The organism is Psychrobacillus antarcticus, from assembly GCF_029533155.1.
In the GTDB taxonomy this organism is placed as follows: domain Bacteria; phylum Bacillota; class Bacilli; order Bacillales_A; family Planococcaceae; genus Psychrobacillus; species Psychrobacillus antarcticus.
This window is the reverse complement of record NZ_JAIZDB010000001.1, coordinates 114,324-171,994: the sequence shown is the minus strand read 5'-3', so window position 1 is coordinate 171,994 and position 57,671 is coordinate 114,324. Positions and strand designations below refer to the sequence as shown.

The following is a 57,671-nucleotide window of genomic DNA, read 5'->3' as shown; positions in this document are numbered from 1 at the left end:
GATAGCATGACTCTGTATTTTATAAGTACATCTCAGCAAAAGATCTATAAGGCAACTGCAGAAAAAGCAGATAAATTAGTGTTTACGAATCGTATTGTGGAATATGGAGAGACAATGCAGGTATATAATGAAATAGTTAGAGACAATAAATTATCGTTGTACGTTTCATCGATACCAGAAAATATCGGAAGCTATACTTATAGGATAAAAGAGATTGAATCAGATAAATTCAAAGATGCCCTCTTTAATAATCCTAGCCTAGTGAGAAGTAACCCTGTTAGCATGAGTGAACAACAATTCACAGATGATAGTGCGTTAATGAATGTTAATTTTACTTATAAAAGCTTACACTATGTACATCCCGCCTCGGAGAATGAAAATCCAGGGAATCCAGTAGACCTCATTACAAACAGTTTGAATTTTGTCAATGAGCATAACGGTTGGACAGATGATTATCGTTATTCTCGAATGAACACCGCAACTCGACAAATTAATTATCAATTGTATTTTGCAGGTTTACCGGTATTTAGTAGGGATACATTAACAGAAATCTCGCAGTATTGGGGACTTGAGCGAGTGTATCGATACTATCGACCTCTTTATACAATTCATGTTGCTGATCGTTTGAAAACACAGGAAGTACAATTAGCTTCAGGGCAGTCAATTTATGATTTTCTTTCTACTTCAACAGATACTAATATGAATTCTATTGACGATGTTCTCATGGGGTATTATTTATCACGAGATGACGACCAATTCTTATTTAATCTGGAGCCGTGTTGGTATTACTTAGAGAGCGGAAGTTGGGTTCGCGTATCTCCGGAATTATTAGGAGGTGCAAAATTTGGATTGGAATAAAACAAAAACTATATTTATTATTGTATTTTCTATTTTAAATGTATTCTTACTTTCCCTATATTCGAATCGATATAGTGAATCTCAACTAATAGATAAACCCAATAATACACCTATCGCCGAAAAGCTTATTCTAGATAATATAAAAGTTTTGGAGAAAGATAACGAGATTAAAGAGGCTGCTTATGTTTCAGGTAACGTCCATAATTTTAGTCAAGAAGAAATAGAAGAATTGAACAATCAAACTGTAGAAATATCTATTAGCGATAAACTAGTTAGCACGTTTGAAAAACCTATAAAAATAACGGACGAAAATACGCTAGAAAAAATAGTACATGAGCAAGTGATAAGAGGCTCATCTTATGGCCTGTGGAAAATAGATGAAGAAAATAAAACAGCTATATTATTCCAACAAGTAAATAAACGACTCGTTTACTATAATACAAATGCGAAACTAATTGTTCACTGGAATGAGGAAAATGAGCTTATTGGTTATGAACAGACTATACTGGACGACTTAGAGAATTACGATGTGTCTCAAAAATTATTGCCACATATGCAGGTGATAAATATACTGTATGATAATTCGCTGTTAAAACCAGACTCTGCCATTAAGGAAATTGAGCTGGGATATTCCACATTAGCTCAGGTAACAGGAACACAAGTTTTTGCACCAACATGGCATATTTTTGTAGAATTAATCGACGGGACAACTGAGGAACACTTTGTAAATGCAGTAGAAGGTAGAGTAACTGAGATACAAAAAGAGACGGAACAAACAGTAGTGGAATAAGGAGTTTTAAAAATGAAGTTCAGTGTATTAGCGAGTGGTAGTAGTGGTAATGCTATTTATGTGGAAAATGAAGAACATTCCTTTTTAGTTGATGTCGGTTTAAGTGGTAAAAAAATGGATCAATTATTTCAGGAGATTGATCGAGATATTAAAAAACTGTCAGGGATTTTTGTTACACATGAGCATAGCGATCATATTAAAGGGCTAGGTGTCTTAGCTAGAAAGTATGGCGTTCCCATTTTTGCAAATGAAAAAACCTGGTCAGAAATGGATCCACTCATCGGTAAAGTTCCATTAGACCAACGATTTCTATTTGATATGGAAACCGTAAAAAAATTCGGCTCCATTGATATCCAATCTTTCGCAGTATCTCATGATGCAGCTGACCCGATGTTTTATATTTTTCATGAAAACGGTAAGAAACTTGTTTTAATAACCGATACTGGATATGTGAGTGATCGAATGAAAGGGCATATTAAAGGAGCCGACTCCTTTGTCTTTGAAAGTAATCACGATGTTAGCATGCTACAGATGGGGCGCTATCCTTGGTCAATTAAACGAAGAATATTAAGCGATGTAGGACATGTCTCCAATGAGGATGCTGCAGTTGCTATGAGTGAAGTGGTTGATCTGAAAAATACAAATATCTATTTGTCCCATTTAAGTAAAGATAATAATATGAAAGATCTTGCTCGTATGAGTGTTTCACAAACACTTCAATCCTGTGGTGTGATTGTAGGAGAATATGTGCATCTACATGACACGGATGCCGATAAACCAACAGAGCTAGTTCTTGTGTAAGAAAAGCGCAAGAGCTAGCCAGAAAATGAGTAAAAGCACATACTTTCCATTGTATAAATCGAGGTTCCAATTACTATGAATGTAGTATTTGGAACTTTTATTTATTTTTCAAGTGATTTTCATCTTATTTTAATGTGGAATGGGTACATTGTAAGTAGAGATATATTAATAAAAGAGAGGAAGAGAAAGATGGATATAAATAACCCTTATGGACCACAATTACCAAACGAACAACCACCAATGGAACCGAAAAAAAGAAATGGAAAAAAACGAGGCGTTGCTAGCTATTTCTTTAGTGGGCTTGCAGGTGTACTTGTTGGTGCATTACTCGTATGGTTTTTAATACCTTCCGTAGTGACTAACCTACCATCAGACAGTGAAACTAAATCGATTAAAAATGCCCAACAAACTCAACAGCTCTCAGTAGAGGTCACTACAGATGTAACAGATGCAGTAGAAAAGGCTTCAAGCGCTGTGGTTGGGATATCAAATATTCAATCAGTTACAAACTTTTGGAGTCAATCAGAAGCTACACAGAATGCTGGCACAGGATCAGGTGTGATATATAAAAAAGAAGACGGTAAAGCTTATGTTATTACGAATTATCACGTTATTGAAGGTGCCCAGTCTGTAGAAGTAACATTAGCAGATGGATCGAAAGCAGAAGCAAAGGTCGTCGGAGAGGATATTTGGACAGATTTAGCTGTTCTTGCCATTGACGATACTGGTGTTGAAGCGGTTATAGAATTTGGTGACTCCGATGCATTAAAACAAGGGGAAACGGTTATTGCTATTGGGAATCCTTTAGGACTCGATTTTTATGGTTCTGTTACAACTGGAGTGGTGTCTGGTAAGGATCGTGCCGTACCAGTCGATTTAAACGGAGATGGAATAGAGGATTGGCAGGCAGAGGTTTTACAAACAGATGCAGCGATTAACCCAGGTAACAGTGGAGGAGCATTGATTAACTTAGCGGGACAGCTCATCGGTATTAACTCGATGAAGATTTCTGAATCGACAGTAGAGGGAATGGGTCTTGCTATTCCAGTGAATACCGCTATTCCTATCATTGAAGATTTAGAGCAAAATGGAAAAGTTAATCGTCCATCCATGGGAATCACGCTTATAGATTTGACGAATGTACCTGCGATTCATCAAAAAGAAACTTTAAAATTACCAGGGGAAGTTACAACTGGTGTAGTAGTTGACCAAGTAGTGGAAGGAACTCCAGCAGCATTGGCGGGGATGAAAACATATGATGTCATTGTAGAAATGGATGGAGAAAAAGTAGAAAATACAATTGAGTTACGTAAACACCTATACAATGAAAAAGAAACTGGGGACGAACTAAAAGTGAAAGTATACAGACAGGGAGAATTAGTCGAGTTAACGATGCTTTTAAAGGAAACAACTGAATTATAAACATGTGGATAACTTATTAATGTAAATAAGAAATTTACACAACGAGTAGGAAAAGAAAAGCTTGTCTTTCCTACTCGTTTTTTGTTTGGTAAAATAGGTTGTGGATAACAACGGATGATTTGTGTATAACTATTAAAAGTATTCCGACAACGAAAGGAGAGATAAAAATGAGAATATTCAGTTGCGAAAACCATATAAATCACGCTTTGGACATGTTTGTAGCAGAAGAGAAAACATTTCCCTTGTTAGAGGAATTAAAGGACGAAGAAAAGTTATCCACAATTTGTTCCTACTGTGAAAGTCACGCATTATATATTGTAGCTAAAGAAAATTGAAACACAAGATGTAGATAACTGTTGTGGATATGTGGATAAACTATGTGTATAACTTGTTTGTAAATGATATGTGAAGGTGGATAACCTGTGAATATACAAATTGTATCAGTAGGGAAATTAAAAGAAAAGTATCTGAAAATGGGAATAGAAGAATATACAAAGCGACTAGGAGCATATGCCAAAATAGATTTAGTGGAAGTGGCTGATGAAAAAGCGCCCGAAAATCTAAGTGAGGCTGATATGGAAATTGTTAAGAAAAAAGAAAGTGACCGAATCCTAGCGAAGATAGGAGCGGACACATACGTTATTGCTCTAGCAATTGAAGGAAAGATGAAAACGTCGGAGCAGCTAGCTGGTGATATCGAATCCCTCATGACCTATGGTAGAAGTAAAATTACGTTTGTCATTGGCGGATCTTTAGGTCTCCATGAGGATGTCATGAAACGTTCAGACGAAAAGCTTTCTTTTAGTAAAATGACCTTGCCCCACCAGTTGATGAAGCTAGTGTTGGTGGAGCAGATTTACCGTGCATTCCGGATTATGAAGGGCGAACCGTACCATAAGTAAGTGCGGTTTATGAATTACATGAAACAGTCTACGAATTAAAGTAGGCTGTTTTTTATTTATTGACATGGAGTTAACTCCATCTTTTAAAGTAAATATATTAAAAGAATGGAGTGATCTAAATGGCTAGTGTGACGTATATACTGATTGGGTTATATGCATTTTTAACGGGAATAGCAGGTATTAAACAATGGAAAGGGGTAGGATATCATGTAAGAGCCTTAATATTTGTTAGTGTATCAATAGGTATAATCGTAATCTTATTTATTCCAAGTAAAGACTTGCAATTTGTATTACTAATTCTCGCATTTATCTTGTTACATACATTAACAATGTCTCAAGGGATAGTAACAAATGGTCGCATTAAGTACAGCCATCATATCATTCGTTTCATTTTCCATAGTATAATCGTTCTAATGGTTTATAAATTTATAAAATAGTAGGTGTTAGTGGTGAAAATTGGAGAATTTGCAGAGCGTACCCGTATTAGTAAAGATTCTATTCGATACTATGAAAAGATAGGTTTATTACATCCAGAAATTATTAACAAACATAGTGACTATAACAATAATGACATCCTTTTAATTGAAACCATCATTAAACTTAAACAAACTGGATTTTCACTATTGGAAATTAATATCCTTTTTGATTGGTCGAAAAATACGGATCATAATAAAATATTAACACAAGAAGAAATTCAAAACGTCCTTCAAATAAAAGAGATATTTCAAAAAAAATATGTCCTAATGGTACAAAGGGAAAATAACATTAAACAAATAAAACATGTATTACTAAAAGCAGATCATAAAATTGAGCAATTATTAGAAAGAAATAAAGGTTAGAATTTTTAACTTTTATTAAAGGTTGTAGAAAAAACCGCACTTACTTAGTTACGGAGAACCGTACCATAAGTAAATGAGGTTTATGAGGAAAATGCCACTCCAAACAAAATTGGAGTGGCATTCGATTTTACTATAGATTCTGAACGTTATTGATAATATTTTTTCATACGTGAATAATATACTAAATTTTGAATGATACAAATGCCAAGTATGATAACCATGTAAACATAATGAGGAAATTGGAATAGTAAAAGTACAAGAAGGACACTCATAGCATTTACAAAAAAGAGATAACCAATACGTGTTGCAGCATTTGTTGCTTTATTAAAAAATTCATCATCATCATTAAATTCATTTAAAGTAAAAGCGGTAAAGGCTTTCATTTTTTTAGTAGGATTTTCGAAATTATGCTTTTTGATCTTCAGCACATAAATTACGCATAAAATGATAGCAAGAATTACGCAAACAATAGCGATAATGAATGGAATAATATTTAGTTTTTCTAGACCGAGTATGATCCTGTTTTGCATTTCAATATCAAAATATCTAAATGTATAGGCAAGTCCTAAAATCGAACCAATAAATAAAGTGAAAAAAGCGCTAGTATATAAAGGCTCTTGCATTCTAATGTCTTTTTTTTGCATTAATTTTTCTCCTCCTCTAACCAAAATAATTCATCCACGGTTACTTGCAAATGCTGGGATAATTTTAGGGCAAGTGTGACGGATGGGGAAAATTCTCCTTTTTCAATAAAACCAATCGTTTGTCTAGTTACCCCTGTTAGAGCTGCTAAATGGATTTGAGAATAACTATGTCGTGCTCGTAATTCTTTGACCTTATTTTTTAACATCTCCTAACTCCTTCCTAATAATTAAAATGTAAGGTAAACATAACATAATGTCAACTATTGTTAACATAAAAGTTTTATCTGATAAAAGTACTATCAGTTCTTAATCTCGGAATTTAAATAAAATAGATTTGCTCTAATTTCAAATTCTTCCCTTGTCTTCGGTAATTCTGTTTCACGTATGGACTCTTCATAGTCCTCTAATTACTTTCATGCAATGATTGTATCTCCTGAATCAACGTGTTGACTGATATTCAGAAAGATATTAGCAAGCATTCCTTGGACGTTAAAGTACAGGACCGGTTCCTAGGCTAAATATGCTATAGTATTAACTACTAATTGGTTAATAAATAGTGCAAGAAAAATCACAATTAACTTACTTTTCATAAACAATACAATAGGCAAGAACACTCGTTTATAAAAGGAAGGTCTATTCTCTACATAATTTTTAAAAAGGAAAGGAGAACAAAATGAAAAAAGCTCACTCCTTTAAAAAGGAACTTATTTATTCCTTTCTAACCATTTTGTTTTTTTCCATTTTATTTCTTGGTATTTTTCAAATCTTTCAATTATCTTCATTAATAGATGAAAGCAAAAGATACCAGGCACAAACTACGACTTACCTTGCAGATTACATTGACGAATATATTATAGACCATAAAAAAGCCATTCAAATAGAAGCTCTGCGAATACAAGAGGCGTTTGAAGCAGGAGATGTGGAAGCAATCCAAGACGAGCTTAGAGACATTAAGATCAATTACCCAGGCTTTGTCAACTTGTATGTCGGGGATAGTAGCGGACAATCTATCGTTTTTTATCCTGAACTGTATACAGATGGTACAAATAGAGAAAATCTCAATTTTAGTGATCGATATTACTACAAAGAGTTAGTTAAAACAAAATCCACTGTCATTTCTCCTGTCTACCATGGAAGGGGTGGCACCAATGTTCTATTAGTAGCGATTGTTTCGCCTATTCTAGATAATGATAAGAAACTAATCGGCTATGTTCTTGGGGCCTTGGATTTAAATGCTTTAGGTGAGCATATTAAACAACGCAATTCCGGTGAAGAAGGATATGTTATCGCAATTGATCAGGAAAAAAATGTTGTCGTTCATCCTTCTGTCAACACAAGAAGAGATCTTGTTAATATTTCAGAATCAGAAATCATTCAATATATTGAAGAAAATCATGCGGACGAGGGGAGTAACTACTTTAAGTTGAAAGATCAGAAGAGGGAAGAATACATTACTTATGAAAAGATAAAGTCACTTGATTGGGTTATTTGGGTAGCCAAGCCTACTGAAGCTATTACAAATACGTACAAAAAATCGATTGTGACAATTCTTATCTTTCTTCTTGGAACTGCCATTGTGATGGTAGGTGTCAGTCTTTTCTTAACGAATCGGTTGGAAGTAACAATACGACAGTTACTCGATTATATTAAAGACTATACAAATGGGATTCGACATAATTCACTTGTTACGAAGAATAGACAAGGGCCGCAAGAAATGGAAGAGTTATTCTATTATTTCAATCGCATGATTGATGAGGTTGATAATAATAAACAGGAATTAATCGAATTAAATAGAGAGCTTGAGGGTAGAGTCCATGAACGAACAGTAACGTTAAGGAATAAGAACTTAGAGCTTAAAGCTGTAAACAAATTAATCACTTCCGTGTCTTCTAATAAGGATTTAGCTCATTTCATTCAGGATTTTTTAAATAAAGTTAAGCCTTATATTAACTATTCCATCCATATTTTCTTTAAAGATTTGGCCGTGACGAATGAAAGGATTTATTCGGAACAAAATTTAGCAAATTATCTTAGGGAAAATATGATTGGAGAGCAGCAGTATACGCAGTCATTCCAATTTGAAAAGGATAATAAAGGATTTTTGATTGTTGATTTATTAGGTGATGAACCTTTAAGTAAAAGCAATCAGGAATTTCTTAATACATTCGCTAGCTCGCTCGCCGTTATGCTGCAAAATAAGTTTTTCTTCGAAGAAATTCGCAATAAGCATGCAGTGCTGCTCGCGGTATTAGAAAGCATGTCAGAGGGCTTAATGCTCGTTAATAACGAAAAAGAGGTTGATTATGTCAATGAGTTCTTTTTAAACATCGTTGCCAATGGTATTGAGGATGACTTATTAACACTATCTAGTGTATATAAACAACTTATTACATTGTTTGATGTTGAGCATGAGGAGCTTTCAGCTTTTTTTGCCAAGGACAAAGGTGAGCTTAAACTAGAGTATAAACAGGAATCAAAGAAACCAAAGTATTATATTCTTCATAAATTCTCAGTCATATTAGACGATAATACAATCGGCGAAGGATTACTATTAAGAGATATTACCAAAGAAGAAGAGATTGATATATTAAAGAATAATTTAATTTCTCTTACATCCCATGAGTTTAAAACACCGATTACAAATATTAAAGGCAGTGTCGAAACATTACTTCGTAAGGAAGTTGAATGGGGACCAGATTTTCAACAGGAATTATTAGAAGGAATACATGAAGACATAGAAAGAATTCTTCACTTAGTAAATGACTGGATGGATATTTCCAAAATCGAGTCAGGAACGATGTTTGTTGAACGTGATATGATTATTCGGGCAGATCATTTGATAAAAAAATCGTTGGAACAAATACCACTATCTCTTCAGGTAAACACAGTATGCAAATTTCATACAAATCTTCCAGAGGGTTTTACCTTCTATGCTGATAAACTACGTGTTTACCAGGTACTGATTAATCTATTCACGAATGCCCTGCGCTATAATGACTCGCCTATCAAGAAAATTGATGTAACATTAGATGCAAACCGAGATTATACAATAATTACGGTTACTGATAATGGAATCGGCATTTCTAATGATCATATTATAAAAATGTTTAATCGTTTTTTTCAGGTTGATATAACTGCTACAAGAAGAACTGGGGGTACCGGATTAGGACTAGCAATTTGCCTAGGAATTATGGAAGCACACGAAGGAAGAATTGAAGTGCTTAGCGAGATTGGTAAAGGCAGCTCTTTTATTCTATATTTTCCTAACAAAAGAGAGGAAGAGTAGTATTGAATGCTCAAAAGATTTGTTTCGTTGACGATGAACCGAAAATTTTACGCTTTGTAGCGGCTAACTTAAAGTCAATTGGATATGAAGTGTTCACGATGAGCTCTGGAGAAGAATTGCTAGAGAAGTTTGATCTGGTCTCACCTGACTTAATTTTACTTGATATTATGATGCCTGCACAGGATGGCTTTCTTATATTAGAAAAACTGCGCAAGTTCTCAAATGTACCCGTAATTATGCTTACTGCTAGAAGTAATTCAAAGGATAAAGTACATGGGTTAAACGTTGGTGCAGATGATTATTTAACGAAGCCCTTCTCACTAGATGAGCTTTTTGCTAGGGTGAATGCTGTATTACGAAGAAGCCAATCAAATTCTGCTAACTCTAATTTGGTAGAATCCTCGGTTATTCATACCGGGGAACTTGTGATCGATTTAGGAAGAGTGCGATGTTGGATAAATGATGAGGAATTCAAGCTTACTCCAACCGAGTATTCCTTAATGAAAATATTAGCTCTTAATCTCGATAAAGTCGTTCAGCATGAAACACTCCTATCAGAGGTTTGGGGACCGCAGTACCGTGATGACATAGATTATTTACGTGTTGGGATTGCTAGAATTCGCGCAAAAATAAAAAAAATTATTCAAAATGAAGAAGAATATATTGTCACCTATCCTGGTCTTGGTTATATGCTGAAAAATATACAAAAATAATAAATAGAGTCCCGAACTGCTTATTTGCAGTACGGGATTTTTTTGTGCACAGGAATGTACTATAACTTGGTGGTTGAAGTCCCCCATAGGCTTGGCAGTGCCAATTGATAACTAGTCTCCCATTTGCTTTAAGATATTTTGTTTAAATACCTCGAATTTCCTTCTCATTTTAATCTTTTTGTAATGTACACCCCTACATTTTTATTTGGATGTAATGCCTAATATTGTATATTCTAAATGAAGTTGAAATCATTAATTACCTATTAACTATCTTAATAAAATATACTTAAATTAGGAGGGAAATAAAATGGCGAAAGATCCGAAACATAATCCAACTACAGAGAAAAAAGAGTTAATTCCATATTGGATTAAAATTGTAACTGTTTTCTTTTTTGGGTGGATTGCAATATATGCAACGCGAGCAGTTCTAAACCCAGTCATGAACGATATTCAATCAGTTTTTAGTTTGTCTACTACACAGCTCGGTTTAATAAGTAGTATCTTCTTTCTCGGATATGCAGGGCTGAACGTACCGTCCGGAATTATGGGAGATAAGATTGGTAAGAAAAAGGTACTTGTACCGGGGTTTCTTCTTTTTGGTATTATGGCAGCAGTCACAGGTTTGATGCCATCATTTACACTATTCATGATTGCGTGGTTATTTGTTGGTATTTTCCAAGGATTCTACTACGGACCACAATATGGACTTTCAACTGAGGCAATACCAAAGAAACATATTACTGTAGGTAGCGCAATTATTAATAGTGGTATGGCATTTGGGTTGTCTATTGGTTACTTCATTTCTAGTTATACAGTTGATACACTTGGAATGAGCTGGAGAGCCCCATTCTTCGTTGTTGCTATCCCAGTTGTTCTGATTGGTTTAGCCATGTGGTGGATTATTAAAGAAAAACCAAAAGGACAAGCTCAGGCTGGTTCGCAGGACGCAGCTCCGCAAAAGCTTAAGATTAAAGAATTATTTAGTAGAAACTTAGTATGTGCTTACATCACTATATTCTGTGCTATCTATGCATTCTTCGTAGTTGTTACATGGATTCCATATTATTTACAGCATGCACGTGGAATCGATGGAACCGAAGTTGCTATAGTGGCTTCGTTGGTCCCTTGGGCAGCGATTCCAGGTTCCATCATATTTAGTTGGATTGCTGATAGAATGGGGAAACGCAAACCTGTATTACTCGTGATGCTACCACTTTCGATTATCGCGATTGTATCCATCGTAGCATTTGATAATATGTATGTTCTTTATGCAGCATTAATCGGATATGGTATTTTCGGTAAAATTAGTACAAATCCAGTATTAGTTGCTGTCGTTGCAGATAACGCACCGAAACAATCATTAAGTACTGCATTCGGTTTTTATAACTTCATCGGAATGTGTGGTTCTATTATAGCGCCATATCTCACTGGTTGGCTTACAGATGTTACAGGTACTTTAAATGCAGGATTCTACTTCGCTGCAGTATTACTCGTAATTGGTACAATTTCAGTCCTATTCATTCGTGAAGATAATGGACCAAACGTAGAAGTTGCAGTTAGCAACTAAACTAAAAAAATAGTATCCATTCTTTTAGAACTGCACCCTGATTGTTAGACACAACTAGCAATTGGAGGTGTAGTTTTTTATAACGAAGTTCTCTACTCTCAAGTAAATAGTTTTGGTTCTTTGTCAAATGACGTTGGCGAAGAATAGTAGCCAACCATAATTTAGTTATTGTAGGGCTATCCAAGAAGTCAGTAAAGCTGATTTTCTGGGATAGTCCTTTTTCACATAGTCCTCCTGTATCCCGTTGTTTTCAGTTCCAGATGGACACGCTTTCCGCGAGCACGGCTTCAGCTCAGTGGGTAGCAGGACTACTTTGTCCCATGTATTTATAAAAAATGACGTTAGTGAGAATCCTCCTCATCTCGTTTAAAAGGGATGGGGGTTTTCTTTCACCAACGTCATTTATTGTACAAACATAGTTTTTGGGAAGATAATTTATTCTTAAATACCGCCACTTAAACAGGTGGGGTGAAGCGTGCCATAAGGAAAAAAGGATGTCTTGATTAGAAGACATCCTTTTTTCCTTTTACGCTTTTAAGATTTTGTATAATTATCGAAGTATCCTTGGATATAGACCATAGGTGTTCCTTTGTCCCCACTACCAGAAGTCAAATCAGATAATGATCCAATTAGGTCCGTTAGTCTACGAGGTGTAGTACCTTGGGCTTCCATCGCGCCAACTAAGTCTTCATTTTTATTCTCTATGAATTCAGAAATAGCTTGTTTTAACTCTTCTCCACGAAGGTGTGAGAAATTGTTATCTGCCAAGTACTTTAATTTCACTTCGTTTGGAGTGCCGTTAAGTCCTTGAGTAAACGCGGGTGATACTACTGGATCTGCAAGCTCCCATATTTTGCCAACCGGGTCTTTGAATGCTCCATCTCCATAAACCATTACTTCAACCGTTTTACCTGTTACTTCTTTGATTTTTGCTTGAATCCCATCAACGATTGGTTGACAGTTGTTTGGAAATAATTTGATACTGTCTTCTGTTGCTTTATTTGATCCCAGTAGACCATAGTCTGCATTAAAACCACTGCCATTGATTGGTTCTGAAAGAATATCATCTAGACCATATACTTTTTCAGCACCGTTTTTTGTTAAAATGAGTTTTGTTCTGAAACGTGAGTGAATATCACAAGTTAATATTGTCTTTGTATAGTCTAATATGGTTTTTGGATTGTTTGAGAAAATAACTTCGCAAGTCACACCTTCAGCCTGGACCAGAGATTTATAGTATTCGATGTAATCAACACCGGTAAATGGATGTTGGATATTACCGAAGTGCTCACGGAACTCCGATTCTGATAATACATCAGTCCATGGGTTTATGCCTTTAGCATCTAGTTCATCAATGTCTACAAGGTGGTTCCCGACTTCATCGGATGGATAACTCAACATTAAGACTATACTTTTCGTCCCTTTTGCAATCCCTCGTAAGCAGTTTGCAAATCGATTACGGCTAAGAATTGGGAAAATGACGCCAACTGTGTCGTCACCGAATTTTGCTTTTATATCTGCTGCTATATCGTCAACTGAGGCATAGTTTCCTTGTGCACGAGCGACAATGGATTCCGTTATTGTTACAATGTCACGATCCTCAATCGAAAATCCTTCCTTTTTTGCTGCATTTAATACCGTATCAACTACGATTAGTTCAATATTATCTCCTTGATTGATGATTGGACCACGAAGTCCACGTACTATTGTTCCAACTGCTCTTGTCAATATAATCTCTCCTCTAATCGAGTACACTTTAAATCATATTATGTGCTAATGTTCTAACACCTATAAGTTTACTATACCTTGTTAAAGTGGTATAAGTAAAATTAATAAATATTATATGTGATATTAGGAGAACTTATATGATAGGGAAATTGGATTTATACCGTATATTTAACATCGTTAGCAGAAATAAAAGTTTTTCTAAAGCAGCTCAAGAACTATTTATGACCCAATCCGCTGTTAGTCAAGCAATTTCAAAGTTGGAGAAAGAATTGGAAATACTGCTTTTCTATCGAACATCAAAGGGAGTAGTATTGACAAATGAAGGAAAACTGTTAAATGAGCATATTAACTCAGCTTTAGGAATAATTAATATCGCAGAAGATAAAATATTAGAGTTTAAAACATTAAAGACTGGACAATTACGAATTGGAGTTGGAGATACCATCTCTCGCTATTTTTTATTGCCTTATTTGGAAGAATTCCATAACAGCTACCCTGAAATCAAATTAAATATATTAAATGGAACTACATCAGAAATATGTGATTTTATTAAATCTGGAAAGGCAGATTTGGGGATATGTAATTTACCGGTCCACGACAAATATCTTCAAGTCATCCCTTGTAAGGAAATTCAAGATATTTTTGTATGCGGAGAAAAATATAAAAAATTAACGGAAAAGCCGATGAGTTTAAAAAATTTAATGGGAATGCCACTAATTTTTTTAGAAAAGAAATCAAATTCACGAATGTTTGTCGAAAATTTCTTTAAAGAGAGGGGCTTTCCTGTTTCACCTGTTTTTGAGCTTGGGTCATATGATCTGGTTTTAGAATTTACAAAAATAAATTTAGGTATTTCATGTGTTATAAGAGAGTTTTCAAGGGATTATTTAGAAAGAGGAGATTTATACGAGATAGCGCTAGAAGAGAAAATTCCAAAAAGGAGTATTGGCATATGCTATCTAAAAAATATTCCGTTATCACGTGCTGCGAAGAAGTTTGTAGAACGTATAAATAATGTCTGAAGCAGTAAAGAGTCATTCAATTATAGTATTTTATATCATACTGAACATGAGGGATGAGAATGTAAAAAGTCAACAACATAAAAAAACTTGGAATGAATTTGATTGGTTATGATGATCAGTATAAATTCTTACTAACAAAAGAACAAATCCAAGATTGGATTTGTTCTTTTCAATTGCATGAATATGATTATTGGTGGCATCGGCATGATCAATTGAAAGACAAATATATTAATTAAACATTAAATCCCGTTTTGCGACAATAGGGAGAACGTTATCAAAAATAATAATAGATTAGCAAAGTATTCAAACTTCTTTATTTGCAAACTTTTTTGTTTAGAAGGTATTTCGATATAATACGTTGAATATATTAGTTAGTTGAAATCCCCCAAAGGTGAAATCTCTGTGCAGTATTAATACGTTAATTTAAAGGAGGCTTAGGTGTGAAACAACTTTATATAAAGCAGAAGGTATTCAGTCTAAATGGCAAATTTACGATAAAGAATGAGCAGGAGGAGGATGTATATTACGTGGAGGGCAGTTTTATGCAAATTCCAAAGACATTCTCCATTATGAATACAACAAGAGATGAAGTCGCCCTTATTACAAAAAAAGTCTTTAGCTTTTTGCCGAAGTTTTTTGTGGAGGTAAATGGTCTAGAGGTGTTAACGATTAAGAAGGAGTTTTCTTTCTTTAAAGCACGCTACACGATTGACGCGGCAGATATCGAGGTACATGGGAACTGGTGGGATATGAATTTTCAAATCTTACAGCACGGTGTAGTTATAGGTAAAGTGAACAAGGAGTGGTTCACTTGGGGCGATAGCTACAAGGTTCAAATATTGAATGAGGAGATGGAAGCATTCATTATTGCAATCGTTGTCGCAATTGATTGTGTGAAGGCCGACCAAGCTGCCGCGGCGACTTAATGCAAAAGGCTTTAGTCTAATAGTTGAAATAATTATTAGTTAAATAAAAAAGCTGTACACAATCTCGAATGTCATCGAGATTGTGTACAGCAAACGTTCGTTTTGAACGCTAATATTGCTTTCTATTTCGGAAAAGATTAGGTCCAATTTCATTTAAAGCGATAGCCATTATAATAATAGCAATGCCCAACCATTGAAGTGTCGTTACTACTTCTAACAAAATAATGCTGGCTGATAGAATGGCGATAGGTAGCTCAATAGTTGTTAATATATTTGCTACTCCTCCCGAAACTAAAGGTGCACCTGCTGCAAAAAATAACGGTGGCAGGACTGCCCCGAATAACGACACTCCTAGGGCAGTCGTCACCAAGTTTTGCTCTAATGGTAGTAAAGTTGGGATGTCACGCATGAATATGACTAGCACTAAAATGGTTGATCCTGTTACCATCAAAGAGCTGCGAGTCCATGGATCTACATTTACGGCTACCTTACCACTACAAAAAATAAAACCAGCATAAGTGAATGCGGATAGAATTCCAAAAATGAATCCTTTAATTGGTAGGTCTTGTATATCGCCATTTACAAAGTTCGAAGCAAAAAAGACCCCTATTAAAATTAATATGATGGACACTATTGTTACTGGAGCGGGTCTTACTTTGCTGAAAATCCATTCTAATATAATTCCTATCCAAACGAATTGGAACATTAAAATAATAGCCAATGAAGCCGGCAAATATTGCATCGAACCATAATAAAAAATACTTGTTAAACCGATAAAACAACCGGTAATCATAATTTGAAGAACATTTTTCTTATTAAGCCCTTTAAAACTAGAGCGCTTAATGAGAGTAAGTGACCATAATAAAAAGAAGGAAATTACCATTTGAACGACATTAATTTGGCCAAGTGAGTAGCCGTAGCTAAATGCAAGTTTAGCAAATATAGGTGTAAAGCCAAAAAATGATGCACCTAATAATATAAATAAAACACCTTTATTTAATTTCACGATATGACCTCCTTGCGCCAATACATTATCATATCATGAAAAAAGAGATTTTTTATAAATACATAAAATGAGGAACAAATTATAGAAAACTTACAGTCATTTCACAGATTATTTTTTCTGAAAAAGGTATTTTCCTAGTGCATAGAGAATGGGTAATATAGAAGATATGCAGTAAAAATTAACTTAATATTCAAATTATTTGTTTGTTTTTGTTAAAAGGAGTGGATTATGTGAGAAGTATGTTAAAAACGCTATTTATTATAGAGAAAACAAATAAGAAAAATATTTTTGCTTGTCTGATTGTGGCACTTTGTATTATTGGGATGGTTGTTTATGCGAATTCAACAGAGTTAGGTAATCCTATTAAAGAAAAATCAAGTGAATCATTACCAGTTAAAGTAGCTATGAATAAATTTCAGATTGTAGATGCCAGTGAATACGGGGATGGTAGTGATATATACAAAAATATCGTCAAACAATATTATACATATCCGAAACAAGGGATGGCCTTAAAAACAGAGCAACCGGAATTATTTATAGATACCGCAATAGAGCTTACAGAATTACGAAAACAAGCATTTGAAATGGAGAATTATGATCTGGTAGCTGGAAATTTGCCATCAAAGATAGAGAATGAAATGGACTCTTCCTATTATAAATATTTAAAAGAACATAGTTTAGAATTGTCTTTTGGCTCACTAAGTTTCTATCCATTTTTAGCGTTTTTATTTAGTATAGTAGGCTCAGTATGGTTTGTTCTAATTGGTATTTACTCGTCTAATATTATGATAGACGATTTCCGCCATATTTCTATTATTAAAGGGTATCCTATTGCTTTTAGTAAGTATGTGTTAGCGAAATGTATAACTTCGATGGGTATAGTAGTTATTTTCATAATTGAGCTCTTCATATGTAGTTTACCTCTAATCTATTTTAAAGGATTAGGACAGGCATCCTATCCTGTAGCCGTTTTTAACGGGGGAGTAATGATTTATCCTATTTATAAATACATAGCAGTTTCGATAATTTATATGATTGTTCTGGCGATTTTTGCAATTTTATTGTCTGTAATTTTAAATGTACTATTAAAAAATGTTTATTTAACTATTTTTGTACAAGTTATCCTTGTTGTCTTACCCATTTTGTTCCCAGGGCTAATCGAGCTAATACCTTTTAATCCATTTAACTATGTTAACTTTCCGAGTGTCTTAAATGGAGAGTCTCTAAATTTAGCTATGCCAGTCGCCTTAAATAGCAATGCAGGATTGCTTTATTTGTGTATTAGCATTGGATTGCTAATGGCTATTATAAAATGGGTTTTATCGACAGGTAAGCTACAGAAAATATAGGAGGTGGATAAAATGTGGGCCTATTTTAAATGGGAGTTGAGTCAATTTTTTACGAATAAGAAAAACATAGCTGTATACGTGATTTTACTATTTTTAGCTATATATTTTGTATTAAAAATTGCACCTTCATACGAACCTATTGAAAAAGTCGATGTAGCTGAGATGGAAGCACGTTACACGACGAGAGATGATTTTATCAAAAGTGTCGAAGGGAAAGACAATATGCATCCTTCCGTTGCATTTGCACTGGCCATATTCCCGGGCTGGAATGAATATGATAGGGCAAGAATTGATGCAATTGGTGATAAGGATTACTTAAAATATGCAGAAGGAACAGCAGGATGGTATCTGTATTCAGACCAACTAATTGTCAACAGTGGTGACTTCTTCTACAACCCTCTCTATTACACCTATGGTAATAATTATGCTCATGCTGATGGACATTATGGTTATGGTTATACAGCTAGTAGGTTTACTGGTTATGTAGAGGGAAGCTCGGAGCTGTCTATGGAGTTGTTTGAAGAAAGAACTGCTCTACAAACGTTACAACGGATGCTAAATGATTATTTGCCAATTGTATTATTTATAAGCTGTATCTTTTTATCTGTAGATATTGTGTTGAAAGATCGTCGTAACCCTAGTTTATTAAAAGGATTTCCCATAGCTGACTGGAAAAAGCTATTGATGAAAGGAATAGTTGCTTTTATAGGAAGTGTTCTAACATTTATTCCTCTATGCGTAGGTTTTATAGTTATTGGATTACAAAATGGATTTGGTGATTTTTCACTGCCGGTGCCTATCTATTCATACATAGAAGAAACCTTTACTAATATGCCCATGAGTACATTTATATTAAAAAACGTCTTGTTTATGGCTATTTGGTTCTTATTCTTTATAGGGATCAGTTTGTTCCTAAGTATAATTTTGAAAGCGGAATTTGCTAATTTATTTGTTAGCTTTCTCCTAATAGCTGCTGAGTGGATATATTTTGAACGAGTAATGGGGGCATATTCAGATATTGAACGTTATCCAACATCATATGTGCAAGTAGGACAAGTCATTTCAGGTTATAGAAACTTTGTTTATGAGTCGCCTGATTTAACCTATCAATACGGGTTAACAATAGTAGGATGTTGTACACTCTTTTTGATGATATTGACGCTGATTGTGAGTAAATTTAAAAGGTTTAAGTTAATAGCCTAGGAAAGGGTGATAGACTTGTTGGAATTAAAAAAAATAGGCGTACGGTTTGGAGACAAACAGGTATTAAAGGATATATCGATTAAATTTCAACCAGGGGAAATCATTGGTTTAGTAGCACCAAATGGAACAGGGAAATCGACATTGATGAATGTGATCATGAACTATTTACCACCAAATCAAGGACAAGTGATTTTAAATCATGAACTACAATACTCAAGTAAAGCAAATGAGGTGAAGATACATCAGGATGTATCTATGATGCCGGACCAAAGTGATTTATATAATCATGTATCTGGTAAGAATCATCTGAAAATCTATCAGGAAATGTGGAATAGCGATCCGAAACTAATAGATGAAACAATTGTAAAACTTGGTATGGAATCTTATGTAAAGAAAAAAACGGGCACATATTCTTTAGGAATGCGTCAGCGTCTATGCTTTGCCATGCAAATCGTTTCCAATACACAAGTGATGCTGATGGATGAAGTGATGAATGGATTGGATCCAACGCACGTAGAGCTAATATCTCAAATACTTTTACAAAAAAAAGCAGAAGGTAAAACAATTATTATTGCTTCTCATTTATTGGAGAACCTAGAGCAATATGCAGATCGTATATTCTTTATGAAAAATGGTGAACTAAACTTAGTAGACGATGTGTCACCTGGTTTTAGTGACAACAAGGTAACAACGGTTCGTGTATCAAATTTCTCGCAGGAGCTCCTTATAGTTTTTAAAAAGCAGTTTCCGGAACTGGCAGTGCAGATATTACCAAACGGTAAAACGCTTATTGATGTAAAGGAGCAGGACACAATTACATTAGGTGCCATTACCCAGTATTTAATAGCACAAAGATTAAATGATTTTAGCTTTGGTAAGTTGACATTAAATGATTTATATTCGTTGGAGTACCAGCAAAGTTAATTACTTCTTAAAACAGAGCAGACTTGCGATTCCCAATGGGACCTTGTGATTTGCTCTGTTTGAGTTGCGCTTATTATCCTATGGACAAAATTATCGAGTAATTTGCCGCGATTAGTCCCATAGTATTAGCTAAATGACAGTACACCTATAATGCGTTATAATTAACCACATTGTAATCACCCTTCAACTAAAAGAAAGGGGTTTTTTTTATGATTAAATTAGTTAACGTCAGTAAAAGTTTTTCCCGATTTAAAGTGATTAAATCTGTATCTCTAACGATAGATAAAGGAGAAGTCCATGGGATTATCGGAGCTAGTGGAGCAGGAAAATCCACCTTGTTGAGGCTTGTGAATTTGTTAGAAATCCCGGATGAAGGGGAAGTAAGAGTTAATGGCCAAAATTTAACAAATCTTAGAAGCAAAGAACTTCGACAAGCCCGGAAGTCAATTGGAATGATTTTTCAACATTTTAACCTAGTGGCAAACAAAACAGTTTACGAGAATGTAGCAGTATCCTTAGAGTTGGCTAACTTTCCAAAGAAGGAGCGTAAGGATCGGGTTATAGAGTGTCTTCAATTCGTTGGGTTAGAAGATTTAATGAAGCAATATCCAGCACAATTAAGTGGTGGACAAAAACAGCGGGTTGCAATTGCAAGAGCATTAGCGAACAATCCACAAGTTTTGTTATGTGATGAACCGACCTCTTCACTGGATCCTAATATAAGTGCTGAAATATTAGGAGTTTTAGAAAATATTAATAAAGTTCTAGGTGTTACAATTGTTATTGTCAGCCATGAGATGGAAGTAATTAAAAGTATATGTAATCGAGTAACGGTTATGGCAAATGGAGAAATTTATGACACCGTATTAACTGAACCAATTGGGATCCACCATATAGATAAGAGCCCTAGCTATTTTATAGAGCAATTAGCAAAGGTTGGTGAGATGGATGATGCCTGATATATTGGTTCAATATGAAGCTGAAATTTGGGTGTCCATTGGTGAAACTTTTATAATGGTTGGGGCATCTTTAGGAGCAGCGATACTATTAGGTCTCCCGGTTGGGACCTTACTTTTCCTTTGTCGCAAGGGAGAAGTAATTGAAAATCGATTGGTTTTTACTGTTTTAAATTTATTGGTAAATATAATTCGTTCATTTCCATTCTTACTACTAGTTGTTTTTTTAATTCCTTTTACAAGATTAATCATAGGGACAGCTATCGGCACAACAGCTGCAATTGTTCCCTTATCAATCATTGCTATTGCACATTATTCAAGACTAGTCGAGCAATCTTTATTGGATGTACCTAAAGGTGTAATGGAAGCGGCAATTTCAATGGGTGCTTCTGTTAAAGAAATAGTATTTAAATTTCTTTATGTAGAGACTAGATCTGGTCTAGTCCTTGGATTAACTACATCCATCATTAGTTTTATTTCTTACTCGACCATTATGGGAGTTGTCGGAGGCGGTGGTATTGGTGACTTTGCTATACGGTATGGATATCAACAATTTAAGACGGATTTAATGATTTATATGATTATTATTATGATTATACTAGTACAGCTCATTCAGTTTACTGGTACTACTATCGCTAGAATAATAGATAAGCGTTAGATAACAGGGATAACAGGAGGAACATATGAGAAAAATTCTTTTATTAATAACATTGTTAGTGGTAATTTTAGCTGGTTGTAGCCAAGAGAAAGAGAAGAATGATAACGAAAAAGTGCAGGGAAATGATGAAGAAGTAACATTAAAAGTAGCATCATTAATCCCTCCAATGACAGAAATTCTTGAACTTATTAAACCTAAGTTAGCAGAGCAATCAATTAATCTTGAAATCGTTGTTTTAGGAGATAATGTTCAGCCTAACACTGCACTAGCAGCAAAAGAAGTAGATGCGAACTTCTTCCAACACGTTCCCTATATGGAGGAATTCAATAGAAATAACGGTGCAAACCTAGTGCCAATTATTCCTATATACTTTGCGAATTATGGTACATATTCTAAAGGATATAATTCGATGGATGAATTACCGGAAGAAGCAGTTATTGCAATAGCAAATGACGTTTCAAATATAGATCGTTCACTGGCATTGTTAGCCCAACATAATGTCATCACTTTAAAAGAAAAAACAGGTTCCTACTATACGAAAGCTGACATACTGGAAAATCCAAAAAACTATAAGTTTGAGGAAGTAGATTTGTTGATGCTAGCGAGAATGTACGATGATGCAGATGCAGTAGTAATGACACCAGCATATGCTGCACCATTGAATTTGACGCCCAAAAGTGATGCACTCCTTACAGAAGGAGACGACAATGACTTTGCTATTACTTTAGTTGCGCGAGAAGATAATAAGGATTCAGAAGCAATTAAAAAACTAGCGGAAGCTATGACAAGTACAGAAGTACGTGAGTTTTTAGAGAAAAACTATGATGAAACGGCAATTCCAGCATTTTAATATAATGAAAAGAAAAGGCTATTTGAGTTGTTTTTACAACCTAAATAGCCTTAATAAATAGATAACTCGTCATCCTATCTCATCATGAATCATGAAAAATGGTTTACAGTTGGAAAACGTAGCTAGTTAGTTCTAATTTTGGAGTATTTACTTGTAAAAAGTGTACCCCTTGCTATATCTAAACCAGAATATCAACAAAGAAAAAATAATAGTATCTCTAAATCCCTCGATGTAGTATGTATTCCTTGCACTGAAAAAAAATTTCTGATATTATTTAGAAGTCAAATATTTAGGCATCTAAATATAAGTGAATATAGTTTACATTAATACAATTTAGTCATTTGAGAAAGGGGTATTTAAACAATGGGAAGAGTAGAAGGTAAGGTAGCCCTAGTAACTGGAGGAGCTTCTGGAATTGGATTATCAGCGGCTATATTATTAGCAAAAGAAGGTGCAAAAGTAGTTATTGCCGATTTTAATACTGACGGTGCACGAGAAGCGGCAGAGAATATTAAAGCCGATGGAGGAGATGCTTTCGGTATATTCCTAGATGCTGGTGATGAAAATTCTATTAAGGATGCTGTTGAGTTCACTGTTAAGCACTTTGGTAAAATTACGGTTTTATTTAATAATGTTGGTTTGACTAATCTTAAAAAAGATTTAGATGTCGTTAATATGGATCTTGATGAATGGGATCGACTTATGAATGTAAACTTAAAAAGTGTACTAATAGGTAGTAAATTTGCTATACCACATATGATTGAGGCTGGTAGTGGGTCGATTATAAATACAGCATCCATGGCTGGATTTACTGGTGATTCTATTCGTGCTGCGTATGGAGCATCGAAAGCTGCTGTAGTAAATCTTACAAAATATATCGCTACCCAATACGGCAAGGATAAGATTCGTTGCAATGCTGTTGCACCTGGGTTAATCTTGACTCCCGCTGCTAGGAATAATATGTCACCTGAAGTATTAGACATATTTGCCAAATATAATATGTTGCCATACCATGGTGAACCTGATGATATTGGATATACAGTTTTATTTCTCGCTTCTGATGAATCTAAGTTTATTACTGGACAGACAATCCAGGTAGAAGGCGGACATTATATTGCAAATCCAAGTATTTCTGATTTTAATGAATTTATGAAAAATGCGCAAAACTAAAAATAGCTTTCTGCGAGCTTGATATAACTAGAAAGTGCTAGTTATTAATATAGTATGTGTACTTATTGCTTTTAGAGGCAAAAAGAAATTAGAGCATGAGAGCTTTTGGAATTGATTAGTTAACTTATATATTAATTAATGTCTACATCACAGGCGCTGAGCTAGTAATTGATGGTGGATTCTCAGCTCAATAGTGTGTATGCTAAAGTGAGCCCCTAATTTTGATTAGGGGCTTTTATTTATCGAAAGCGAGGAATTTTTTTATGGAAAATCAAACGATTTTCGAATTGATTCATAATATGGATAAATTTACAAATAACCAAATTATACAATGGAATAAAACATTCAATGAAGAACTTGGGATATCTCATATACTTGTTCTTGGTCGTTTAAAGGGAAATGGAAAAAGTCGTCCTTCCGATATTGCTAGGGTTTTAGGGCTGACTCCTGCAACTTTAACCCATTTATCAGAAAAACTAGTCCTAAAAAACTTAGCGGTTAGACTAACAGATGAATCTGACCGTCGAATCATCTACATACAAATTACAGATAAAGGCATTGATATGCTATATAGAGCAAACCAAGAAGGTCAATCACTACGTAGGAATCTATTTGAAAAGTTAACAGAGGAGGAAGGGAAACAATTAGTGGAAATTTACGGAAAATTAACTAGTGCTCCATGATTTTCTCCATTTTTACTAGCTTTTAAATAACTTTGAAATAGCTTATAATTAACAGATAATAGAAGATGTTTATCAATAAATAATTGTAATTTATGATATGGTTATATTAGAATAGAAAAGGTGTATTTCTGTAATTTAACTTGACATAAAGTTATGCCTAAGTAGTGTACATCCTTTAAACAAATACGGAGTAAGGAAGGTTTATATGAACAAGAGAGAAACTGAAATAGAAACAGAAGTTATCTTAATAGGTGCCGGAATTATGAGTGCTACTTTAGGAACATTATTGAAGCAATTAAAACCAGAGTGGAAAGTTAAAGTATTTGAAAAACTAGATAAAGCTGGCGAAGAAAGCTCTAACGAATGGAATAACGCAGGGACAGGACACGCTGCACTGTGTGAGCTAAATTATACTTCAGAAAATCCAGATGGTTCTATAAATATTACAAAAGCAATTAACATTAATGAACAGTTCCAACTTTCCATGCAGTTTTGGGCATACCTTGTAAACAGCAAGCTACTAAATAATCCAGAAGATTTTATCATGCCATTACCTCATATGAGTATGGTACAAGGAGAAGAAAATGTAGCATTTTTAAAGAAACGTTTCGAAGCAATGTCAAATAATCCTCTATTCCAAGGAATGGAGTTTTCGGATAATCCAGATAAACTGAAAGAATGGATTCCGCTTATTATGGAAGATCGTCCTGCAACAGAAGCAATTGCAGCTACAAAAATCGACTCCGGAACAGATGTTAACTTCGGAGCTTTAACACGTATGATGCTTGACCATCTAAAAAATCAAAACGTTGATATTAACTATAATCATAGTGTGGAAAATCTCAAACGTACAACTGATGGTAAGTGGGAAGTAAAAGTGAAGAATGAAGTGGAAGGTAAAATTGAATTCCATAATGCAAAATTCGTATTCGTTGGGGGTGGAGGTGGAAGCCTTCATTTACTACAAAAATCTGGAATTCCTGAAGGAAAACATATTGGAGGATTCCCAGTAAGTGGATTGTTTTTAGTATGTAACAAGCCAGAAGTTATAGAGCAACATCATGCAAAAGTATACGGAAAAGCTAAAGTTGGTGCTCCACCAATGTCTGTACCACATCTTGATACTCGATTTATTGAGAATAAAAAATCGTTGCTATTTGGACCATTTGCAGGTTTCTCACCGAAGTTTTTAAAAACTGGATCAATGATGGATTTAGTAACTTCTGTGAAACCAGATAACTTAACAACTATGTTGGCAGCAGGAGCTAAAGAATTATCTTTAACTAAATACTTGATACAGCAAGTTCTGTTATCAAAAGAAAAACGTATTGAAGAATTACGTGAATTTATCCCGAATGCTAAACTCGAAGATTGGGATACAGTAGTTGCTGGTCAACGTGTACAAGTTATAAAAGATACAGAAACTGGTGGTAAAGGGACTCTTCAATTTGGTACAGAGATCGTTACAGCAGAGGACGGTTCTATCGCAGCATTATTAGGTGCATCTCCAGGTGCTTCGACCGCTGTACATGCCATGATTGAGATACTTTATAGATGTTTCCCGCAACATATAGATGAGTGGGATCCAAAGATTAAAGAAATGATTCCATCTTATGGTACGTCGTTAATGGAGAATCCTGAGCTTTTACAAGAAGTTCATGCTATAACTTCAAAGACACTTCTTCAAAGCAAGAAAGAGAAAGTATATAATTAATTTTTTAAAATGTAGAATCTTTGATCTGTCTATTGATAGATCAAAGATTCTTTTTTGATTCCTAGAACTTTAAAAAGAAAATTCTCATATAAATTAAAATCGTTGAATTGGACAAGATACTTTATGAGGAGTACATGTATGTATTTCTTAAAACATTTCAATGAGGAGGTCAGTTATGCCAAATGTAGAAGTGAAATGTGCTGTATCCAATTGTATTTTCCATGCAAAAGAAAATGTTTGTGGAGCCGAGAAAATTGAAATAGACATGGACTACCATGCTAACCACAATAATACAGAGTTCGCTTCTGAATTTGATTACCGCTCTATTTCTGAAGAAGCAAGTCATTCTGCGGATACATGCTGTAAAACGTTCAAATCTAAAAGAGAAGATAAAAAATAGTATTAGTTAACTTCATTAATGCTAAATATTGTCGAAACATTTAGGTAACATGTTGGTAGTATTGATCTAAATATTGGGATGGAGGGACGAAGGGAATAATCTCTTCAGTCCCTCTTTACAAGTAAATTAATATAGAAGAATGCTTGGTACCTTGCATTTTTCTTATTCACTTCTTATTTAAAATACGGAATTTTTTTCAATACAACACAAACTGGAATGGCAATACAGAGTCCTACAACATTTTGTACGATGTTTCCAGGAATAGAGGCTGCTGGTATAATCCAACTTTTAAATATGATAGCTTCTCCCAGATAATAGATACCTAGCATAAAGGGAATCGACACAATCGTTGCAATTAAATTGAGTGCTAAACTACTGCCGTTGCGCCCCTTCGACCAAGCAATTTTACCTACGATATATCCCTGCAAGCCGCGTGCTACTAATGTAATTGGTGTCCATAAAATCCAAGGACCTACTAAGTCAAATAATCCCATTCCAACTGCACCAGCAATCGCACCTTTTTTAGGTCCAAATAAAATAGAAGAGATAAAGAGTACGGCAGTTCCAAGATGAACCAAACCACCATTTGCTGTAATAGGTAATTTAATGTTTAATAAAACTGTAGCAACGAAGACAAGTGCAATTAACATAGATGTAATAATTAAATCAAAAGTACGTACCTGGGAGTAGCCTGTTGTTTTTTGCATAGTTAATACCTTCCTTTTCAAATTACTATTAAGAGTATAATTACATTAACAAGGAATTGGTATTTTTAAAAGTATCAATTTAACGAAAAGTGTAGTGGTCAGTTTGGAGGGGATTCGGCAAACTAATATGTCCTTCTAAATAGTAGATGACTAATAGTAGGTTGTTTTATTAGTTTACATAGTAAGTGGACTTTTAGATTGAGTATCGAATTAGAATAAGAGATAGAAGAAATTGAGTTACTAAAAAGGAGTGGGGAATATTATTAGTAAAGCTGCTCCATATATATTCGTCATTGGTCTATTCTGTATAGTAATAGACGGACTTTGGATAGTGGAGTCACATAATTCGATTGTTTCTTATCCAAGAGAGGCATTTGTTTACTTAGTTTTAGGAGTGTGTTTGGTCCTTATCTCTTACTTCTTATTCAAATTTAATAAGCCTCTAAGTATAGAAATCCAGAAGGATCGCGAAGATAAGAAAGATAATCGAGTGTATATTCGTAGAATATGGGATGAAAGAGATAAATTGGGCGGGAGGTTAGTAGTTGGTCTCTTTATTATTTTAGTAATTATTTCTATTTTCGATTTTGGACTAGCTGTCCGTTTACTATTACCAATTCTATTCTGTGGAATGGTTGTAGTGGCTTTTCTCTATGCAATGTATCATGATGATATGGAAATGGAAGATGAGGAAGAGTTAAAACCAGAAACTGCTAGAATTCGAAAGCTTATGAGTTTAATTGATTATAGAAAACATTTTTTTAGCTTGTCCTTTCTTCTATTTATCATAATAATCTCCTCCTATTTATTAACAAAGGGCCTAGGCTATACATTTGCCGAAATAAGTGGTGGTATGAATGTAATGACTTTAGAAGGAGGAGTATATTGCTTAGCTGGACTTTTGTTTTTATGTGGGTTTGTCTATATTATCCATCACGTGGACTTTTTGGGAGTTCGACAAGCAAAACAGAGTTATGAAAAGGTCTTAAAAATACACTTTCTAGAACTCGGTTTTGTGGGACTAGTTTTCTGTATCTGGTTAATATCTTTAGTGTTTGGGAAGCAGAGTCTATAGTTTAAGTTAAAAAAACAAAAAAAAGCCGGAAAAAGTAAGGTTATTAAAAACCTCCTTTTCCAGCAATTTGAACTTTTATACATACAGTCCTGCTAAAAATATTCCCAATGCCTCTTCATAGATTTCATCAAATTGGGAAAGTGGCAGTGGATTTGTTCCTGTACCGAGCTCGACAGTAAAGCCTGGTCTGCGCCAGTCTTGGATAAACCAGTCTTTATAGCCAGCGTAGCTATCAATCGTTTGTACAGGTTCGTAACCACTGACTCTACTAAACTCAGCAACCATTGCTTCGGACTCTGGTGGTTCGAGGTTTTCAAATCCCCAGTAGATAACTTCTCCTTGTGTGTGAAATGCTAGTACTCTTGCAAAATCACGACTCCTTGTCAAATCTGCCATTGCAATTGCTTCTGGCTCCGATAATGGGCTTTCTCCTCCATAATCTCTCGGACCAGGTGATTTGGGATTTCGTGCTTGTTCTAAATCCCACTCAGCAGGAAACTGATCATTCAAATCCACGCCTCGGATATTTGCTTTCCATCCGGAAAAATCAGAGCTGCCATTATTCCATTCAATTACTCTACTTCTCCAAGGGCTTTCATCAGGAAGCCCATTTATTACAAGATCGACGCCATCAGGATTAACCATTGGAACTATGGATAAGGAGGTTTGTAAATACAAAGGGAATGTATCGAGTCCACGAATAGGAGTTTGGTTAGTTAAGGACAATGCGTAATCATTTAAAAATGTTAATAAGATAGGTGTCGTAATCCATTCATTCGCATGAAAGGAAGCATTATAATGAACCCTTTCTTCCCCACTACCTACTAAAATTTCAGGTATTTGTCGGTTTTCAACTGAATTACCGATAGAAGATATTAGTAAGAATGGATAAACAGTTTGTAATTGCCTTATATCATTCATCATCGTACTGAAATCATAATTTTGTTTTCCATTCACAATTCTCCAATTTACTCTTACGGGAACGTTAATTGTCTGTCCGATTTGTAGGCGCATTGGGTTAAGTGCAGGATTAACAAGCAGAAGTGTATCGAGTGGAAGGTTTCTGCTACTAGCAATGGACCATAAGGAGTCTCCAGGCTTAATTTGATACTGGGTACTTATATATCCTGGAATTTGAATACGCACACCTACCGAGAGTATTTCGGGATTAATATTCCGGTTAGAATCAATGATAAGTTTAAAAGGAATCCTGAATAATTGGCTATAATACCAAAGTGAATCACCGGATCTAACGTATACATCCATGTCGCTCCCTCCATTCCTTGAAAAGGTCGATCATAGAAGTATATGAAACTAATCCTAAAATAGTGAGGCAGGGAACGAGAATAAGTAAAAGCACATCAACTTCGATGTGCTTTTGTTCAAAGAAAGTATTTAAATTTTTGTGCCATGAACCCAACGTTCCAGGTATTTTGAAGAATAAGTTCTATCCAATAATACTGCTGATTTCCGTTTCAGGCGGACGCTTTCCGCGGGCGTTCCCTCAGCCTCCTCGCTTCGCTGTGGGGTCTTCACCTAACGCTTTTCCCGCTGGAGTCGCCGCCTTCCACTACAATCAATTAAGTGAGTAGTACCGAAGAATAAGATTTAGCACAGCCTATCGCTAAGATGATAGAAATAGTTTCAGTTAATGTAGGGATAAAAGCCCCCTGTAATCGCTGTTGAATTAGGGATACTAGTACTTTTTTAATTCTAAATGAATTTTGTGCATTTTTTACACGATAAAAGTGGACTTAATATAGCCATGCAACTAGTGTTCATAGAATTTTAATGTCAATTATCTACCAATCACTAGCAATTCCGGAAGTAGATTAAATTTTATAGAAGTGGAAATACAGAGAAATAGTAAGTGCTTACCTAATAAAGAAGGAGAGGTGCGATCGAAATTGTATCTTCGAGCGCTTCTTTTATGTGAAGGAAAGAGTTTCTTCCCTTCTTCCCAGAAGTTGTACTAACCTAGTTCCTAAAGTTGTAGAAGCGGGACGGACAGACAATCGCCATAAAATTACCGAAAAGAGAGATGCTGGTTGTGACGTGAGTCACGACCAGCATCTCGAAAATCAGTTGGTAATAAATATAGCGACAAGTCTGTCCAAAGCTCCCTGAAAACGATAGAAACTGGTTTTGATCATAAAAGGACCTTGCGCTTTTCTTAATGATTACTCTTTTCTCATAATAAAGCTTAAATGCCGTCCTGCTTGTTTATCTTCACGATAAGAGAAACCATCCGGGCTCATAAATGTGCAGGTAGGATCAATTGAAATTTGGTCCAAAGGGATCCCAGCGAGCTCGCATTGTTTTTTCACAGTCAACTGATTATCAATATGATATTTGTTCGTGGATTCCTTATAATACATAAAATCATTAGCATAGCCCAAGTCGTGAAATTTTCCATATACATCCGCATCGACTTCGAATTTTTCTTGGCTTATTGCAGCTCCTATTTGAACATGGAGGTCACTTGGATTACAGTTTTCTACCTCTATTAAATGCTTGAACAACTTAGGGGCAACCTCCTTAATTGTCCCTTGCCAACCCGAATGAATGACACCAATAAGACCGTTTACAGTATTGTAAAAGATAACAGGAACACAATCTGCGGTAAAGCTAGATAGAACAATATTTGGCTCAAAAGTATACAAGGCATCGGTATCGGCTATAGCAGTATTCTTCGACATGGCACCATGTCCTTTATCCGCAAGGGTTACCCGATGAAAATGAGCACTATGAGTTTGATTAGTACAAACGAAATTATCGATCTCACAAGCTAGAGAAGTTGCTAATTTTTTACGGTTTTCTATAACGTGGTCTGTATTTAGACATACATGAAGAGCCATATTTCCCTGTTCTAATTCCTCTCTATCCTTCATTGTCATCCCTGCTATGATCTTTTCGTTGTTTACATACATTTTTATATTCATATTATCACCTATTTTCACTATATATTAGTGCGTTTTAAATGTATAGAAATACAATGTTACCTATGTAGGCTTCGTCTAAAGTTGACGTGTAAATGTTATACTCATACTATTAAATACATCCATATAGGAGAGAATTATGGTTTTTAAACGACATCAATTAGTCTCCAATAAATGGAGTGTCCTGATTTTAACAATTTTAGTCACTGTAATCGCTAGTGAATTTAAAGTTATTCCTTTCAATGGGGAGGATTTTCGTTTTGGATTAGGAAGTGCTGCTTTTTTCTTTCTTCTGTTAATATTTCAGCCAGCTTCGTTTGTCCTCACGGGTTTTTTAACTGGACTTGCTGTTGTAGTTGTACGAATCGGGAAAGATTTGTTATTGACTGGTGATTCTTTTTGGTTAATTTTTGAGAATCATATACCGGCATTTTTATTTTATCTGCTTTTTGCAGCTGGTTTAAGTGTTATACAGTTAGAACGGTTCAAAGCGGCCCCTTTTTTACTCGGAGCGGTTGCTACAGCATTTGAGTTTACGGCTAATAGTGTGGAGCATATTGTTCGTTATTTGTTAGTAAGCAATGTGGATTTTGAACTTCAAGAATGGGTATTACTGGCACTTGTAGCCATTTTTCGAAGCTATTTTGTAGTAGGGTTATATAGTTCCATTACAATAATGGAACAAAACAAGCGTATGCAAGAGATGTTGGAGGTTGGCTCAAATCTATATGCAGAAACACTCTATTTACAAAAATCGATGAATCATATTGAACAAATTACTGCATCTAGCTATGATTTATATCGTCTGCTAAAAAAACAAGAATATCATTCCTTAAGTGTTCAGGCACTCCATATTGCGCAAGAAATCCATGAGGTAAAAAAGGATTCCCAACGTATTCTAGCAGGATTAGAGAAAATCACAAAAGCGAAAACGGAGAAGCATTATTTTCTTTCAGAGGTACTTCAACTTGTTATTGACGCCAATGAAAAATATAGTGAATTGCTAAAAAAACAAATTGTCATTCACTCGACTATTTCGATTGATTTTGAAACGGAGCAGCAAATTCCGTTATTGGGATTATTGAATAATGTGGTTGCGAATGCAGTAGAAGCAATTTTCTATAACGGAGAAATTTATATAAATGTGTATGAAGAGTCTCACAATACGTGGTTTGTTATTAAAGATACAGGCAAAGGTATCTCAAAAGAAGAACAAGAAATTGTCTTTGAACCGGGCTACACAACTAAGTTCAATGATCAGGGAGTAGCTGCAACAGGTATTGGGCTCTCTCACACACGTGAAATTATTCATACATTAGAAGGCCATATACAGATTAAATCACTCAAAAAGGGTGTTATTTTCAAAGTTAATATTCCAACAAAAAACTTGAGAAGGTGAGGGAGCAAACTGCGCTATTATATTGTTGACGATGATCGAGCAAGCAGATTGATGCTGAAAAAAATTATAGTAGATGGAGAACTGGGAATAGTTGTTGGCGAAGCAGAAAATGGGGAGGAAAGTATATCAGGCATTCTCACAACAGAACCAGATGTTGTTCTCATCGATTTTCTAATGCCGGAATTAGATGGACTCGAAACGATCGAACAATTGAAAAGTAAGGGGTTTGAAGGGCAATTTATAATGATTTCTCAAGTTGTAAATAAAGAGATGGTAGGAGAAGCCTATATAAAAGGCATTGAATTTTTTATACATAAACCTATCAATCGTGTTGAGGTTCAGAGCATTTTAACGAAAACAGCCGAACAATTTCAATTGAAGGATTCGCTATTAGCGATAAAAGATTCCTTAGCAAATATTGTTTCTTTAAAGCCAGTACTAAAAAAGCAAAGTATTAGAGAGGTTGTTACCTCGAAGTTAAGTGATATGGGGATTTTGGGTGAGGTAGGAAGCAATGATCTGATCTCAATAGTGGAAATACTTATCCAACAAAGTAATCCTTTGAATACATTTCCACCCTTAAAAGGTCTATATGAATCGCTTGCTGTGAAACAGGATGCGAGAGACGTCAAAAAAGAAATGAAGGCAATCGAACAGCGACTACGTAGAACGATATTACTAGCTATGCAGCATATGGCTACAATTGGAGCCATTGACTATACAACCACGGAATTTGAGCATTATGCCCCTCGTTACTTCGATTTTCAAGAGATTCGAAAATTAACTATAGAAATAGGTGAAAATAGGACAAATCCTTCTAAAATAAAGGTAAATATAAAAAAATTCCTTCAAGTACTTTATTTAGAGGTGCTAGAAAGTTATAAATAGTCTAGAGAAAAATCTGTGTCTTAAAAACAAATGTAGGATTCTGTATGATTACATAAGTTGCCCGTATACTACTACCTAAGCTATTCTGAGCTTCGGAAAGCGTTTACAATTTGGGGAGTGGGTGACTTAAAAATGAAAAAGAAATTTAAATTTACATTAGCATATCAAATTTTAGTAGGTCTAATCCTAGGTATCGTTGTAGGGGCAGTCTTCTTTGGAAATCCTTCCGTTGAAAAATACTTACAGCCTATAGGAACCATGTTTATCAATATGATTAAGATGATTGTTGTTCCAATCATCGTTTCGACTTTAATCTTAGGTGTTGCCGGAACTGGTGATCTCAAGCAATTAGGGAAACTAGGTGGGAAAACACTCCTTTATTTTGAAGCCGTGACAACTATTGCGATTCTCGTTGGATTATTAGCAGCGAATATTTTCCAACCTGGTGAGGGTATAGATATGTCAACCCTTGCCAAAGGTGATATCGATCAATACGTTCAAACAACTGAGAAAGTGCAATCAGAGGACAATGGAATATTAGATATTATGGTAGGGATAGTTCCAGAAAATATTGTTCAATCAATGGCAACAGGAGATATGCTTCCCATAATCTTCTTCTCCGTATTATTTGGACTAGGTATTGCAGCAGTTGGGGAGAAAGGAAAGCCAGTACTAGCTTTCTTCCAAGGAACAGCAGATGCAATGTTCTGGGTTACAAATCTTATTATGAAATTTGCTCCTTTCGGGGTTTTTGCCTTAATCGGGGTAACGGTTTCAAAATTTGGCTTGGAGTCTCTATTACCACTAGGAAAGCTCATGATTTTAGTATATGCAACGATGATATTCTTTATAATTGTTGTACTAGGCGGAATAGCCAAATTAGTAGGTATTAACATATTCCATCTGTTGAAAGTATTAAAAGATGAACTCCTTTTAGCCTATTCAACGTCAAGTTCGGAAACGGTTTTACCAAAAGTAATGGAGAAGATGGAGAAGTTTGGAGCACCAAAGGATATCGTGTCTTTTGTCGTGCCAACAGGGTATTCATTTAACTTAGATGGATCTACTTTGTACCAAGCAATTGCAGCTATCTTCATAGCTCAGATGTATGGAATTGACTTAAGTATTTCAGAACAAATTACGTTAGTGTTAGTTCTTATGGTCACTTCCAAAGGTATTGCAGGAGTTCCAGGAGTCTCGTTTGTTGTATTATTGGCGACTTTAGGAACAGTCGGTATTCCACTTGAAGGTCTAGCCTTCATCGCAGGAATTGACCGTCTTCTAGACATGGCTCGTACTGTTGTCAATGTTGTAGGAAATGCATTAGCTACAATTGTTATGGCAAAGTGGGAAGGCCGATTCGATGAACAAAAAGAAAAAGAGTATTATCTTTCTTTAGAAAAAACGGTTTAATATCGGAAAATTTAAGTTAACAATAAGTAGAACAAACAATAAACCGGCTATCCAATTGGATAGCCGGTTTTTAAGTAGTCTCTGCTGAACCTTCACCCATAGTTCTAGTAATGAATTCAGATCTTCAAGTTAATGAACTGATCTTAATTTGCAACTCTAATTACTCGACCTTATTTAAATAAATGTATTTGATGTAACTCTTGGATATTCGTTTTCACTCATTTGTTTAATGTTTGTTGAAAAGCTCAAAGCCAGGATGACAATACTTGATAAAGTTAGCAATACAATCTTCTTTTTCATTTTATAAATCCTCCCATTTATGTATAAATTTTTGTTTAAATAGAATCTGATTTGCTTTTTGATAATATAAACTTGCTGCTTTAAATTTGTGATGTATAAAAAGATAATCTGCCAATAATATAGAATACTTTTGAACGTGACGTTCATCTTGTTCGTTTTCAAAATAACTTATAGCTTCCCTTAATACCATTTCTAGTTCGTCGGTTAAATTGTGGTAATGCTTATATATTTCTAGGTGATAAAAATAAGAAATATATTCTTTTGTAGAATTTTTTCCTTCTACTATTTTGTCTAAGCCTTTCTGACACCATTTGAGGACCTGTTGATGATTAGACTGTTTGGAATACTCTTTTATAATAGATAGAATGGTTAGTAAATACCTTTCGGCGTTACAATCCTCTTCTTTAACTTGTAAACTAAGCTTATAAAACTCAATTGCTTTTTCATGACTCCCTTGAATTGCATGTAATGAACCTAGATTTTGATAGATCACCTCCTCATAATTATTCAGTTTATAATCTATTGCCAGTTTCTTAGCTAAATTATAGTTCTTTTCTGCTTCTTGAAATTTTCTCATTTCTTTATGTGCAATTCCTATAACGATATAATTATCAATCGCTCTTTCAAATAAAAGATTGTCTTTATAATAAAGTAATGATTTCGATGCGTAATTTATTGCATTAAAAAATTCATTACATTTAGAGTAAGTTAAGCTTAGTACATTATAAAAATCTGCAATTTCCCATTCTTCATTTATTCCATTATTTATGAACCCTAATGACATCTCTAATCGATTTAATGCAGCTTGAAAGTTTCCATTCAAATAACTATAAATGCCCAAGTTTAGATTAATCATAAACTTTTGTTTATCGTCTATATCATCTTTTATTGTCACAATTACGTTATAGGTGGATTGTAGATCCTCCTCCTCATCTAGTATTAACAGTAGACGAAATAGATAAAGGTGATAAATATAATAATTATTTAGTTGTAAAAAATGTAGTTTTTGATTTGTGAGTTTTTGCAAGAATTCTCTTATAAATTTTTTGTCCCTCTTTAAAACTCCGATTTTGTACAGTTCCGCTAACGATGCGATAATCTTATTTTCCTTTTCACTGGATACTTGACCTATTTCTATATTTAGTTTTTTAAGTAAAAACGTTATTACTTCTTCACTTGGAACGGTAAAATTATTTTCTATTTTGCTTAAGTAGGATGTAGAGCAGATGCCCTTGGCCAATGTGGTTTGTTTCATACTTTGGTTTATTCTTTCTGATTTTATTATATGACCTATACTACTCATTTTCTTCACCCCTTATGAATTAGTAATGTACTAATTCTTGAAAAAAACTAAATATCCTTTAATATTTATCCAATTTTTATTAAGAAATAGTAAAATTTCGCCGATTTATGAAATTAGGTTTGAGTTATGTACTAATAATCTAAGAAATTAGAGCATATTTCCCAACTTATGATTATACTGAAAATGGTAAAAAAATAGTATAATATAATAAATATTAAATAATCTAATCAAAGGGGATTTTGAAATTAAGAGTGATTATTTTCCTCTTTTCGGACAAGTCATTTATAAGAGTACAAGTCTTCCAATTTTAAGTGGTTTACTCAACAGGTATATCAATTGCTTGAGGAATGGTAAAAAATAGGGAAGGGGGATGCACATGATTGGGGAGGAAAACATTGTACAATTAATTGGAAACTTTGGATTTCCTATTGTAGTCACTATTTATTTATTGCATCGATTTGAAAATAAAATAGACTCTCTTGAAAGTACCATTCACAATATAGCAAATGTTGTTAACAATAGTATAGAAAAAAGAAAGTGAAGCGTATCACGGATACAATTGATGTCCTGTTGATCATATAAATTGCTAACGACACTTTTAAAATGGAAGTTAAGCTTATTTTCACTCTGAACCTACAATTTTCTAGAACGAAGATGACAGAAGTGAAAAGTAATCCATCCCGAGCGTTAACTCAAAAAATGGATTACTTTTTTATGTCAATAATGAAATCTATTCTTTACAGATCAACTAAATTTTAAAAAGGAATTAATGATTATGCGATGTAATCCTCTTTCGGGATATCATCTGCAGCACCTTTTTGTAATACTTACCTTTTGTTAATACCGCAATAATAACTGTAAGAATTGCTGCTAAAATAGCTGCAAAGAAAGCTGCGGTATTTTGTGAAAATGGTCCCATATAACCTAGTGCAGCAAATGTGCCTATGCCACTAGCTACAATTAAAGATACAACTCCAACAGGATTCCATTTATATAAATATTCTTGGCGATCCTCATAATAACCCTCACCAATTTTCAATGCTTTTTTAATGATTAATGCATCGGTAACTAATATAGCTGCCCACGAAAGTAAAAATACACCCTGAAATATCATCGCTGTATCTAAGTGATCAACAATTCCGCCAAGCATTAGAATTATTGCACTAATTCCACTTACAACTAACCACAAACGGCGCCCAGGAGTAAATTTAAACACGTTTTCAAAGAAGTTAGATAAAGATAAGGAACTACTATTAATAATTAGATTTCCTTAATTTTTATCATGCATCTATTTATTGTAACGTATACCTAGCTAATAATAATTCTGAAGCAGTTGACAGACATATATGTATATTGTAAACTATGAAACATAATTGAATAACGACCTCACTTAGTATAGTGAGGTAGAGGCGCGATATTTAACAGTCCTTAGTGGAGTTTGAGAAGCTATGATGCTAGGGAGAAGGAAATGTCGCCGAAGTTTGTAATAATGCTCGATATTGCTTGCTGGGTCTGCAGTTAATAATTGCAGGACTGTCCACTATAAACATCCCAGTTTATAATGGTGTGCTATCTCATTTGGGAAAAGTAGAGGATTTAGGGCAACTATACATATTGCGACCTGAGTTTACCTCAGGTCTTTTTTGTACAAGTTGTCTTTTTTTATAGGCACAAACATACATTGATAAAAAAGGGAGCAATTAGAATGAAAAAGAGATTAGGGTTTTTAACGATATTCGCAAGCTTATCATTGTTATTAGCGGCATGTGGAACAGATACTACCGAAAATTCAGGTTCTTCCTCGTCGGATAATTCCGAAAAAGGATCGGATACGTTCAGAGTAGGTTTAGAAGCTGCTTATGCACCTTTTAACTGGACTCAACTAGATGATTCCAATGGCGGAGTGAAGATTGATGGAAACGCAGAATATGCTGGTGGATATGACGTAGAAATCGCTAAACGCATTGCAGACGGATTAGGAAAAGAATTAGTCATCTATAAAACAGAATGGGATGGACTTGTACCATCATTACAATCAGATAAAATCGATGCAATTATAGCGGGAATGTCACCTACAAAAGATCGTAAAGAAACAATTGATTTCTCGGAAAACTACTATACTTCCAACTTTGTTATGGTTGTGAAAAAAGGTGGTCCTTTTGAAGGGGCTACTTCTATTCAAGATTTTAGTGGTGCTAAAATCACAGGTCAGCTGAATACATCACATTATGGTGTAATCGATCAAATTAAAGATGTGCAAAAACAACCAGCATCTGATAACTTCTCCGCTATGCGTGTAGCATTGGAATCTGGAGTTATTGACGGCTATGTATCAGAGCGTCCAGAAGGAATTAGTGCCTCGTCTGCAAACGAAAAATTTGCAATGGTGGAGTTCACAGAAGGATTTGAAGCAAAAGAAGAAGAAACAGCAGTAGCAGTAGGTTTGAAAAAGGGCAGTGAGTTAACAGAAGAAATCAATAAAATTTTAGCGGAGATTTCTGATGAAGAAAGACAAGAAATTATGGATGCTGCTATTAATAACCAACCAGCGGCAGAATAGGGATGAAGTGATACCGGCTGCATCTTTTTGCAGTCGGTTTTTATTTGGAAGGAGGGAAAGGTATGAGCATTGAATATATTATTTCGATGATTACAAATAACTGGCCGATGTTCCTTCGAGGAGCAGGAATGACACTTTTAATCTCTATAATTGGTACAATCTTTGGATCAGTTATTGGTTTACTGGCAGGAGTAATTCGTACAATTCCCACGCCTGAAAGAAAGCTAAAACGCGTTGTCTTGAAAATAGTTAATCTAATACTTTCTGTTTATATTGAGTTTTTCAGAGGAACACCAATGATTGTACAAGCAATGGTTATCTTCTATGGGTCTGCGTTAGCTTTTGGTATAGATATGGACCGTACAATGGCAGCGATATTCATCGTTTCGATTAATACGGGTGCTTATATGGCAGAAATTGTGCGTGGCGGGGTCATTTCGATTGATAAGGGACAATTTGAGGCTGCACAAGCAATTGGTATGAATCATGTTCAAACAATGTGGAGCGTTGTTTTACCCCAAGTTATCCGAAATATTTTGCCAGCAACAGGCAACCAATTTATCATTAATATTAAAGATACGTCAGTATTAAATGTAATTGGTGTTACGGAATTATACTTTCAAGCAAAAACAGTTGCAGGTATAAGCTTTAAGTATTTCGAACCGTTCTTTATAGCATGTATTCTGTATTTTGTCATGACGTTTACAGTAACATTAATATTACGATATATAGAGAGAAAATTAGATGGACCAGAAAATTACAGTATGATTGGACAGCCACCACCATAACTTATGTTACCTAAAAATAATGATAATATCGATTAAACGAAGGAGGAGAAATCTATGGGAAATGTCATCGAAGTTCAACATTTAAGTAAATCCTTCGGAAATCATGAGGTCCTGAGAGATATAGATTTTTCAGTGAACAAAGGAGAAGTTATTTGCATCATCGGTTCCTCTGGATCAGGAAAGTCTACTTTACTTCGTTGCATAAATTTGTTGGAAAAACCTAGTGGTGGACAAATTATTTATCACGGAGAGAATATTTTAGATGAAAAACATGATATCCATGCCTATCGAAAAAAGTTAGGGATGGTTTTCCAACAGTTTAACTTATTTAATAACCATAATGCGTTAAACAACTGTATGGTAGGTCAAGTAAAGGTATTAAAACGTTCTAAAGAAGATGCCGAAAAGATCGCGTTAAAATACTTAAAAGTAGTGGGAATGGATCATTATGTAAATGCTAAGCCTAAGCAATTGTCAGGTGGGCAAAAACAACGTGTTGCCATAGCAAGAGCTCTGTCCATGGAACCAGATGTTATGTTATTTGATGAACCAACCTCTGCACTTGATCCAGAAATGGTCGGAGAGGTATTAAAAGTGATGAAAGAGTTAGCGAGTACGGGTCTTACCATGTTAATAGTTACACATGAAATGGAGTTCGCTAGAGAAGTTGCAGATCGGGTTGTTTTTATGGATAAAGGTGTAATTGCTGAGGAAGGCCCTCCCGAACAAATCTTCAACCATCCAAGAGAAGAAAGAACAAAAGCATTTTTAAAACGAACTTTAAGCTAATAATAGTATGGGGGAATCGACAGGTGAACCTTTTCAATCTGATAAAAAAAGAACAAGAATACTGGCTTGTGGATCAATTAAAAGTATCTCAGATTCCAAATATAGATTATTTAGTTGCATTCGACCAATTATTAACGGAGTGGAAGGAACAAAAAGCAGCATATCTATCACTTCTGATGGATGAAGAGAATGAGGACTGGCTTTTAGAACGTCAGTTTAATAAGGTGTCTTCTATTGTAGAGTATACAAAGACATTGGAAGGACCATTTAATAATATTAGTACTTTTCAAGTAGAGTCTCTTTCGGCTAGTGAAGTTACTGATTCGGATTTTGCTATATTGTACGATGCATGCAGAAGAGGTTCAGCTAACAAAAATAACTTGTTTTCTATCAGTCAAATAATGGAGTCACTGGAACTTGAATTAGGTGCTAATTGGCGAGATCAGTGCTTTATCTTTTCTCAAGAGGGTATGAACTACGGTATTAGTATTCCTCATATTGAACAGGGTACGACGGATGAAGGAAGAATGTTTTATTTTGGCGTTGTGCCAGAGCAACGAGGAAAAGGATATGGCAAGATATTTCACGCCATTACATTAGAACTTTTGAAGACGTTAGGTGCCAAGGTTTATGTGGGAAGCACAGATACAAGTAACAAGCATATGAGACGTATTTTTGAAACTAATGGATGTATTTTACGAGACATAAAAGGAATTTACCGAATAGACATCGAAAAAGTGGATGAGCTCAACTAATGAGAGCCATCCACTTTTTTTTAGTTTGTAGAAGAAGTACCTTCAACAGAAGCTGCTCCTTAGTTAATCCCTACGAGGAGAAGGGATTTTTATTGTTCTACTGCATCCTCTTGATAAACTGGAACCCAGCCCTCTGTTGTTACAAATATACGAACAGCAACAACCCTACGATCCTCTGATAATGTGAAGTAATGTGTAATATTCTCAGGTACGGAGATCAAATCACCAGGTGAAAGATGAACCTCAAAGTAACGTTCCTCCTGGCCTTGTATAATGAAGACACCATGGCCACTGACAATATACCGAACTTCATCGTCCGTATGAAGGTGCTTGCGTTCGAAATTTTTTAATAGTTGGTCTAAATTAGGATTCGAATCAGAAAGAGAGATAATATCGGCCGCTTGATAGCCACGGCGAGTAGAGATATCGTCTATTTCCACTTGGAAAGCTTGGAGAATCTCTTGCTTTTCTTCATCGCTTAAGTCAAACTTTTCACGAAGGTTTTCCGGTAACTTGTTAATGTCCCAATGCTCGTAAATTACTTCCTGCCTTTCTAAAAACGCTGCTACCTCTTTTTGCTCTTCGATTGTTTCACTTGTTCCTTGGATTTTAATAATTGCCATCAAGAATCTTCCTTTCTATTTTGAGTGTATTTGATGCAATGCTAATTGATACTGAAACAAAAATTCGCAAGCTTCAAGTAATTTTTTTGCCTCAAATCCATCTTTTCCCCAAACAGTTATACCGTGGTTCCTAATAAGGATGACTCCCTTGTCTGCAGAAATATAAGATGCAAACTCTTCTGCAAGTTTTGGAATCTGAGCGTAGTTGGGGATAATTGGTATAGATAGTATTGCATCCTCTTCCCACATTCCAAAAGCTTTAATAAGTTCAATACCTTGAAAATCAATTGAACCTTTATCAGCATATAATTCGGAGATAACATTATTTGCAACTGTATGGATGTGTAAACTGCAGCCAGCATTAGTTTCTCGATATATTGCACAGTGTAGTAATGTTTCGGTAGATGGTCTTAAATGAGTATTTTTCACTGGGTCTCCATTAGCATCAACAAGTAAAAAGTCTTCCAAGGTCCTCTTTTTTTTATCTTTTCCGCTTGCTGTTACTAAAAACTCCATAGGATTCTCGTGTACTTTAATAGCAAGATTTCCGCTAGTTCCCATAAACCAATCTCTTGCAGCTAATTCATCTTTTATGTCTGCAAGTTCTTCCCATTTATCTTGTAATGTCATAATTCCACACCTAACTTAGCGTCAATTATCTTTATCACATCATGGAAGTTTTCAAAAGGCTCATATGTAATGTTTAATTCCACACATTTTTCAATCAAGAAATCCCTTGCAATAATGATATCTCCCAACTTTGCTGCCTCTAAATCGGTAATAGAATCGCCAATTACAACACTCACAGCATCTTGGTCAAGAAGACTACGAATAATAGAAGGTTTACAGCAACCACAGCCTTGGCTCGTACATTGTTCATCACAGCCATGTGGAAATTCGATGTGAATTGTTTCCTTAGAAAAATCGGATTCGTTACAATAAACCCCTGCAAAAGGCCCGAATGGCTCTAGTAAGTTATGGATGAAAAAGTCTATACCGCCACTTATTATGTAAAGAGGGATGTCGTGATTTTTTACAAAGGATACAAATTCACTAAACCCATCTCGGATGATCGCCTGTTTACCTACAAAAGAAATAATTTCATCTTTTGACTCAATAGGAAGGAGAGAGAACATTTTTGCTACGCCATCTCTTATGGAAATTCGTTGACCTAAAATATCATCTTTAATTGGAGTCCATTCTGGTGGAGCAAATTTTTTCATGATTGCCATAATGTTATCCTGATTGGTAATGGTTCCATCGAAGTCACAAAATACTACAAGTTTACTCATATAATCACCCCCATAATTCAAGTGCTATTTTTAATTCAGTTTGTTTTTTTGCTGCTTGTTCTAATGGAATACCTTCTAAAACAGCTGATACGGCCTGCCTAAAAGCCAGCCCACCACCGGTAGCACCAGCGGGATGGCCATGTACACCACCACCTGCATTAATAATGCTATCTATTCCAAAGTCATTCATTAATAGTGGTACGAGACCAGGGTGAATGCCAGCAGATGGTACTGGAAAGCTTTGTTTAACCTTACTAACTTTTGTTAGTTCTTTACCTAAAGAAAGGGCTATAGACTTTTCAAGTGCAACACTACCATAAGGAGAAGGGAATAGTGAGAAGTCTGCTCCTGCATACCGAGTAAGTTTTCCAAGAACTAAAGACGTTGAAACTCCATAAAATGCTGAGGATGTGAATGCTCCACTATAAGCTGGATGCGCCATAAGTGGCAACTGGATTTCATCGTCCTCTGCTAGCTCCTGAAGAACATCTAACCCGTAAGCATGAACATTAAATAAGAGTGCATCTGCTCCAAGTTCCCGGGCTTTTTTGGCCTTGTCTTTCAATTCGAATGTACGACCCGACAAGTTTACTGCATATAGAGTACGATGTCCGGTTTCTTCGTACACCTGATTTAACACTTCTCGACCAGTAGTAATACGTGTTTCAAAAGAAGTCAGTGGATTTTCAAATAGAATTTCATCATCTTTTACAAGGTCCACTCCACCAAGTGCCTGCTGTTTAAGTTGTTCTGCTAAATATTCGATATCTCTCCCAATGACTCCTTTAAATATACTCATAATTAGTGGACGTTCATAAACACCTAATCTTTCTCGAATACCCTGAATGCCGAAGCGAGGTCCTGGGAAATGGGACAAAATATTCGTATCGAATTCTAAATCTAATAACTTTACTTCCCCGTCCAGGGATAGTTTGCCAAAAACAGTTGTTAAAATTGCCGGAATATCAGTAGAAAAATTTGCTGCAGGATAGAAAATTTTAATTTCTCCTTTAACTTTTTCCGGATGAATGGGATGCAGGATATCCTTAAATTCCGTAACGGATATTACCTTTCCTTTATGCTTTTTTAGCTGTTCCTGTTCTAACAAAGCTAAATTGGTCCAAGAACCAATAGTCAGTCCAAGTGCAATATCTTCGGCCTTTTTTTCAAAAGATCCTGATTTTCCATATAGTTGATAGTGGGCAGTAATTCCGCTCATTTTTTCACTCCTAACTTAATAAATGCGCAAGCGCCTATGCAGCCCCGACTAGCGCTGGAAGAATTTCACTTAAAGGCGTCTTGTGCCTTTGCTGAAATTCTGAAGCGACTCGAGGGGCTAGGCGCTGGAGCTGAACAGATAACATAAAAAACCTCTTCAAATAAGAAGAGGTTAATAGTTTAACAACTTCTTATTTCTCAGCCTGTAGGCTGCAAGAATTAGCACCGTGTTCACAATTGAATCGGTTGCCGGGTATCATAGGGCTTGTCCCTCCACCTGCTCTAAATAAGAAAAATATATTCAGTTGAAATATTTAATAAATAATACTGATTATTTCATGCAATAAAAATTCTGTCAACAAGAAAATTAAAAATTTTATTTATTCAAAAAATTGTTGACATTACTTTTTCTATTATGCTAGGATTCTAATCAAACATCATAGTTGTATCGCACTCTTATCATGAGCAGGCAGAGGGATAATGGCCCGATGACGCCCAGCAACCGACCGTAATACCGTTGTGAGACGGGGCGCTTTATGCGCCGGAATGTAAAATTCCGTAAGGCACGGTGCTAATTCCATCAGAAATTTTACTTTCTGAGAGATAAGAGGTTCAGAATCTCTTATTCTAAGCCTCTTTCTTTTGGAAGGAGGTTTTTTATTTTGTAAAAGAAAGGGAGACATTAATGGCGGTAGTAGCAAAGAAGCGATACGAATCATTAACTCAAGAAACGGCGATTTCACTGGCAATTCAATTATCATTATTCTCGAACGAAGCTCAATTAGTTTGTGAAGAGATTGGTGATGGAAATTTAAACTATGTATTCCATATAACAGATCAAGCAAGTGGGAAGGGAGTTATTATTAAACAGGCCTTACCCTATGCAAAAGTAATTGGGGAGAGTTGGCCACTTACTCTGAAAAGGGCAAAGATTGAAGCAAGTGCCTTACAAAAACATGGAGAATATGCAGTTGGTCTAGTTCCGAAAGTCTATGCAACAGATGAACATTTAGCAATCACGGTCATGGAAGATTTGTCACATCTTGAAATAGTACGGGAGGGTTTGATAAAAGGTGAGTCCTATCCTAAATTATCAACTGATATTGGAGAATATCTAGCCTTAACACTTTTTAATACTTCTGATTTTGCACTCCATCCCTTTGAAAAAAAGGCACTTGTTGTAGAATTTTCTAATCCAGAGTTGTGTAAAATCACAGAGGACTTAATCTTTACGGATCCTTTTTTTGATCGTGATACAAATGATTTTGAAGCTGCATTGCAGTCCGAAGTGGAAGCAATCTGGAATAACAATTTATTGAAGCTGGAAGTGGCAAAGCTAAAAAGAAGTTTTTTGACAGAAGCGGAAGCTTTGCTGCATGGAGATCTTCATACGGGAAGTATTTTTGCGAGTGAAGAGGAAACGAAAGTAATCGATCCAGAGTTTGCTTTTTATGGTCCTATTGGATTTGATATAGGCTTATTTCTGGCAAATTTAATAGTTCAATCGATTACCAGGGAAGGCAAACAACGTGATGTTATACATGGTCATATACATAACACATGGGTCACATTCTCCTCTAAATTTACAGAATCTTTGAAACAAAGTGAATTCGACTTGTTTAATGACGTAGAAGGATATGATGCATTTGTGTTAGAAAAAGTATTCCGTGATTCGTTAGGGTTTGCGGGCTGTGAGCTCATTCGTAGAACAATCGGACTGGCACATGTGAAAGACTTGGATAGTATTGAAAATCAAGAGAGACGAATTTTATTAAAGAAAAGAACTCTTAAAGTTGGAGAAAGATTAATAGTGAGTCGTCAGGAAATAGACTCAATAGATGCAGTAATTGAGTTACTAGGAGAAATTCAATAATGAGTATTCCATTATCGATTAAGTGGGATGATAAGCAGTTAGTAATCTTAGATCAACAGAAACTTCCACATGAAATTGTCTATACAAAACTAGAAGCACTTAAAGATGTTTACGAGGCAATTATTACCCTAAAAGTACGTGGTGCTCCTGCCATTGGAATTACGGCAGCGTATGGATTAGCTATAGAGGCACAGAGCTATAAAACAAATTTGATGATTGATTTTCTAGAGAGACTGAAAAAAGATGCAACATACTTGGGTGAATCTCGACCGACTGCTGTCAACTTGGTTTGGGCACTCAACCGATTGTTAAACGTAGCAAGTCAAACTGATAATGTTCTTACTGCTAAACAGCTACTAGTTGAAGAAGCAAAGAGAATACACCAGGAAGATGAGGAGTCCTGTCGGAATATTGGTGAATTTGCACTTGCTTTACTTGAAAATAATACAAAGGTAATGACCATTTGTAATGCAGGTTCTATTGCGACTGCAAAGTACGGTACTGCTTTAGCTCCGTTCCATCTAGGAAAGGAACGTGGCAAAGAATTTGAAGTATTCGCATGTGAAACTAGACCTGTCTTTCAGGGCGGCAGGCTGACAGTGTGGGAGCTACAGCAATCAGGTGTAGATGTGACACTTATCACTGATAGTATGGCTGCACACACAATAGGTGCAAAAGGAATAGACGCAATTATTGTTGGAGCAGATCGGATAGCAAAAAATGGAGACACAGCAAATAAAATAGGAACTCTTAACTTAGCTATTCTTGCTTCTGTATACGGAATTCCATTTTATGTGGCCGCACCATCCTCTACATTTGATTTATCCATAAATAATGGAGAAGAAATTCCAATAGAAGAAAGGTCAGCAGAGGAAATTATTAGTATTAACGGCAAAGCAATTGCCCCAGTAAATACAAAAGTATTTAACCCTGCTTTTGATGTGACATCATCCAAATATATTACTGCCATTATTACAGAAAAAGGTATTATTTATCCGAATTATATGGAAAATATTTCAGCTCAATTAGTCGATTCAATTGAAAAGGAGAAGGATTATGAAAACAAATAAGTATTGGTTGATATTCACTGTTTTAATTATAGGGGTTTTATTAGCTGCATGTCAGCCAAAAGCGGATGGGGAAGCAGCAACGTCATCTAGCTCTAGTAATGATACAGATGCTACAGAAAATCCACTAGCTGGCAAGAAAATTGCATTAGTTATGCAACAAAATTTAGGGACATTTTCAGCACAATATATTGAAGGTATTAAGGAACAAGTGGAGAAATTTGGTGGAAGCGTATCCGTATTCACCTCTGAAGGTGATTTATCTAAAATGGCTTCCAATTTGGATGCCGCGGTGAATCAAGGAGTTGACGGTATTTTAATAGATCACGGTACTAAAGAGGCACTAAACCAAGGGGTAGAGAATGCAGTTGCAAAAGGAATTCCGGTTGTCGCATTTGATGCGGGCGTAGAAGTTGAAGGAGTAACTTCTTTAGAACAAGGCGATGAAAAAATGGCTCAAATGACGCTAGAAAAACTAGCGGAAGATTCAAATGGTGAAGCGAATATCGTAAAAATATGGGTAGCAGGTTTTGCGCCAATGGAAAGACGACAAGTAGCATATAAGAATTTTCTAGGAGATAATCCAGGGATTAAAGAAATCGCAACATTCGGTGCAGCAACACAAAATACAGCTTTAGATACCCAATCACAAATGGAAGCGATTTTAAAACAATATCCAAATGAAGGTGAAATTACGGCTGTTTGGGCTGCTTGGGACGAGTTTGCAAAAGGTGCAGTTCGAGCAATAGAACAAGCAGGACGGACGGATATTAAAGTATATAGTATCGATATGAGTGATGAAGATTTGCAGATGATTCAAAATGACAATAGTCCGTGGGTTGCATCTGCAGCAGTAGATCCTCAGGATATCGGTCGTATTCAAGTTCGTTATTTGTACCAAAAAATTAACGGAGGTAATGTAGAAGAAAAAGTCGTATTAGAACCAGTTTTTGTGGAGGCATCTAAATTGCCAGAAGAAACAGTTACGACTAGTGCACTAAGTGACTATATTGAAGGTTGGGGAGCAAGTGATCAAGGTTACACAGATGAATTAAGAGAATTAGAAAACAGATAACTTAAAAGAATTTAAGCTGTCCTGTTTAATGGGACAGCTTTTTCTTAGAAAGGAGAAATCCATGCCAAATCCTTTTCTTTCCATGAAGGATATAGATAAATCATTTGGAAAAGTTAGTGCCCTGAAAAAAGCTGAATTTCATCTTAAAAAAGGGGAAGTACATGCTTTACTTGGTGTAAATGGCGCTGGAAAAAGTACGCTTATGAAAGTACTCTCGGGTGTGTATGAGCAAGACAGCGGAGAAATTTTGTTAGAAGGAGAAAAAATACGTATTCGTTCCCCTAAAGTCGCGAAGGATCTTGGAATTTATTGTGTATATCAAGAGGTAGACACTGCAATCGTTTCAGAACTTTCGGTTGCAGAAAATATATTGCTTGATTCGATTGTTGCTGGAACTAATATATTTATCTCCAAAAAGCAACTAAATAGCGAAGCGCGGAATGCCTTGAAGCAGTTACAGGCTGAGGATATTCCAGTAGAAAAACCAGCATTTATGCTGTCTTTAGCAGAAAAGCAGTTGGTATTAATAGCGCGTGCGCTCGTAAGCTCTGCTAAGGTTATTATCTTCGATGAACCAACAGCGCCCTTGTCTCTTCATGAGTCTACAAAGTTATTTTCAGTTGTTAAAAAGCTAAAAGCAAATGGAGTAGGGTGTATATTCATATCTCATCGTTTACCAGAAGTATTTGAAATCTGTGATCGGATAACTGTTATGGGTGAAGGTACGTTAGTAGGGACCTATGATACTGCCCAGACTAACCAAGAAGAGATTATTGAAGCTATGCTAGGAACTTCTTATAGCAAGGACTTTCCTGTTCGCACACATGCATTAGGAAAAATACTACTTCGTGTGAAAGAAGTTTCGGGAGGAGAAAAGGTAAGGAATATTTCTTTTCATGTGTCTGAAGGAGAAATTGTTGGTGTTGTTGGGCTCGTAGGGGCTGGAAAAACCGAGTTAGCTAAAACATTATTTGGATATTCCCCACATACAGATGGGACTATTGAAATCTTAGGAAACACCTTGAAAATAAAGCATCCAAAAGATGCGATAAAAGCAGGCATGGCTCTTATTCCAGAAGAAAGACGAAAAGAAGGGCTATTTGTTCACGAAGCATTGCAAACCAATGCATCTTTTCCAAATTTACAAAAATTTTCTCGTTTTTTATTTATGAACAAACGGAAAGAAAAGTCCTTTGCAAAAGAGATCATTGATCGATTACATATTAAAACAAGTAGTACCGACACGCCACTTATTTATTTGAGTGGAGGAAATCAGCAAAAAGTTGCTATAGGCAAATGGACTTCACTGGATTCGTCTCTTTATTTGTTTGACGAGCCAACAAAAGGCGTAGACATTGGGGCCAAAATAGATATTTATAGGCTCGTTCGTGAGTTTGCTGAAAAAGGGAAGGGTTGTCTTTACTTTTCAAGTGAAATTCATGAAATTCTAGGAATTTCTGATCGCATTTTAGTTATGTATGATGGTCAAATCGTGAAGGAACTATCACGGGAAGAAGCGACCCAGGAAAGGATTTTGCTATATGCAAGCGGAGGTAAGGAAAAATAAGTTGCAAGAAAGAGGTATTAATTTTTTATTTAAGTTTGGCGCTATTGCTTTACTTATTTGTATTATTATTTATTTTAGTTCAATAAGTGATGCCTTTTTTACATATGCAAATTTTACAGATATTCTACGCTCTATTTCTATCGTTACCCTATTAGCATTGGGAGTGACTTTCACACTTGTAGTAGGAGGTTTTGACTTAAGTGTAGGGTCTACAATGTCGCTGTCGACAGTTGTGTCCGCATCTCTAATGGTTTGGTATGAGATGCCTTTGTGGCTTGTATTAATTGTACCCATTCTAGTTGGTGTATTAGTAGGTTTGTTTAATAGTTTCCTAATTGTAATTATAGGTATTCCTGATTTACTAGCAACATTAAGTACAATGTATATTGTTGCGGGATTTCATCGGACCTATACAGAAGGATACTCAATTTACAATAATATGCCGCTAACTTCAGGTGGAACTGCTCCTGGACAATTCTCAGAGGCTTTTCTTTGGATCGGTCAAGGTAGATTGCTTGGTTTACCTGTCCCTGTTTGGATTATGTTAATACTCGTAGTAGTAGCTTATATTGTTCTCAATCATACACGCTGGGGCCGTATATTATATATGACGGGTGGAAATGAGGAAGCAGCCACGTTGTCAGGAGTGAACACACGTAAAGTGAAATTTATCGCTTATATCATTTCTGGTATTTTTGCTTCATTGGCAGGAGTATTATTCACAGCAAGAGTAGGTTCAGGTCAAATTGATGCCGGCACCCCACTTTTAATGGAGGCGGTTGCTGCAGTTTTTGTTGGCTATTCCGTACTAGGAATTGGGAAGCCTAATGCACTGGGCACTTTTTTTGGAGCAGCAGTAATTGGAATCCTACTGAACGGTCTAACCATTTTAAACTTACCTTATTATGCATTTGATATTATTAAAGGAACAGTATTAGTTTTGGCACTGGCAGTCACTTATGTTTATGCGAAAAAACGTTTTTCTCGGACTTAGTTAGAGGAAATTCGTTAAAAAATAAAGTTTTTTCAGAAATCTTATAAATAAAATGAAATCATCGTTGAAATTTAAGTTAATCTACTTCATTATAAAAGGTAGAGAATCTCTTATAGGTACTACTAAGAGATAATACATTAGACGAAGGAAGTATTTTATGTCCGAGGAAAATATTACACGCTTATATGTTAATGATAAAGAAATTATTCTCATCGGAACGGCGCATGTATCTAGACAGAGTGCGGAACAGGTGAAGGAAGTTATTGATAGAGAAAAACCGGATTCTGTATGTATCGAGTTGGATGAGCAAAGGTACCAATCTATTATTGATAATAATAAATGGAAGCAGACGGATATCTTTAAGGTTATTAAAGATAAGAAAGCTACCTTACTATTAATGAACTTGGCAATTTCTTCTTTCCAAAATCGTATGGCTAAACAGTTTGATATTAAGCCTGGTCAAGAAATGATACAAGGAATTGCAAGTGCGAATGAGAATGGCGCAGAAATAGTTTTAGCCGACCGTAATATCCAAACTACTTTTTCACGTATATGGCATAATCTTGGATTGAAGGGGAAATCACAATTACTTGCTTCTGTTTTCTTTAGTATTTTCAGTAAGGATACTATTACAGAGGAAGAAATGGAGAATATGAAGTCCAAGGATACTTTAAATGCCGTTTTAGCAGAGTTTACAGCATCCTTTCCAAAGCTAAAAACGCCATTAATCGATGAGCGTGATCAGTATTTAGCTCAAAAAATTAAGGAAGCGCCAGGGCAAAAAATAGTAGCAGTTTTAGGTGCTGCCCATGTACCTGGTATTACAAAGGAAATTCATAAGGAGCAGGATTTAGCTAAGTTATCAGAGATACCACCTAAATCAGTTATTCCTAAAATAATTGGTTGGGCTATTCCAATTCTGATTGTGGCATTAATCGTGATTACATTCATTACGAATCCCTCTGCAGGTTTTGACCAGGCACTAAGCTGGATCCTTTGGACTGGTTCGATGGCTGCGGTTGGAGCGGCAGTTGCATTAGGACACCCATTAGCGATTCTAGCAGCATTTGTCACGGCCCCAGTTACAGCGCTTCACCCTATTTTGGCATCTGGTTGGTTTTCTGGACTTGCCCAGGCGTATATTAAACGTCCAACGATAGCAGATTTTGAAAGTTTATCAGAAGATGTCTTTACGATTAAAGGATTTTGGAGAAACAAAGTAACGAGGGTTTTACTTGTCGTTGTATTAACAAACTTGTTTGGATCGTTGGGGACCTTTATAGGTGGAGCAGATGTCATACGAGTATTTTTCAAAAATCTATAAATAGCTTATCCCCTGTGAAGCATTGTGCCGAACAGGGGATTTTTAGATTTGTAGCTACTAAATGCTAAAAGGAGAGATAGAATTTGGAGTGTAATAATTGCCGAGTCAATGAATTGAAATTTGAAGTCAAAGTAGAAGGAAATTCCAATATTCCAATGCTAGAGGATATATTGGAGCATTTAAAACGTCGCAACATATTAGTAGAAGCAAAAGAGACAACATTTGTTATTAAAGAGAATGATGTGAGGGATTTTATAGACTTCTGCCAAGATCATATGGATACTTCCCAAGTCTTATTCAGAATTTCGAAACAAACATGGCAGCCTATCACAAAAATAAGGGAAGTTTTAGATGTACAATGGATTGATGAAGTCATTCAAAAACAATTAATGATTTGTCATTACCAACCAATTGTAAACGTGGAGGAACAAGTCTTTGCTTATGAACTATTAGCTAGATTTCCAAAGGAAGATGGTTCGATGATTTATCCAAATGAAATATTTTCCGCTGCCAGGGCAAGGGGAAGACTATACGCATTGGATAGAGCATGTCGGATGACAGCGGTAAAACATGCTGCTGTCATAAAAGAAAAGAAAGTGTTCATCAACTTCATACCTACATCTATCTATTCACCTGAATTTTGTTTAAAGTCTACCACTGCCCTAGCAGAAGAACTAGGTATAAATCCAACACAATTAGTATTTGAAGTGGTAGAAACAGAACAAGTAGAAGACATCGAGCATTTAAAAAGAATCCTGACGTTTTATAAAGAAAAAGGGTTTGAGTACGCTCTTGATGATGTAGGTGAAGGTTATAGTACGTTGGAAATGCTAGCGGATATAAAACCAAACTATATGAAGCTAGATATGCAGTACGTTCAGGGCGTATCAAATGATATTAAGAAACAAGCAGTTGCACGAAAATTTTTAGAAATGGCAGTAGAAATTGGATCTATTCCTTTAGCTGAAGGAATAGAGGAGAGAGAAGACTTTGAGTGGTTGAAAGAAATTGGCTATAAGTTATTTCAAGGGTATTATTTTGGAAAACCAGCAGCAAATCCTATTTCGACTACACTTTAATGAATCAAAAAAACCAACTATTCGAGAATAGTTGGTTTTTTATGGGTGCCTTCACTTTACCAGTTAAGCTTTCTTTTTAGTGTCTGTATCTTTGTCGTCTAATTTAAACTCTTGCGTAACATCATCTACGATATCTTTAGTGGAATTTTTAAATTCTTTTAAAGTTTGACCGACAGCTTTACCTAATTGTGGTAATTTTGATGGTCCGAAGACGATTAAGGCGATTATTAAAATAATGATTAATCCTGGTACTCCAATGTTTGGCATGGTAGTTCCTCCTCTTTAATTATGATCTATAAATTTTCAGTGGCAAGGGTGCATTAAACTATTGCTCTAAGATTTTTTCCTCAAGCGCTTGTTTTGCAAGTTGTTTTTTATAAGACCAGCTGGAAACAAGAATACTTATTTCAAATAGCAATAATAACGGAATGATAATGATAATGTCAGAGATAAAGTCTGGTGGAGTAATGGAAACTCCCACTACTACTAGTACAAAATAAGATACTTTTCTCATTTTTCTTAATCGATCTGGAGTTACTATACCCAATTTTGTTAGGAATAATATAATTACAGGAAGTTCAAATACGACTCCAACTGGAATAACTAGGTTAAACATAAAAGTAAAGTACTGTTTCATCCCGTATGTTTCCAAAGCCCCAATCGATTCATTGATATTCGACATGAAATTCAGCATAAGAGGGAAAAGTATGTAATAACTAAAACTAATACCGAGCAAAAAAAGAAGAAATGATATCGGGATGTAATAGCCTGTACCTTTTACCTCATTCTCTTTTAAGCCTGGTCTGACGAATAGCCATACCTGATGCAATGCAATCGGTAGAGTGATTAAAATGGCTAATATTAATGCGCATTTAACGTAGATCATTAAACCATCAGTATAACCGAAGACATTCCATTCTACATTCATAGCTGTTGGTTGCTGTTTTAAAAATATCAGCGTTTTTGGAGCTAACCAAAATCCTAAAGCAAGGGAGAGGATAAATGTCGATGCAACAATTATTAGTCTTTTTCGAAGCTCCGTTAAATGTTCAACAAGCGTCAGTTGTTGTTCTTGATTCATTTTTGATACCACCCCATTTTCTCAAATAAAGTGAAGCTTATTTATATATTTTGCAAAACTTGTCTGCAATCAAAATAATACACAATGGCGTTCTTTGCATTACTAACACATTATACTCTTTTCGAGCCAATTGTAAATAATATAGGCCTCATTTTGTCCCTAAATTTTGTGTCTCGAAGTACTTGTTTTCTGTTTTAGCAAGTATATAATTCTAGCATATCCTCTAATAAAAATTGATTGGGCTGACAGAACTTGAGACCGTATAATGAAAAGATTAGTATTTACCATGGAATGGCATCTACTATAGCACTCAACTTTTCCAATAACTTTTTCCCCGTTTTTGCTATTACCATATTAGGGGCTACTAATTATCAGGTAGGGCTAATTAGCTCTTTACCTCCATTAGTAGCACTGTTAATGACTATACCAGCAGCAATCTTACTTAATCGTGCCAGCGCACAAAAGAAGCTTGTGGCGATGTCTGCTTTACTTGCGCGGTTAATGTTTTTGCTTATTGTATTTGTTGTTTATTTACCTTCTGATTCGTTTCAGTCTTGGGCTTTCCTGGGAATTATTGCTTTTATCAGTGTTCCGAACACAATCGCTAATGTAGGTTGGCAAACATTGATAAGTGGAATGATCGATGAATCGAGAAGAGGGCAATTTTTTAGTGATCGGAATCGCTTATTAACGTTGGTTGGACTTATATCAACGTTATGTATTGGGATATTCATGAAAGATGCCACAGAAAGCATTATTGCGTATCAAATTCTGTTTGTACTAGCGTTTGGATTCGGATTACTAGAAGTGTTTTACCTATTAAAGCAAAAAGAAGATGTTGTTGAAACATCCGATGAGCAAATAAAAAAGAAGTCAATGGACTGGAGCATTTTTAAACATTCTAGCTATGTTTGGTTTTTGGCAGCAGCTCTATTATTTAACTTTGGTTGGCAGATGGCTTGGGGCTTGTTTAATATTTACAATATCCGAATAGCAGGAGCAACCATTTTTTGGATTAGTATGTTCGCTGTTGGAAGTATGCTTATGCAGTTTCTAACGTTTCCATTATGGAAGAAATGGGCCGATAAGTATTCTAATATGCAAGTCTTTATATGGACGGCAATTGGAATGTCGACCACTCCGTTTTTAACAGTCCTATCCACAAACCTATACTATTTAACTCTAATCCAAACAACTTCAGGATTTTTCGTATCTGGTACAGTTCTACTATTATTTAACTTACTGCTGGAGCAATCCCCTGAGAGATATCGTACGTACGGTATTACAACGTATAACGTGCTCCTTGCTTTCGTCGCTTTCGTTGCACCTCAAATTGGGATCTGGCTTTTGGATGTTATCGGTATGAATATGTCTATGTACATTAGCTCAGGATTACGCTTATTAGGAGCAGGTGCTTTTTTGTATGTGTTTTTATTGAATAAAAATAGTATCAAAAAAGAAAAACAGACTTAGCGAATGTTTTTCTTTTTTACTCTGTTATTTTATTATAATGAAAGCAATTAAGTATTTTCATATAATAACAGTTAAATGAAAGAAAATTATGAAAACAATAGATCGTTGGGATGACGAGAAATGAAATCTAATAAAACTCAATAAATCCAATAAATTACAACTAGCAATATATTAATTTGAACAGTCTAATTTTTTTCAAATGGTTTTAATGAAAATTTTCATTTCACTTGCAATAGAAAAAAGTATGAGCAGCCGCACTCATAACTTCTTTTCTATTTTTTGTTAAGTGATTATTCGTGTTGACTCCATGATTTTAGGATATTAGCCATATAGGGAGGCAATAATTCATATACGTATATATAAAGATTTTTTGTATAAGTAACGTGATGGAAGTAAATGATTGGAATGGAGGTGGTATTTATCAAAGCTTTTGCTTCTTTCTTAGTCGCTGCTATTTCAGTTATGCTATATTTTAATCTACAAGTAGAGGAAGAGGAACCAACTCTATTTAACGAAGAGTTCCACGGGAAACAATTTTCGACATTTTATATGAATTATGAGGAAGAAAAGATAGAGATTGCAATGATTGGAGATGTATTGCTACATCTACCACTTTACAATTATACGAGTTTTATTCCTTCTTTTTCTCCTGTCCAGGAAGAGTTAGAATCCATCGATTTGTTAATAGCCAATCAGGAATCCATACCCTCAGGTCGGATTATTAAAGTGTCTGGATATCCGAACTTTTCTAGTCCTCCACATATTATTAAGGACTTAAAGGATTTGGGAGTAGACATTCTTTCGATAGCGAATAATCATACACTTGACCAAGGAGAAAAGGGTCTTCTAGAAGCAATTCAACAGATGGAAAAGGCAGAAATTCCATATTTCGGTGCTTACAAATCAGTTGAGGATAAACAGGTAGATCGTATATTCCAAGTGGACAATGGGTCGCTTGGACTTCTAGGGTATACATATGGGACAAATGCTCATGAAACTCCGGTAGGGAAGGATTATTTAGTTAATCGTATAGATGAGACTCGAATTGTAAAGGAAATAAAGGATTTAAAGACAAAAGTAGACTTTGTTGTTGTCAGCATCCATTGGGGTACGGAGTATAACCTGGAGGCAAATGATACGCAGAAACAACTTGCTCGTTCGATTGCAGACGCTGGTGCCGATATTATATACGGTCATCACCCTCATGTTATTCAACCATATGAACTAATTTTGTCAGAAAGTGGTCGTCGAACGCATGTGTTTTATTCGTTAGGAAATTTTTTCTCCGGTCAAAAAGACGAGTATACTAATATTGGCGGGATTGCTAAAATAGAATTATTAAAGAAAAATATTAATGGTGAACAAGTAGTGACTCTAGAAAATCCTAGCTTTTTACCTACAGCTGTTGTGAAAGGTGAACCTTATACGGTTAACTTTTTAAAAGACGTGGAGAGCGAAATAGGGAAAACAGATGCGTGGGTGCAACAGCATATGTTTGGAGTAGAGTGAGTTAGGGGGTAACGTGTGAAAGAACAAGATCATGACAGATTATTACGCATTAAGACGGAAGGTATAAGAGAGTGGCAGCATCAATCGTCTCATTATAATCGGTATGAAGCAACGCCATATGCAGCTTTGGAGATTCTTTTTGATGCGTACGAATGGAGAACAACCGATT

56 protein-coding genes, 2 pseudogenes and 3 riboswitches (2 of these 61 cut by a window edge) are annotated in these 57,671 nt (G+C 35.4%); of the genes and pseudogenes, 42 read left to right on the top strand and 16 right to left on the bottom strand.

All coding sequences use genetic code 11. The annotated features are described in order from the left end of the window. The 8 genes from LDK52_RS00915 to LDK52_RS00880 all read left to right on the top strand — a co-directional run. Nucleotides 1-858: the 3' portion of a YycH family regulatory protein gene (locus LDK52_RS00915; protein WP_277584066.1), read on the top strand. The gene continues 471 nt to the left of window position 1, outside the view; the window shows 858 of its 1,329 coding nt (coding positions 472-1,329); the start codon falls outside the window, past its left edge; it ends in the stop codon at nt 856-858. Continuing rightward, nucleotides 845-1,648, top strand: coding sequence for a two-component system regulatory protein YycI (locus LDK52_RS00910; RefSeq protein WP_277584065.1), 804 nt, complete (start codon nt 845-847; stop codon nt 1,646-1,648). Before LDK52_RS00915 ends, LDK52_RS00910 begins: the two co-directional genes overlap by 14 nt. A 12-nt stretch (nt 1,649-1,660) precedes the next feature. Further along, nucleotides 1,661-2,449 (top strand): MBL fold metallo-hydrolase, encoded by a 789-nt coding sequence (locus LDK52_RS00905; protein WP_277584064.1) that lies wholly within the window; start codon nt 1,661-1,663, stop codon nt 2,447-2,449. Nucleotides 2,450-2,638: 189 nt separating this feature from the next. Then, a complete protein-coding gene (locus LDK52_RS00900) occupies nt 2,639-3,871 on the top strand; it encodes a S1C family serine protease (RefSeq protein ID WP_320415323.1) in 1,233 nt (410 codons plus the stop codon). A gap of 167 nt (nt 3,872-4,038) precedes the next feature. Then, nucleotides 4,039-4,206, top strand: a complete 168-nt coding sequence (locus LDK52_RS00895; RefSeq protein ID WP_277584063.1) for a CxxH/CxxC protein — start codon at nt 4,039-4,041, stop codon at nt 4,204-4,206. 87 nt (nt 4,207-4,293) lie between these two features. Continuing rightward, a complete protein-coding gene (gene rlmH, locus LDK52_RS00890; protein WP_277584062.1) occupies nt 4,294-4,773 on the top strand; it encodes a 23S rRNA (pseudouridine(1915)-N(3))-methyltransferase RlmH in 480 nt (159 codons plus the stop codon). 119 nt (nt 4,774-4,892) lie between these two features. Further along, nucleotides 4,893-5,210 (top strand): hypothetical protein, encoded by a 318-nt coding sequence (locus LDK52_RS00885; RefSeq protein WP_277584061.1) that lies wholly within the window; start codon nt 4,893-4,895, stop codon nt 5,208-5,210. 12 nt (nt 5,211-5,222) lie between these two features. Further along, nucleotides 5,223-5,612: a MerR family transcriptional regulator gene (locus tag LDK52_RS00880; protein ID WP_277584060.1), complete on the top strand. Its 390-nt coding sequence runs from the start codon at nt 5,223-5,225 to the stop codon at nt 5,610-5,612. A 146-nt stretch (nt 5,613-5,758) separates the two neighbouring features. Here the strand turns inward: LDK52_RS00880 and LDK52_RS00875 are convergent, their stop codons facing one another. From LDK52_RS00875 to LDK52_RS20050, 3 genes and pseudogenes are all read right to left on the bottom strand, one after another. Further along, a complete protein-coding gene (locus LDK52_RS00875; protein ID WP_277584059.1) occupies nt 5,759-6,256 on the bottom strand; it encodes a hypothetical protein in 498 nt (165 codons plus the stop codon). Next, nucleotides 6,256-6,462 carry a helix-turn-helix transcriptional regulator gene (locus tag LDK52_RS00870; protein WP_277584058.1) on the bottom strand — a complete coding sequence of 69 codons (207 nt, stop codon included), beginning with the start codon at nt 6,460-6,462 and terminating at the stop codon, nt 6,256-6,258. Before LDK52_RS00870 ends, LDK52_RS00875 begins: the two co-directional genes overlap by 1 nt. A gap of 93 nt (nt 6,463-6,555) precedes the next feature. Next, nucleotides 6,556-6,651 (bottom strand): annotated as a pseudogene (locus tag LDK52_RS20050) (hypothetical protein); the annotation flags it as partial. A gap of 278 nt (nt 6,652-6,929) precedes the next feature. Here LDK52_RS20050 and LDK52_RS00865 point away from each other — a divergent pair. The 3 genes from LDK52_RS00865 (at nt 6,930) to LDK52_RS00855 (ending at nt 11,822) form a co-directional block, all read left to right on the top strand. Next, nucleotides 6,930-9,542, top strand: coding sequence for an ATP-binding protein (locus LDK52_RS00865; protein ID WP_277584057.1), 2,613 nt, complete (start codon nt 6,930-6,932; stop codon nt 9,540-9,542). A 2-nt stretch (nt 9,543-9,544) separates the two neighbouring features. Beyond that, complete coding sequence (locus LDK52_RS00860; RefSeq protein ID WP_277584056.1) at nt 9,545-10,255, top strand: response regulator transcription factor; 711 nt, start codon at nt 9,545-9,547, stop codon at nt 10,253-10,255. A 307-nt stretch (nt 10,256-10,562) separates the two neighbouring features. Further along, nucleotides 10,563-11,822 carry an MFS transporter gene (locus tag LDK52_RS00855; protein WP_277584055.1) on the top strand — a complete coding sequence of 420 codons (1,260 nt, stop codon included), beginning with the start codon at nt 10,563-10,565 and terminating at the stop codon, nt 11,820-11,822. Nucleotides 11,823-12,356: 534 nt separating this feature from the next. Here LDK52_RS00855 and LDK52_RS00850 read toward each other — a convergent pair. Next, nucleotides 12,357-13,550 carry a coenzyme F420-0:L-glutamate ligase gene (locus LDK52_RS00850; protein ID WP_277584054.1) on the bottom strand — a complete coding sequence of 398 codons (1,194 nt, stop codon included), beginning with the start codon at nt 13,548-13,550 and terminating at the stop codon, nt 12,357-12,359. 137 nt (nt 13,551-13,687) lie between these two features. Between LDK52_RS00850 and LDK52_RS00845 the strand changes: the two genes are divergently transcribed. After that, entirely contained in the window at nt 13,688-14,572 is an 885-nt protein-coding gene (locus LDK52_RS00845; RefSeq protein WP_277584053.1) for a LysR family transcriptional regulator, read from the top strand. A 440-nt stretch (nt 14,573-15,012) separates the two neighbouring features. Further along, nucleotides 15,013-15,498: an LURP-one-related/scramblase family protein gene (locus LDK52_RS00840; protein WP_277584052.1), complete on the top strand. Its 486-nt coding sequence runs from the start codon at nt 15,013-15,015 to the stop codon at nt 15,496-15,498. 109 nt (nt 15,499-15,607) lie between these two features. Here the strand turns inward: LDK52_RS00840 and LDK52_RS00835 are convergent, their stop codons facing one another. After that, a complete protein-coding gene (locus tag LDK52_RS00835) occupies nt 15,608-16,504 on the bottom strand; it encodes an EamA family transporter (protein ID WP_277584051.1) in 897 nt (298 codons plus the stop codon). Between the two features lie 230 nt (nt 16,505-16,734). Between LDK52_RS00835 and LDK52_RS00830 the strand changes: the two genes are divergently transcribed. The 10 genes from LDK52_RS00830 (at nt 16,735) to LDK52_RS00785 (ending at nt 26,411) form a co-directional block, all read left to right on the top strand. Further along, on the top strand, nt 16,735-17,853 hold the full coding sequence (locus LDK52_RS00830; RefSeq protein ID WP_277584050.1) for an ABC transporter: 1,119 nt from the start codon (nt 16,735-16,737) through the stop codon (nt 17,851-17,853). 12 nt (nt 17,854-17,865) lie between these two features. Then, a complete protein-coding gene (locus tag LDK52_RS00825; RefSeq protein WP_277584049.1) occupies nt 17,866-19,056 on the top strand; it encodes an ABC transporter permease in 1,191 nt (396 codons plus the stop codon). A gap of 18 nt (nt 19,057-19,074) precedes the next feature. Next, nucleotides 19,075-19,980 (top strand): ABC transporter ATP-binding protein, encoded by a 906-nt coding sequence (locus tag LDK52_RS00820; RefSeq protein ID WP_277584048.1) that lies wholly within the window; start codon nt 19,075-19,077, stop codon nt 19,978-19,980. Nucleotides 19,981-20,189: 209 nt separating this feature from the next. Continuing rightward, nucleotides 20,190-20,939: a methionine ABC transporter ATP-binding protein gene (locus LDK52_RS00815; protein WP_277584047.1), complete on the top strand. Its 750-nt coding sequence runs from the start codon at nt 20,190-20,192 to the stop codon at nt 20,937-20,939. Then, complete coding sequence (locus LDK52_RS00810; protein WP_277584046.1) at nt 20,932-21,594, top strand: methionine ABC transporter permease; 663 nt, start codon at nt 20,932-20,934, stop codon at nt 21,592-21,594. The genes LDK52_RS00815 and LDK52_RS00810 overlap by 8 nt, the downstream gene beginning before the upstream one ends. Before the next feature lie 25 nt (nt 21,595-21,619). After that, nucleotides 21,620-22,444, top strand: coding sequence for a MetQ/NlpA family ABC transporter substrate-binding protein (locus LDK52_RS00805; protein ID WP_277584045.1), 825 nt, complete (start codon nt 21,620-21,622; stop codon nt 22,442-22,444). A 363-nt stretch (nt 22,445-22,807) separates the two neighbouring features. Beyond that, the gene (locus LDK52_RS00800; protein ID WP_277584044.1) at nt 22,808-23,614 is read left to right on the top strand and encodes an SDR family NAD(P)-dependent oxidoreductase; all 807 of its coding nucleotides are present in this window, start codon (nt 22,808-22,810) and stop codon (nt 23,612-23,614) included. Nucleotides 23,615-23,877: 263 nt separating this feature from the next. After that, a complete protein-coding gene (locus tag LDK52_RS00795) occupies nt 23,878-24,297 on the top strand; it encodes a MarR family winged helix-turn-helix transcriptional regulator (protein WP_277584043.1) in 420 nt (139 codons plus the stop codon). A 205-nt stretch (nt 24,298-24,502) separates the two neighbouring features. After that, on the top strand, nt 24,503-26,011 hold the full coding sequence (locus LDK52_RS00790) for a malate:quinone oxidoreductase (protein ID WP_277584042.1): 1,509 nt from the start codon (nt 24,503-24,505) through the stop codon (nt 26,009-26,011). A 175-nt stretch (nt 26,012-26,186) separates the two neighbouring features. Beyond that, nucleotides 26,187-26,411: a DUF1540 domain-containing protein gene (locus LDK52_RS00785; RefSeq protein ID WP_277584041.1), complete on the top strand. Its 225-nt coding sequence runs from the start codon at nt 26,187-26,189 to the stop codon at nt 26,409-26,411. Nucleotides 26,412-26,584: 173 nt separating this feature from the next. Here LDK52_RS00785 and LDK52_RS00780 read toward each other — a convergent pair whose 3' ends face one another. After that, nucleotides 26,585-27,118 (bottom strand): ECF transporter S component, encoded by a 534-nt coding sequence (locus LDK52_RS00780; RefSeq protein ID WP_277584040.1) that lies wholly within the window; start codon nt 27,116-27,118, stop codon nt 26,585-26,587. A gap of 250 nt (nt 27,119-27,368) precedes the next feature. Here LDK52_RS00780 and LDK52_RS00775 point away from each other — a divergent pair, with 250 nt between their 5' ends. Then, the gene (locus tag LDK52_RS00775) at nt 27,369-28,193 is read left to right on the top strand and encodes a hypothetical protein (RefSeq protein WP_277584039.1); all 825 of its coding nucleotides are present in this window, start codon (nt 27,369-27,371) and stop codon (nt 28,191-28,193) included. A 75-nt stretch (nt 28,194-28,268) separates the two neighbouring features. Here the strand turns inward: LDK52_RS00775 and LDK52_RS00770 are convergent, their stop codons facing one another. Continuing rightward, nucleotides 28,269-29,459, bottom strand: a complete 1,191-nt coding sequence (locus LDK52_RS00770; protein ID WP_277584038.1) for a M14 family metallopeptidase — start codon at nt 29,457-29,459, stop codon at nt 28,269-28,271. 914 nt (nt 29,460-30,373) lie between these two features. Beyond that, entirely contained in the window at nt 30,374-31,135 is a 762-nt protein-coding gene (gene pgeF, locus LDK52_RS00765) for a peptidoglycan editing factor PgeF (protein ID WP_277584037.1), read from the bottom strand. Between the two features lie 136 nt (nt 31,136-31,271). Between pgeF and LDK52_RS00760 the strand changes: the two genes are divergently transcribed. The 3 genes from LDK52_RS00760 (at nt 31,272) to gltP (ending at nt 34,832) form a co-directional block, all read left to right on the top strand. Further along, complete coding sequence (locus LDK52_RS00760) at nt 31,272-32,531, top strand: sensor histidine kinase (RefSeq protein WP_277584036.1); 1,260 nt, start codon at nt 31,272-31,274, stop codon at nt 32,529-32,531. Nucleotides 32,532-32,540: 9 nt separating this feature from the next. Continuing rightward, nucleotides 32,541-33,419: a response regulator gene (locus LDK52_RS00755; protein WP_277584102.1), complete on the top strand. Its 879-nt coding sequence runs from the start codon at nt 32,541-32,543 to the stop codon at nt 33,417-33,419. Nucleotides 33,420-33,551: 132 nt separating this feature from the next. Continuing rightward, nucleotides 33,552-34,832, top strand: coding sequence for a glutamate/aspartate:proton symporter GltP (gene gltP / locus LDK52_RS00750; protein WP_277584035.1), 1,281 nt, complete (start codon nt 33,552-33,554; stop codon nt 34,830-34,832). A gap of 301 nt (nt 34,833-35,133) precedes the next feature. Here the strand turns inward: gltP and LDK52_RS00745 are convergent, their stop codons facing one another. Further along, complete coding sequence (locus LDK52_RS00745; protein WP_277584034.1) at nt 35,134-36,435, bottom strand: helix-turn-helix domain-containing protein; 1,302 nt, start codon at nt 36,433-36,435, stop codon at nt 35,134-35,136. Between the two features lie 376 nt (nt 36,436-36,811). Between LDK52_RS00745 and LDK52_RS00740 the strand changes: the two genes are divergently transcribed. Next, nucleotides 36,812-36,976 (top strand): YvrJ family protein, encoded by a 165-nt coding sequence (locus LDK52_RS00740; RefSeq protein WP_277584033.1) that lies wholly within the window; start codon nt 36,812-36,814, stop codon nt 36,974-36,976. Nucleotides 36,977-37,208: 232 nt separating this feature from the next. Here the strand turns inward: LDK52_RS00740 and LDK52_RS00735 are convergent. Then, nucleotides 37,209-37,693 (bottom strand): annotated as a pseudogene (locus LDK52_RS00735) (purine-cytosine permease family protein); the annotation flags it as partial. Between the two features lie 138 nt (nt 37,694-37,831). Then, nucleotides 37,832-38,015, top strand: a riboswitch (Lysine riboswitch). Between the two features lie 125 nt (nt 38,016-38,140). Between LDK52_RS00735 and LDK52_RS00730 the strand changes: the two are divergent. The 4 genes from LDK52_RS00730 (at nt 38,141) to LDK52_RS00715 (ending at nt 41,327) form a co-directional block, all read left to right on the top strand. Then, the gene (locus LDK52_RS00730; RefSeq protein ID WP_277584032.1) at nt 38,141-38,995 is read left to right on the top strand and encodes a transporter substrate-binding domain-containing protein; all 855 of its coding nucleotides are present in this window, start codon (nt 38,141-38,143) and stop codon (nt 38,993-38,995) included. A gap of 62 nt (nt 38,996-39,057) precedes the next feature. Beyond that, nucleotides 39,058-39,783: an amino acid ABC transporter permease gene (locus LDK52_RS00725; protein ID WP_277584031.1), complete on the top strand. Its 726-nt coding sequence runs from the start codon at nt 39,058-39,060 to the stop codon at nt 39,781-39,783. Between the two features lie 54 nt (nt 39,784-39,837). Continuing rightward, on the top strand, nt 39,838-40,572 hold the full coding sequence (locus tag LDK52_RS00720) for an amino acid ABC transporter ATP-binding protein (protein WP_277584030.1): 735 nt from the start codon (nt 39,838-39,840) through the stop codon (nt 40,570-40,572). A 23-nt stretch (nt 40,573-40,595) separates the two neighbouring features. Further along, nucleotides 40,596-41,327: a GNAT family N-acetyltransferase gene (locus LDK52_RS00715; RefSeq protein ID WP_277584029.1), complete on the top strand. Its 732-nt coding sequence runs from the start codon at nt 40,596-40,598 to the stop codon at nt 41,325-41,327. An 89-nt stretch (nt 41,328-41,416) separates the two neighbouring features. On the opposite strand, the gene LDK52_RS00710 is transcribed toward LDK52_RS00715, so the two are convergent. The 4 genes from LDK52_RS00710 to mtnW are packed head-to-tail and all read right to left on the bottom strand — an operon-like array spanning nt 41,417 to nt 44,461. Continuing rightward, the gene (locus LDK52_RS00710) at nt 41,417-41,950 is read right to left on the bottom strand and encodes a 1,2-dihydroxy-3-keto-5-methylthiopentene dioxygenase (RefSeq protein WP_277584028.1); all 534 of its coding nucleotides are present in this window, start codon (nt 41,948-41,950) and stop codon (nt 41,417-41,419) included. Nucleotides 41,951-41,965: 15 nt separating this feature from the next. After that, nucleotides 41,966-42,580 carry a methylthioribulose 1-phosphate dehydratase gene (locus LDK52_RS00705; protein ID WP_407081773.1) on the bottom strand — a complete coding sequence of 205 codons (615 nt, stop codon included), beginning with the start codon at nt 42,578-42,580 and terminating at the stop codon, nt 41,966-41,968. Next, the gene (locus LDK52_RS00700) at nt 42,577-43,242 is read right to left on the bottom strand and encodes a 2-hydroxy-3-keto-5-methylthiopentenyl-1-phosphate phosphatase (RefSeq protein ID WP_277584027.1); all 666 of its coding nucleotides are present in this window, start codon (nt 43,240-43,242) and stop codon (nt 42,577-42,579) included. Before LDK52_RS00700 ends, LDK52_RS00705 begins: the two co-directional genes overlap by 4 nt. A gap of 4 nt (nt 43,243-43,246) precedes the next feature. Beyond that, nucleotides 43,247-44,461, bottom strand: coding sequence for a 2,3-diketo-5-methylthiopentyl-1-phosphate enolase (gene mtnW / locus LDK52_RS00695; protein WP_277584026.1), 1,215 nt, complete (start codon nt 44,459-44,461; stop codon nt 43,247-43,249). 187 nt (nt 44,462-44,648) lie between these two features. Further along, nucleotides 44,649-44,753, bottom strand: a riboswitch (SAM riboswitch). Between the two features lie 160 nt (nt 44,754-44,913). Further along, a riboswitch (SAM riboswitch) is annotated at nt 44,914-45,070 on the top strand. Nucleotides 45,071-45,145: 75 nt separating this feature from the next. Between mtnW and mtnK the strand changes: the two genes are divergently transcribed. The 7 genes from mtnK (at nt 45,146) to LDK52_RS00660 (ending at nt 53,439) form a co-directional block, all read left to right on the top strand. Beyond that, nucleotides 45,146-46,333, top strand: a complete 1,188-nt coding sequence (gene mtnK / locus LDK52_RS00690) for an S-methyl-5-thioribose kinase (protein WP_277584025.1) — start codon at nt 45,146-45,148, stop codon at nt 46,331-46,333. Then, the gene (mtnA, locus tag LDK52_RS00685; protein ID WP_277584024.1) at nt 46,333-47,403 is read left to right on the top strand and encodes an S-methyl-5-thioribose-1-phosphate isomerase; all 1,071 of its coding nucleotides are present in this window, start codon (nt 46,333-46,335) and stop codon (nt 47,401-47,403) included. The genes mtnK and mtnA overlap by 1 nt, the downstream gene beginning before the upstream one ends. Further along, nucleotides 47,390-48,475, top strand: a complete 1,086-nt coding sequence (locus LDK52_RS00680; RefSeq protein WP_277584023.1) for a sugar ABC transporter substrate-binding protein — start codon at nt 47,390-47,392, stop codon at nt 48,473-48,475. Before mtnA ends, LDK52_RS00680 begins: the two co-directional genes overlap by 14 nt. 61 nt (nt 48,476-48,536) lie before the next feature. After that, complete coding sequence (locus LDK52_RS00675; protein WP_277584022.1) at nt 48,537-50,042, top strand: sugar ABC transporter ATP-binding protein; 1,506 nt, start codon at nt 48,537-48,539, stop codon at nt 50,040-50,042. Then, complete coding sequence (locus tag LDK52_RS00670) at nt 50,017-51,036, top strand: ABC transporter permease (protein ID WP_277584021.1); 1,020 nt, start codon at nt 50,017-50,019, stop codon at nt 51,034-51,036. The genes LDK52_RS00675 and LDK52_RS00670 overlap by 26 nt, the downstream gene beginning before the upstream one ends. 157 nt (nt 51,037-51,193) lie before the next feature. Then, nucleotides 51,194-52,360: a TraB/GumN family protein gene (locus LDK52_RS00665; RefSeq protein WP_277584020.1), complete on the top strand. Its 1,167-nt coding sequence runs from the start codon at nt 51,194-51,196 to the stop codon at nt 52,358-52,360. 83 nt (nt 52,361-52,443) lie between these two features. After that, complete coding sequence (locus LDK52_RS00660) at nt 52,444-53,439, top strand: EAL domain-containing protein (protein WP_277584019.1); 996 nt, start codon at nt 52,444-52,446, stop codon at nt 53,437-53,439. Between the two features lie 63 nt (nt 53,440-53,502). Here the strand turns inward: LDK52_RS00660 and tatA are convergent, their stop codons facing one another. Together tatA and tatC are read right to left on the bottom strand one after the other, a co-directional pair. After that, complete coding sequence (gene tatA / locus LDK52_RS00655; RefSeq protein ID WP_093537949.1) at nt 53,503-53,706, bottom strand: twin-arginine translocase TatA/TatE family subunit; 204 nt, start codon at nt 53,704-53,706, stop codon at nt 53,503-53,505. Nucleotides 53,707-53,764: 58 nt separating this feature from the next. Continuing rightward, a complete protein-coding gene (gene tatC / locus LDK52_RS00650; RefSeq protein ID WP_277584018.1) occupies nt 53,765-54,520 on the bottom strand; it encodes a twin-arginine translocase subunit TatC in 756 nt (251 codons plus the stop codon). Between the two features lie 252 nt (nt 54,521-54,772). On the opposite strand from tatC, the gene LDK52_RS00645 reads away from it, so the two are divergent. From LDK52_RS00645 to LDK52_RS00635, 3 genes are all read left to right on the top strand, one after another. Beyond that, nucleotides 54,773-55,993: an MFS transporter gene (locus LDK52_RS00645; RefSeq protein ID WP_277584017.1), complete on the top strand. Its 1,221-nt coding sequence runs from the start codon at nt 54,773-54,775 to the stop codon at nt 55,991-55,993. A gap of 396 nt (nt 55,994-56,389) precedes the next feature. Then, the gene (locus tag LDK52_RS00640) at nt 56,390-57,502 is read left to right on the top strand and encodes a CapA family protein (RefSeq protein ID WP_277584016.1); all 1,113 of its coding nucleotides are present in this window, start codon (nt 56,390-56,392) and stop codon (nt 57,500-57,502) included. 15 nt (nt 57,503-57,517) lie between these two features. Next, nucleotides 57,518-57,671, top strand: the start of a protein-coding gene (locus tag LDK52_RS00635) for a class I SAM-dependent methyltransferase (protein ID WP_277584015.1). The gene runs 452 nt beyond the window's last position; only the first 154 of its 606 coding nucleotides appear in the window; it begins with the start codon at nt 57,518-57,520; the stop codon falls past the right edge of the window.

Coding starts and splice junctions, on each gene's coding strand:
- LDK52_RS00885 (WP_277584061.1), top strand. CDS start 4,893: ATGGCTAGTGTGACGTATATACTGATTGGGTTATATGCATTTTTAACG.
- LDK52_RS00730 (WP_277584032.1), top strand. CDS start 38,141: ATGAAAAAGAGATTAGGGTTTTTAACGATATTCGCAAGCTTATCATTG.
- LDK52_RS00740 (WP_277584033.1), top strand. CDS start 36,812: ATGATTGGGGAGGAAAACATTGTACAATTAATTGGAAACTTTGGATTT.
- LDK52_RS00670 (WP_277584021.1), top strand. CDS start 50,017: ATGCAAGCGGAGGTAAGGAAAAATAAGTTGCAAGAAAGAGGTATTAAT.
- LDK52_RS00710 (WP_277584028.1), bottom strand. CDS start 41,950: ATGGCAATTATTAAAATCCAAGGAACAAGTGAAACAATCGAAGAGCAA.
- LDK52_RS00680 (WP_277584023.1), top strand. CDS start 47,390: ATGAAAACAAATAAGTATTGGTTGATATTCACTGTTTTAATTATAGGG.
- LDK52_RS00895 (WP_277584063.1), top strand. CDS start 4,039: ATGAGAATATTCAGTTGCGAAAACCATATAAATCACGCTTTGGACATG.
- LDK52_RS00825 (WP_277584049.1), top strand. CDS start 17,866: ATGTGGGCCTATTTTAAATGGGAGTTGAGTCAATTTTTTACGAATAAG.
- mtnK (WP_277584025.1), top strand. CDS start 45,146: ATGGCGGTAGTAGCAAAGAAGCGATACGAATCATTAACTCAAGAAACG.
- LDK52_RS00870 (WP_277584058.1), bottom strand. CDS start 6,462: ATGTTAAAAAATAAGGTCAAAGAATTACGAGCACGACATAGTTATTCT.
- LDK52_RS00720 (WP_277584030.1), top strand. CDS start 39,838: ATGGGAAATGTCATCGAAGTTCAACATTTAAGTAAATCCTTCGGAAAT.
- LDK52_RS00815 (WP_277584047.1), top strand. CDS start 20,190: ATGATTAAATTAGTTAACGTCAGTAAAAGTTTTTCCCGATTTAAAGTG.
- LDK52_RS00790 (WP_277584042.1), top strand. CDS start 24,503: ATGAACAAGAGAGAAACTGAAATAGAAACAGAAGTTATCTTAATAGGT.
- LDK52_RS00665 (WP_277584020.1), top strand. CDS start 51,194: ATGTCCGAGGAAAATATTACACGCTTATATGTTAATGATAAAGAAATT.
- LDK52_RS00800 (WP_277584044.1), top strand. CDS start 22,808: ATGGGAAGAGTAGAAGGTAAGGTAGCCCTAGTAACTGGAGGAGCTTCT.
- mtnA (WP_277584024.1), top strand. CDS start 46,333: ATGAGTATTCCATTATCGATTAAGTGGGATGATAAGCAGTTAGTAATC.
- LDK52_RS00745 (WP_277584034.1), bottom strand. CDS start 36,435: ATGAGTAGTATAGGTCATATAATAAAATCAGAAAGAATAAACCAAAGT.
- LDK52_RS00705 (WP_407081773.1), bottom strand. CDS start 42,580: ATGACATTACAAGATAAATGGGAAGAACTTGCAGACATAAAAGATGAA.
- tatA (WP_093537949.1), bottom strand. CDS start 53,706: ATGCCAAACATTGGAGTACCAGGATTAATCATTATTTTAATAATCGCC.
- LDK52_RS00700 (WP_277584027.1), bottom strand. CDS start 43,242: ATGAGTAAACTTGTAGTATTTTGTGACTTCGATGGAACCATTACCAAT.
- LDK52_RS00780 (WP_277584040.1), bottom strand. CDS start 27,118: ATGCAAAAAACAACAGGCTACTCCCAGGTACGTACTTTTGATTTAATT.
- LDK52_RS00900 (WP_320415323.1), top strand. CDS start 2,639: ATGGATATAAATAACCCTTATGGACCACAATTACCAAACGAACAACCA.
- LDK52_RS00760 (WP_277584036.1), top strand. CDS start 31,272: ATGGTTTTTAAACGACATCAATTAGTCTCCAATAAATGGAGTGTCCTG.
- LDK52_RS00805 (WP_277584045.1), top strand. CDS start 21,620: ATGAGAAAAATTCTTTTATTAATAACATTGTTAGTGGTAATTTTAGCT.
- LDK52_RS00905 (WP_277584064.1), top strand. CDS start 1,661: ATGAAGTTCAGTGTATTAGCGAGTGGTAGTAGTGGTAATGCTATTTAT.
- LDK52_RS00845 (WP_277584053.1), top strand. CDS start 13,688: ATGATAGGGAAATTGGATTTATACCGTATATTTAACATCGTTAGCAGA.
- mtnW (WP_277584026.1), bottom strand. CDS start 44,461: ATGAGCGGAATTACTGCCCACTATCAACTATATGGAAAATCAGGATCT.
- LDK52_RS00810 (WP_277584046.1), top strand. CDS start 20,932: ATGCCTGATATATTGGTTCAATATGAAGCTGAAATTTGGGTGTCCATT.
- LDK52_RS00725 (WP_277584031.1), top strand. CDS start 39,058: ATGAGCATTGAATATATTATTTCGATGATTACAAATAACTGGCCGATG.
- LDK52_RS00770 (WP_277584038.1), bottom strand. CDS start 29,459: ATGGATGTATACGTTAGATCCGGTGATTCACTTTGGTATTATAGCCAA.
- LDK52_RS00640 (WP_277584016.1), top strand. CDS start 56,390: ATGATTGGAATGGAGGTGGTATTTATCAAAGCTTTTGCTTCTTTCTTA.
- LDK52_RS00855 (WP_277584055.1), top strand. CDS start 10,563: ATGGCGAAAGATCCGAAACATAATCCAACTACAGAGAAAAAAGAGTTA.
- LDK52_RS00795 (WP_277584043.1), top strand. CDS start 23,878: ATGGAAAATCAAACGATTTTCGAATTGATTCATAATATGGATAAATTT.
- LDK52_RS00785 (WP_277584041.1), top strand. CDS start 26,187: ATGCCAAATGTAGAAGTGAAATGTGCTGTATCCAATTGTATTTTCCAT.
- LDK52_RS00675 (WP_277584022.1), top strand. CDS start 48,537: ATGCCAAATCCTTTTCTTTCCATGAAGGATATAGATAAATCATTTGGA.
- LDK52_RS00875 (WP_277584059.1), bottom strand. CDS start 6,256: ATGCAAAAAAAAGACATTAGAATGCAAGAGCCTTTATATACTAGCGCT.
- pgeF (WP_277584037.1), bottom strand. CDS start 31,135: ATGAATATAAAAATGTATGTAAACAACGAAAAGATCATAGCAGGGATG.
- tatC (WP_277584018.1), bottom strand. CDS start 54,520: ATGAATCAAGAACAACAACTGACGCTTGTTGAACATTTAACGGAGCTT.
- LDK52_RS00865 (WP_277584057.1), top strand. CDS start 6,930: ATGAAAAAAGCTCACTCCTTTAAAAAGGAACTTATTTATTCCTTTCTA.
- gltP (WP_277584035.1), top strand. CDS start 33,552: ATGAAAAAGAAATTTAAATTTACATTAGCATATCAAATTTTAGTAGGT.